This window comes from Geodermatophilus sp. SYSU D00766 (assembly GCF_054049915.1).
Window position 1 is genome coordinate 1 of record NZ_JBJGYI010000041.1, and the last position, 41,441, is coordinate 41,441.

The 41,441-nt window shown below is 75.1% G+C and carries 36 protein-coding genes; 18 read left to right on the forward strand and 18 right to left on the reverse strand.

Features of this window, described 5'->3' with window-relative positions; genetic code table 11:
* Positions 1–27: 27 nt before the first annotated feature.
* Together ACI8AD_RS21290 and ACI8AD_RS21295 are read right to left on the reverse strand one after the other, a co-directional pair.
* Positions 28–531: an HAAS signaling domain-containing protein gene (locus ACI8AD_RS21290; RefSeq protein ID WP_456872529.1), complete on the reverse strand. Its 504-nt coding sequence runs from the start codon at positions 529–531 to the stop codon at positions 28–30.
* Positions 528–872, reverse strand: a complete 345-nt coding sequence (locus ACI8AD_RS21295) for a PadR family transcriptional regulator (RefSeq protein ID WP_456872530.1) — start codon at positions 870–872, stop codon at positions 528–530. The genes ACI8AD_RS21290 and ACI8AD_RS21295 overlap by 4 nt, the downstream gene beginning before the upstream one ends.
* A gap of 102 nt (positions 873–974) precedes the next feature.
* On the opposite strand from ACI8AD_RS21295, the gene ACI8AD_RS21300 reads away from it, so the two are divergent.
* On the forward strand, positions 975–2,480 hold the full coding sequence (locus ACI8AD_RS21300; protein ID WP_456872531.1) for a malic enzyme-like NAD(P)-binding protein: 1,506 nt from the start codon (positions 975–977) through the stop codon (positions 2,478–2,480).
* A gap of 128 nt (positions 2,481–2,608) precedes the next feature.
* Positions 2,609–3,463: an Fpg/Nei family DNA glycosylase gene (locus tag ACI8AD_RS21305; protein ID WP_456872532.1), complete on the forward strand. Its 855-nt coding sequence runs from the start codon at positions 2,609–2,611 to the stop codon at positions 3,461–3,463.
* Positions 3,464–3,469: 6 nt separating this feature from the next.
* On the opposite strand, the gene ACI8AD_RS21310 is transcribed toward ACI8AD_RS21305, so the two are convergent.
* On the reverse strand, positions 3,470–4,690 hold the full coding sequence (locus tag ACI8AD_RS21310) for an MBL fold metallo-hydrolase (RefSeq protein ID WP_456872533.1): 1,221 nt from the start codon (positions 4,688–4,690) through the stop codon (positions 3,470–3,472).
* A gap of 58 nt (positions 4,691–4,748) precedes the next feature.
* Positions 4,749–5,291, reverse strand: a complete 543-nt coding sequence (locus ACI8AD_RS21315; RefSeq protein ID WP_456872534.1) for a hypothetical protein — start codon at positions 5,289–5,291, stop codon at positions 4,749–4,751.
* A gap of 99 nt (positions 5,292–5,390) precedes the next feature.
* Here ACI8AD_RS21315 and ACI8AD_RS21320 point away from each other — a divergent pair, with 99 nt between their 5' ends.
* Positions 5,391–5,951, forward strand: a complete 561-nt coding sequence (locus ACI8AD_RS21320) for a MarR family winged helix-turn-helix transcriptional regulator (protein ID WP_456872535.1) — start codon at positions 5,391–5,393, stop codon at positions 5,949–5,951.
* Positions 5,952–6,018: 67 nt separating this feature from the next.
* Here the strand turns inward: ACI8AD_RS21320 and ACI8AD_RS21325 are convergent, their stop codons facing one another.
* Entirely contained in the window at positions 6,019–6,660 is a 642-nt protein-coding gene (locus ACI8AD_RS21325) for a hypothetical protein (protein WP_456872536.1), read from the reverse strand.
* Between the two features lie 153 nt (positions 6,661–6,813).
* On the opposite strand from ACI8AD_RS21325, the gene ACI8AD_RS21330 reads away from it, so the two are divergent.
* Both ACI8AD_RS21330 and ACI8AD_RS21335 read left to right on the forward strand, forming a co-directional pair.
* A complete protein-coding gene (locus tag ACI8AD_RS21330) occupies positions 6,814–7,200 on the forward strand; it encodes a DUF485 domain-containing protein (protein WP_456872537.1) in 387 nt (128 codons plus the stop codon).
* The gene (locus tag ACI8AD_RS21335) at positions 7,193–8,839 is read left to right on the forward strand and encodes a solute symporter family protein (RefSeq protein WP_456872538.1); all 1,647 of its coding nucleotides are present in this window, start codon (positions 7,193–7,195) and stop codon (positions 8,837–8,839) included. Before ACI8AD_RS21330 ends, ACI8AD_RS21335 begins: the two co-directional genes overlap by 8 nt.
* Before the next feature lie 245 nt (positions 8,840–9,084).
* Here the strand turns inward: ACI8AD_RS21335 and ACI8AD_RS21340 are convergent, their stop codons facing one another.
* The 3 genes from ACI8AD_RS21340 to ACI8AD_RS21350 form a co-directional block, all read right to left on the reverse strand.
* Positions 9,085–9,342 carry a hypothetical protein gene (locus ACI8AD_RS21340; RefSeq protein WP_456872539.1) on the reverse strand — a complete coding sequence of 86 codons (258 nt, stop codon included), beginning with the start codon at positions 9,340–9,342 and terminating at the stop codon, positions 9,085–9,087.
* A 110-nt stretch (positions 9,343–9,452) separates the two neighbouring features.
* Complete coding sequence (locus tag ACI8AD_RS21345; protein ID WP_456872540.1) at positions 9,453–10,313, reverse strand: manganese catalase family protein; 861 nt, start codon at positions 10,311–10,313, stop codon at positions 9,453–9,455.
* 240 nt (positions 10,314–10,553) lie between these two features.
* Positions 10,554–11,291: a sensor histidine kinase gene (locus ACI8AD_RS21350; protein ID WP_456872541.1), complete on the reverse strand. Its 738-nt coding sequence runs from the start codon at positions 11,289–11,291 to the stop codon at positions 10,554–10,556.
* A 170-nt stretch (positions 11,292–11,461) separates the two neighbouring features.
* On the opposite strand from ACI8AD_RS21350, the gene ACI8AD_RS21355 reads away from it, so the two are divergent.
* From ACI8AD_RS21355 to ACI8AD_RS21365, 3 genes are all read left to right on the forward strand, one after another.
* Positions 11,462–13,207, forward strand: coding sequence for a glycerol-3-phosphate dehydrogenase/oxidase (locus ACI8AD_RS21355; RefSeq protein WP_456872542.1), 1,746 nt, complete (start codon positions 11,462–11,464; stop codon positions 13,205–13,207).
* Between the two features lie 30 nt (positions 13,208–13,237).
* Complete coding sequence (glpK, locus tag ACI8AD_RS21360; RefSeq protein WP_456872543.1) at positions 13,238–14,752, forward strand: glycerol kinase GlpK; 1,515 nt, start codon at positions 13,238–13,240, stop codon at positions 14,750–14,752.
* Positions 14,753–14,889: 137 nt separating this feature from the next.
* Positions 14,890–15,120: a hypothetical protein gene (locus tag ACI8AD_RS21365; protein WP_456872544.1), complete on the forward strand. Its 231-nt coding sequence runs from the start codon at positions 14,890–14,892 to the stop codon at positions 15,118–15,120.
* Between the two features lie 99 nt (positions 15,121–15,219).
* On the opposite strand, the gene ACI8AD_RS21370 is transcribed toward ACI8AD_RS21365, so the two are convergent.
* On the reverse strand, positions 15,220–15,834 hold the full coding sequence (locus ACI8AD_RS21370; protein ID WP_456872545.1) for a hypothetical protein: 615 nt from the start codon (positions 15,832–15,834) through the stop codon (positions 15,220–15,222).
* 80 nt (positions 15,835–15,914) lie between these two features.
* Here ACI8AD_RS21370 and ACI8AD_RS21375 point away from each other — a divergent pair, with 80 nt between their 5' ends.
* Positions 15,915–16,532, forward strand: coding sequence for a TetR/AcrR family transcriptional regulator (locus ACI8AD_RS21375; RefSeq protein ID WP_456872546.1), 618 nt, complete (start codon positions 15,915–15,917; stop codon positions 16,530–16,532).
* 57 nt (positions 16,533–16,589) lie between these two features.
* Here ACI8AD_RS21375 and ACI8AD_RS21380 read toward each other — a convergent pair whose 3' ends face one another.
* Positions 16,590–17,015, reverse strand: a complete 426-nt coding sequence (locus tag ACI8AD_RS21380) for an Ltp family lipoprotein (RefSeq protein ID WP_456872547.1) — start codon at positions 17,013–17,015, stop codon at positions 16,590–16,592.
* Between the two features lie 856 nt (positions 17,016–17,871).
* Here ACI8AD_RS21380 and mshC point away from each other — a divergent pair.
* A complete protein-coding gene (mshC, locus tag ACI8AD_RS21385) occupies positions 17,872–19,149 on the forward strand; it encodes a cysteine--1-D-myo-inosityl 2-amino-2-deoxy-alpha-D-glucopyranoside ligase (protein ID WP_456872548.1) in 1,278 nt (425 codons plus the stop codon).
* Positions 19,150–20,178 (forward strand): HD domain-containing protein, encoded by a 1,029-nt coding sequence (locus ACI8AD_RS21390; RefSeq protein WP_456872549.1) that lies wholly within the window; start codon positions 19,150–19,152, stop codon positions 20,176–20,178. It begins immediately after the preceding gene.
* A gap of 7 nt (positions 20,179–20,185) precedes the next feature.
* Here ACI8AD_RS21390 and ACI8AD_RS21395 read toward each other — a convergent pair whose 3' ends face one another.
* Positions 20,186–20,953 (reverse strand): potassium channel family protein, encoded by a 768-nt coding sequence (locus ACI8AD_RS21395; RefSeq protein ID WP_456872550.1) that lies wholly within the window; start codon positions 20,951–20,953, stop codon positions 20,186–20,188.
* A gap of 317 nt (positions 20,954–21,270) precedes the next feature.
* Positions 21,271–22,134: a PAC2 family protein gene (locus tag ACI8AD_RS21400; protein WP_456872551.1), complete on the reverse strand. Its 864-nt coding sequence runs from the start codon at positions 22,132–22,134 to the stop codon at positions 21,271–21,273.
* Between the two features lie 163 nt (positions 22,135–22,297).
* Between ACI8AD_RS21400 and metH the strand changes: the two genes are divergently transcribed.
* Positions 22,298–26,050, forward strand: coding sequence for a methionine synthase (gene metH, locus ACI8AD_RS21405; RefSeq protein ID WP_456872552.1), 3,753 nt, complete (start codon positions 22,298–22,300; stop codon positions 26,048–26,050).
* Between the two features lie 22 nt (positions 26,051–26,072).
* Here the strand turns inward: metH and ACI8AD_RS21410 are convergent, their stop codons facing one another.
* From ACI8AD_RS21410 to ACI8AD_RS21420, 3 genes are all read right to left on the reverse strand, one after another.
* Positions 26,073–27,269, reverse strand: a complete 1,197-nt coding sequence (locus ACI8AD_RS21410) for an acetate/propionate family kinase (protein ID WP_456872553.1) — start codon at positions 27,267–27,269, stop codon at positions 26,073–26,075.
* Positions 27,266–29,323 (reverse strand): phosphate acetyltransferase, encoded by a 2,058-nt coding sequence (gene pta / locus ACI8AD_RS21415; RefSeq protein ID WP_456872554.1) that lies wholly within the window; start codon positions 29,321–29,323, stop codon positions 27,266–27,268. The genes ACI8AD_RS21410 and pta overlap by 4 nt, the downstream gene beginning before the upstream one ends.
* A gap of 147 nt (positions 29,324–29,470) precedes the next feature.
* Complete coding sequence (locus tag ACI8AD_RS21420; protein WP_456872555.1) at positions 29,471–30,952, reverse strand: helix-turn-helix domain-containing protein; 1,482 nt, start codon at positions 30,950–30,952, stop codon at positions 29,471–29,473.
* 189 nt (positions 30,953–31,141) lie between these two features.
* Here ACI8AD_RS21420 and ACI8AD_RS21425 point away from each other — a divergent pair, with 189 nt between their 5' ends.
* The 3 genes from ACI8AD_RS21425 to ACI8AD_RS21435 are packed head-to-tail and all read left to right on the forward strand — an operon-like array spanning position 31,142 to position 33,971.
* The gene (locus tag ACI8AD_RS21425; protein WP_456872556.1) at positions 31,142–32,185 is read left to right on the forward strand and encodes an amidohydrolase family protein; all 1,044 of its coding nucleotides are present in this window, start codon (positions 31,142–31,144) and stop codon (positions 32,183–32,185) included.
* The gene (locus ACI8AD_RS21430; RefSeq protein WP_456872557.1) at positions 32,185–32,949 is read left to right on the forward strand and encodes an iron-sulfur cluster assembly protein; all 765 of its coding nucleotides are present in this window, start codon (positions 32,185–32,187) and stop codon (positions 32,947–32,949) included. The genes ACI8AD_RS21425 and ACI8AD_RS21430 overlap by 1 nt, the downstream gene beginning before the upstream one ends.
* Positions 32,946–33,971, forward strand: coding sequence for an NAD(P)-dependent alcohol dehydrogenase (locus tag ACI8AD_RS21435; RefSeq protein ID WP_456872558.1), 1,026 nt, complete (start codon positions 32,946–32,948; stop codon positions 33,969–33,971). The genes ACI8AD_RS21430 and ACI8AD_RS21435 overlap by 4 nt, the downstream gene beginning before the upstream one ends.
* 122 nt (positions 33,972–34,093) lie before the next feature.
* Here ACI8AD_RS21435 and ACI8AD_RS21440 read toward each other — a convergent pair whose 3' ends face one another.
* Entirely contained in the window at positions 34,094–34,456 is a 363-nt protein-coding gene (locus ACI8AD_RS21440) for a nuclear transport factor 2 family protein (RefSeq protein WP_456872559.1), read from the reverse strand.
* 131 nt (positions 34,457–34,587) lie between these two features.
* Between ACI8AD_RS21440 and ACI8AD_RS21445 the strand changes: the two genes are divergently transcribed.
* From ACI8AD_RS21445 to ACI8AD_RS21455, 3 genes are all read left to right on the forward strand, one after another.
* Complete coding sequence (locus tag ACI8AD_RS21445; RefSeq protein ID WP_456872560.1) at positions 34,588–36,912, forward strand: transketolase-like TK C-terminal-containing protein; 2,325 nt, start codon at positions 34,588–34,590, stop codon at positions 36,910–36,912.
* A gap of 172 nt (positions 36,913–37,084) precedes the next feature.
* Positions 37,085–38,407 carry an ATP-dependent 6-phosphofructokinase gene (locus ACI8AD_RS21450; protein WP_456872561.1) on the forward strand — a complete coding sequence of 441 codons (1,323 nt, stop codon included), beginning with the start codon at positions 37,085–37,087 and terminating at the stop codon, positions 38,405–38,407.
* A 108-nt stretch (positions 38,408–38,515) separates the two neighbouring features.
* Positions 38,516–39,055, forward strand: a complete 540-nt coding sequence (locus ACI8AD_RS21455) for a hypothetical protein (RefSeq protein ID WP_456872562.1) — start codon at positions 38,516–38,518, stop codon at positions 39,053–39,055.
* Between the two features lie 191 nt (positions 39,056–39,246).
* On the opposite strand, the gene ACI8AD_RS21460 is transcribed toward ACI8AD_RS21455, so the two are convergent.
* Together ACI8AD_RS21460 and ACI8AD_RS21465 are read right to left on the reverse strand one after the other, a co-directional pair.
* Positions 39,247–40,314, reverse strand: a complete 1,068-nt coding sequence (locus ACI8AD_RS21460; protein WP_456872563.1) for a redoxin domain-containing protein — start codon at positions 40,312–40,314, stop codon at positions 39,247–39,249.
* Between the two features lie 150 nt (positions 40,315–40,464).
* Positions 40,465–41,319, reverse strand: a complete 855-nt coding sequence (locus ACI8AD_RS21465; protein WP_456872564.1) for a mycofactocin-coupled SDR family oxidoreductase — start codon at positions 41,317–41,319, stop codon at positions 40,465–40,467.
* Positions 41,320–41,441 lie beyond the last annotated feature (122 nt).

Below are 41,441 nucleotides of genomic sequence, written 5' to 3' on the forward strand. Positions count from 1 at the left end.
GCACTTCCGCGGAAGTGCACGGGTGGGTCAGGCGCCGGTCAGCGCGGCCGCCAGGGCGGTGACCAGCATGAGCAGGAGGAGGAACACGGTCATGGCGAGGACCACCCGGCCGCGGCCCGGTGTGAGTGACCGGCCGGTTCGCGGGTCCCGCACGGGGGCGTGGCGCCGGGCCTGGACGGCCACCGCGGGGATCCACAGCAGCCACCCGGCCGCGAGCGCCCAGCCCTCCGGCAGGCCGAGCACCGGCTCGTTGCGGAACACGCCGAAGACCCCCTCGGCGATGAGCCAGCCGCAGCCGGCGCCCAGTGCGACGAGTGCCCACAGCGACACCCGCGAGCGGGTCGACGGCGGCACCGCGAAGCCCGCCGCGTACTCGCGGGCCGGGCCGAACGCCTCGCGCGGGTCCTCCCCGGTGTCGGCGACGTGGCTCTCGACCTCGGCGACGATCTCGCCGATCCGCTCGGGCGGGACGTTGCCCGCCCGCAGCGCCGCGACGAGGTCACGCCGGTAGGTGTCGGTGCCGGTGGTCATCGCGGGCTCCCCACGGACGGGAGCAGGCCGGCGGCCCGCTCGGTGAAGGTGTGCCAGGCGGCGACGCGCGCGCTCAGGGAGGCGCGGCCGTGCGGGGTGATGGTGAAGAACTTGCGGCCGGGGCCGCCCGCGCCCTCGCGCCAGGACGACGTGACGAGGCCGTCCTGCTCCAGCCGGTTGAGCACCGGGTAGAGCGTCCCGCCCTTGACCGCCCCGAGGCCGGCCGCCTGCAGCCGCTGGGCGATCGCGTAGCCGTAGGTCTCCTCCTCGGCGACGACGGCCAGCACCACCAGCGGCAACGCCGCCCGCATCCACTCGGCGGGCCAGGTCTCGGTCGGCACGACTAGACGGTATTACTGACTAGTCAGCCAGACAACCTACCGGCGGCGACCACTGTGACCGCAACGTCCGGCGCCGCCGGGGCCGGTGTCACGATGGAGGCCGTGAGCACCGACACCGCGCCCACGACCGCCACCGGCGACAGCTCGCCGGGCGACCCCGCCGCCGCCCCCCGCGGGCCGGTGACCTCGGCGTCGTACTCGATCACCGTCCGGCTGACCGCCGACGGCGACCCGGCGTCGATCGGCCGCATCGCCACCGCGGTGGGCACGGCCGGCGGGGCGGTGACCGCCATCGACGTCGTCGACTCCCGCTCCGACGGGCTGACCGTCGACGTCACCTGCTCGGCCGCCGACGCCGCCCACTCCGAGGAGATGGTCGACGCGCTGCGCGCCGTCCCCGGCGTCGCCGTGCGCAAGGTCAGCGACCGCACCTTCCTGCTGCACCTGGGCGGCAAGCTCGAGGTCGCCTCGAAGGTGCCGCTGCGGACCCGCGACGACCTGTCGATGGCCTACACCCCCGGCGTGGCGCGGGTCTGCCTGGCGCTGGCCGAACACCCCGAGGACGTGCGCCGGCTGACCATCAAGGGCAACACGGTCGCCGTCGTCACCGACGGGTCGGCGGTCCTCGGCCTCGGCGACCTCGGGCCGGGCGCGGCCCTGCCGGTGATGGAGGGCAAGGCCGTCCTGTTCAAGCGGTTCGCCGACATCGACGCCTGGCCGATCTGCCTGGACACCAACGACGTCGACGAGATCGTGCGCGCCGTCGAGCTCATCGCCCCCGGCTTCGGCGGCATCAACCTCGAGGACATCGCCGCGCCGCGCTGCTTCGAGGTCGAGGCGCGGCTGCGGGAGAAGCTCGACATCCCGGTCTTCCACGACGACCAGCACGGGACGGCGATCGTCGCCCTGGCCGCGCTGCGCAACGCCCTGCGCGTGGTGGACAAGCAGCTGCCCGACGTGCGGATCGTCGTCGCCGGTGCCGGCGCGGCGGGGACGGCGATCGTGCACCTGCTGCTGGAGGCCGGCGCCCGGCAGGTGCTGGTGTGGGACCGCGAGGGCATCCTCTCGCCCGACGACGAGCGGCTCAGCCCCGCCAAGCAGGCCCTCGCGGCGCGGACCAACCCCGGGCGCGTCCGCGGCGAGCTGCCCGACGCGCTGGCCGGCGCCGACGTCTTCATCGGGGTCAGCGCGGGCAACGTGCTGCCGGTCGAGGCGCTGGCGGGGATGGCCGAGCGGGCGGTGGTGTTCCCGATGGCCAACCCGACGCCGGAGGTCGACCCGGTGCGGGCCCGGCAGTACGCGGCGGTGGTCGCCTCGGGCCGCTCGGACCTGCCCAACCAGATCAACAACGTGCTGGCCTTCCCCGGGGTGTTCCGCGGCCTGCTCGACGCCCGCGCCACCGAGATCAGCACCGGCATGCTGCTGGCCGCGGCCGAGGCGCTGTCGGCGCTGGTGCGCGACGACCAGCTCAACGCCAACTACGTGATCCCGAGCGTGTTCGACCCGGCGGTCACCCCCGCGGTCGCCGCGGCCGTCGCCGAGCAGGCCCGCACCGAGCCCGGCGCCACCGCCCCCGTCACCGACCGCACCAGCTTCACCGGCCCCTGACCCGCCGTGCACTTCCGCGGAAGTGCACGGTCTCCGGGCCGGTGGCGGGCACTCCTCCCGGGGCACTTCCGCGGAAGTGCACACGATGGGGGACGACGCCGGGCGGGTGCGGCGGGGATCATGGCCGGGTGCCCGAGTTGCCCGAGGTGGAGGCGCTGGCGGCGTTCCTCCGCGAGAACGCCGTCGGCCGGGTGGTCGCGCGCGCCGACCTGACCGCCCTGCAGGCGCTCAAGACCTTCGACCCGCCGCTGTCGGCGCTGGCCGGGCTGGAGGTCACCGGCGCCGCGCGGCACGGCAAGTTCCTCGACCTCGACGTCTCCGGCCTGCACCTGGTCGTCCACCTGGCCCGCGCCGGGTGGCTGCACTGGCGCACCGGGCTGCCCGACGCCCCGCCGAAGCCCGGCAGGGGCCCGCTCGCGCTCCGCGTCCACCTCGATGACGGCAACGGCTTCGACCTCACCGAGCAGGGCACCCGCAAGGGCCTGGCCGTCTACGTCGTCCGCTCACCGGCCGAGGTGCCCGGCGTCGCCCGGCTCGGCCCCGACGCGCTCGAGGTCGACCGCGACACCTTCGCCCGGCTGCTGGCCGGCCGCTCCGGCCAGGTCAAGGGGGCGCTGACCGACCAGACGCTGCTGTCCGGGATCGGCAACGCCTACTCCGACGAGATCCTGCACGCCGCCCGCCTGTCGCCGTTCAAGATGGCCGACAGGCTGACCGACGACGAGGTCGTCCGCCTGCACGACGCCGTCCGCGCCACGCTCACCGACGCCCTCGCCCGCCAGGTCGGGCAGGCGGCGGCCACGCTCAAGGGCGAGAAGCGCTCGGGGCTGCAGGTGCACGCCCGCACCGGCCTGCCCTGCCCGGTCTGCGGCGACACCGTGCGCGAGGTCAGCTTCGCCGACACCTCGCTGCAGTACTGCCCGACCTGCCAGACCGGCGGCAAGCCGCTGGCCGACCGGCGGATGTCGAAGCTGCTGCGCTGACCGTCGTCAGGACGCCCGCGAGGCCCGCCAGGCCGCCAGCCGGGCGATCGTCGCGCTGCCCGCGCCGCCGTCGTCCACCGAGCCGGGCTCCGCGGAGCCGACGGCGGTCCACCAGTCCTCCAGCGGCGGCGGGGCGAGGACGTCGACCCGCTGCCCCGGCCGCGGCACGAGGACCTGCACGTCCGAGCGGGCGGCCGCGGCGAGCAGCCGCTGCACCGGCTCGGCCCAGCGGTGGAAGGCCAGGTTGAACGTGGCCCAGTGCACCGGCAGCAGCGCCGCCCCGCCGAGGTCGCCGTGTGCGCGCACCGCCTCCTCGGGGTCCATGTGCACGTGCGCCCAGGCCTCGTTGTAGGCGCCGATCGGCAGCAGCGTCAGGTCGAAGGGGCCCAGCCGGGCGCCGATGCCGGCGAAGGCGGGCGTGTAGCCGGTGTCCCCGCCGAAGAACACCCGGTGCCGCGGCCCGGCCACCACCCACGACGACCACAGCGTGGTGTCGCGGGTGAGGTAGCGGCCGGAGAAGTGCCGCGCCTCGGTGCAGGTGATCGTCAGGTCGCCGACGGTGGTGGCGCCGTCCCAGTCCAGCTCGACGACGCGCTCCTCGGGCACGCCCCAGTGCCGCAGGTGCACGCCCACCCCCAGCGGCACGACGAACGGCGCGTCCTGCTGCTCGACCAGCGCCCGCACGGTGGGCAGGTCGAGGTGGTCGTAGTGGTCGTGGGAGACCAGGATGGCGTCGACCCGCGGCAGGGACTCCAGCGGCACCGGTGGCTCGTGCAGCCGGGTCGGGCCGAACACCGGCGACGGCGAGACGCGGAAGCCCCACACCGGATCGACGAGCACCCGGGCGCCGTCGACCTCCAGCAGCGCGCTGGAGTGCCCGAACCAGGTGACGGCGAGGTCGCCGGCCGCGGCGGGGAGGTCGGACTGCGCCAGGGGCACCGGCCCGGCGGGCAGGCCCACGTGCCGGTCGTCGTGCCACTGCCGCAGCAGGCCTCGGCGGGCGTTCGGCGGGGGTAGCGCCGGCGTCGGCAGGGTGTTGTGGAACCGGCCCTGCGACCACTGCGGGGACCCGGCGACGGTCGGGCGGATCTCGCGCCGGCCGGCCCCGATCGCCGTCGGCAGGCCCCACAGGGCGCGGCCGAGGAAGCCGGCGGGCACGGCGAGGGCGGCAGCGGTCAGGGCGAGGCGGCGACGGGCTCGGCCGCGGTTCCCGGAGAGTGACGGCACGCCGTCCAGCATCCCAGCCGCCGCCGGTCGGCGACCGGTCCCGGCGGCGAGGCGGTCGTCACGGGGTGACGTCCTCGGCCGGGTCGGGGAAGTCGAACGGCGGCTGCGGCGTCTGGCGCTCGGCGGAGACCATCGCCTCGACGGTGACCTCACCGGCCTCCCGGAACACCAGGGTGACCGGCAGTGACTGCGAGGAGCGCAGCGGGCGCCCGAGGTCGACGAGCGTGACCGTCGGGGCACCCTCGGCACCGACGTAGACGTTGTCGTTCGCCGGGACCGGGACGTCGACGTCGCCGCCGTCGTCGTCGACCGCGTCGGCGAAGCCGGGGCCGGTGACGTCGACCAGCTCGTCGTCGGTACCGCCGCTGTTGGCGATGCCGAGGAAGAGCCGGGCGTCCTCGCCCTCCTCGTAGACGCCGTCGAGCGGGTACTCCAGCTGGACCTGCAGCACCGAGAGGTCGCCGGTCACGGCCTCGTCGGGGCCGATCGCGCCGCCGGAGACCTCGGGTCCGGGCACCGACAGGGGCTGCTCGGCGCTGCAGCCGCCGGCCAGGACCAGGGCGACGGCTGCGACAGGGGCGGCCAGGGCGGTGCGGGGCATGCTCGTCCTCCTCGTCTGGGGGTCCGGTGCCGTACGGTTACCCACCTGGTGCTGCCTGAGGCCAACTGTTGCCGGACTGCAACATCCCGGGGAGGGGTCGTGGACGCCGACGAGGTGCTGCTGGACCTGGCGCGCGGGGTCGTGGGCGTGTCCACCCGCGCGGCGTCGGAGCTGGGCCCGGTCTCGGTGGTGCAGCTGCGGGCGCTGACCGTGCTGCGGCACTGCCCCGACGCGTCGCTGGCCGAGCTGGCCCGCGGGGTCGGCGGCGGGGTCTCCACCACCAGCCGGCTCGTCGACCGGCTGGTGGTCGCCGGTCTCGTCGACCGCCGGCCCTCACCGGCCAGCCGGCGCGCGGTGAGCCTGCGGCTGTCCCCGGCCGGCGAGGAGCTGCTCGACCGCTACGACGCGCTGCGGCTGACCGAGCTGCGGGCGGCGCTGGCCGCTCTCGGCGGGGGGCGGCGCGACGACGTGCTCGCCGTCCTGGGCGGGTTCGCCGCGGCGCTGAACGGTCCGCGGCCGGCCGCCGTCGTCCGGGACGTCGTCGAGGGCGGGGACCCCGCGTGCTTCCTGCACCGGGTGTGCCCGGCGTGCGGGCGGGTGGCCGACGTGGACCCGCCGACCGTCTGCGCCGCGTGCGGCGAGGAGCTCCCCGCCGACTGAGGCGCCGTCCTGGCTCACCTCCGCGCGTCCTGGCTCACCGCCCACCGCGGGTCAGGACGCAGCACGATCAGGTCACCTGATCGTGCGCGGCCCACCGCGCGCACCCGGCGACGGCCTCGGCCAGCAGCCGCTCCTGGCGCGCGACCTCCGCGGCGACGTCGTCCGGCCCCGGCAGCGGCCGGCCGGGACCGGCGGCCAGGTAGACGCCGGTGTAGACGCGGGTGGAGTCGCCGTCCTCGGGGTGCAGCAGGTGCAGGACCGTCGTCCCCGCCCCGGCGTCGCGGAGGTCGTCGCGGAGGTCGAGGCGCACCCGGAAGGCCCCCCGGACGACGGCGGGGCGCCGGGAGCGCGCGGCGTCGAGGAGGGCGTCGGTCAGCGGACCGGGCGGCCCCGCGGCCCGGGCGGGGGGCAGCCAGCGGTGCACGAACCGCCGGTCCTCGTGCTCGGGCAGCTCCAGCGGGACGTCGCGGGGGCAGGCCGGCGCCAGCCAGACGACGCCGAACCGCTCGCGCACGGCCCACGCCGGCGGATCGGCCACCAGGCCCCCGGCGTCGCGGCGCAGCCGCCACGTCCGGCCGAGCAGACGCACCTGCAGCCAGCCGCCCGGCCGCAGGTCCCGGGAGAGCCCGACCGCGTGCCAGGCGTGGCCTGGCGCGACGCCGGGGTGGGCCGTCGCGGAGGAGGTCGCCGGGGGCGCCGTCGCGGCCATGACCCATCGCAGCGCGCGGCGGTTCCGGCGGCGTTACGGACGGCAGAAGGTCAGGTCACGGCTGTGTCCCGGTCGTTCGCGACCCGACCGCCCACGACTTAGGGTGAGCGCCGTCACAGACCGACGACGTTCCGCTGACGAGGGGGCCCACCCGTGACCGATCCCGCCGACCGGCGGCTGCTGACGCCTGAGGAGTACCGGCAGGCGCAGGACTCGCCGGAGTTCACCGAGCTGCGCCGTCGCTTCCGCCGCTTCGCGTTCCCGATGACGGTGGCGTTCCTGGCCTGGTACCTGCTCTACGTCCTGCTGTCGACCTACGCGCCGGACTTCATGGCCACCCCGGTCTTCGGCAACGTCAACCTCGGCCTGCTGCTGGGGCTCGGGCAGTTCCTCTCGACGTTCCTCATCACCCACCTCTACGTGGCGCACGCGAACCGCCAGACCGACCCGATCGCCGACGAGATGCGCGAGCGGCTGGAGTCCCACCAGTACGCCGGCGGCACCCGCACCGACCTCGGGAAGGGGGCGACCCGTGCCTGAGGCCCAGGTCCTCGCGGCCGAGGCCACGATCGGCAGCCCGGCCGTCAACATCTCCATCTTCGGCGCGTTCGTGCTGATCACGCTGGTCATCACCTTCCGCGCCAGCCGCAACAACAAGAGCGCCGCCGACTACTACGCGGCCGGCCGCAACATCAGCGGCACCCAGAACGGCCTGGCCATCGCCGGTGACTACCTGTCGGCGGCGTCGTTCCTCGGCATCGCCGGGGCCATCGCCGTCTACGGCTACGACGGCTTCCTCTACTCGATCGGCTTCCTCGTCGCCTGGCTGGTGGCGCTGCTGCTCGTCGCCGAGCTCATGCGCAACACCGCCCGGTACACGATGGCCGACGTCCTGGCCTTCCGGATGCGGCAGGGGCCGGTGCGCACCGCGGCGGCCATCTCGACGCTGGCGGTGTCGCTGTTCTACCTGCTGGCGCAGATGGCGGGCGCGGGCGGCCTGGTGACCCTGCTGCTCGGGGTCACCGGCGAGGCGGCGCAGGCGCTCGTCGTCGTCCTGGTCGGCGCGCTGATGATCATCTACGTGCTGGTCGGCGGCATGCGGGGCACCACGTGGGTGCAGATCATCAAGGCCTCGCTGCTCATCGCCGGCGCGCTGGTCATGACCCTCTGGGTGCTCGCCGAGTTCGGGTTCAACCTGTCCGAGCTGCTCGGCGGCGCGCAGGCCAACGCCGTCGAGGGCCGCGACGTCCTCGCCCCCGGCGCCCAGTACGGCGCGACGAGCACCTCCAAGCTCGACTTCGTCTCCCTCGGCCTGGCCCTGGTCCTCGGGACGGCGGGCCTGCCGCACGTGCTCATGCGCTTCTACACCGTGCCGACGGCGAAGGACGCCCGGCGCTCGGTGGTCTGGGCGATCTGGCTGATCGGCATCTTCTACCTGTTCAGCCTGGTGATCGGGTACGGCGCCGGCGCCCTCGTCGGGGCCGAGCGGATCCTCGGCGCGCCCGGTGCGGTGAACTCCGCCGCGCCGCTGCTGGCCTTCGAGCTCGGCGGCACGATCCTGCTCGGCATCATCGCCGGGGTGGCGTTCGCGACGATCCTCGCGGTGGTCGCGGGCCTCACCATCACCGCGTCGGCGTCCTTCGCCCACGACGTCTACGCGTCGGTGATCAAGAAGGGCAAGGTGCCGCCGAACGGGGAGGTGCGGATCGCCCGCATCACCGCCGTCGTCATCGGGGCGATCTCGATCGGCCTGGGCATCCTGGCCCTGCAGGCCGGTCTGAACATCGCCTTCCTCGTGGCGCTGGCGTTCGCGGTGGCCGCCTCGGCGAACCTCCCGACGATCCTCTACACGCTGTTCTGGAAGCGCTTCACCACCCAGGGCGCGCTGTGGTCGATGTACGGCGGGCTGATCACCTGCATCGTGCTGATCCTCTTCTCACCGGTCGTCTCGGGGGCGCCGGTCAACCCGGCCACCGGGCTGTCCCCGTCCCTGTTCCAGGACGTGGACTTCCACTGGTTCCCGCTGAACAACCCCGGCATCGTGTCGATCCCGCTGTCGTTCTTCCTCGGCTGGCTCGGCACCGTGCTGTCCAAGGAGCGGCCCGACCTCGACAAGAACGCCGAGCTCGAGGTCCGCTCGCTCACCGGGATCGGGGCGGAGAAGGCCGTCCAGCACTAGGAGGACCCCCGTGCCCCCCACCGCTCGCACGCTCGCGGCGGGGTCCTGCACAGGGGCCGTTCGAGCACCTCACCGGTTCCAGCACCTCGTCTGGCGCGCGTTCCCGCTCGGGGGCGCGCGCCAGACGCGTTCACGGGCCCGACGCGGCGTCCTCCCTCACCGCAGCGCGTCCTCCCGCACGGTGGGCCGCGAGGGAGGACGCGCCACGATCAGGTCACCTAATCATCGCCCGCCGGGGACCGGGATCAGGCGGCGCGGACGGCGGGGGCCGGGTCGGCCAGCGGGGGAGCGGCCAGGGCGGCGTCGACCGCGGCGACGGCGGCCCCGGTCGAGGGGACGGTCCGGCGCGAGCGGCGCACCGCCCACCGGGCGGCGAGGGCGGTGAGGACGACGAGGCCGGCGAGCGCCTCGCGGGCGGAGCCGGCGGCGGCGCCGGCCACCGCGACGGCGAGCGCCGCGGCGTAGACGACCGTCAGCAGGACGGCGGGGGTGGGCAGGTGCACGGGGACCTCCGGGACTGCCGGGCGAGCGGGAGGCGCCCGCCGGGCCGGTGTCCGGACCGCGGGGTCCGGCCACCGGCGCGGCGACGGCGCGGGAGGGCGAGGTCAGCGCCTCACTTGAGCAGGTCCTTGGCCTTCTGCAGCATCGTGTGGGCCTCGGTCTGCGGCGTGCTGTAGAGCCGCGGGTCACCCGGGGGCAGCGTCGGGGCGTCGGCGGTGGCCTCGATCGCCGCGGCGCGGAAGGTGCTGCGGCCGTCGATCGAGGGACCCGACGCCCACCGGCCGTTGGCGGCCTCGGGCCCGTCGGAGGCCTGGATGAAGGTGTAGCCCAGGTCACCGACCTCCTCGTCCAGCGGGAAGGCCTCGGGCACCGGCAGCCCCTCGAGGCCGTCCTCCTTGAGCTGCTCGACGGCGGCCAGCCACTGCTGCTGGTGCATGTGGTCGCGGGTGATGAGGAAGCGCAGCAGGTCCTTGACGCCCGGGTCGTCGGTCATGTTGTAGAGCCGGGCCACCTGCAGCCGGCCCTGCATCTCGGCGGTGGCGTTGTACATGAAGTCCGCGTACAGGTTGCCGCTGGCGGTCACGTACGCGCCGGTCCACGGGTTGCCCATGCTGTCCATGTAGGACGCGGCCTGGCCGTTCTGGATGAGGTGCTGCGGGTTGTGCTGGCCGTAGCCGGCGGCCGCCTCCTTGGTGCGGTCGGCCGAGTCGGGCTTGAGCGGCGCGTGGTCGAGCAGCCGGTCGATCATCGTGATGATCATCTCGACGTGGGCCAGCTCCTCGGTGCCGATCGAGAGGAGCATGTCCTTGTACTTGCCGGGCAGCCGGCAGTTCCAGCCCTGCAGCAGGTACTGGGTGGCGACGGTCATCTCGCCCCACTGACCGCCGAGGATCTCCTGCATCTTGCGGGCGAAGTCCGGATCGGGACCGTCCGGCTTGGCCTCGTACTGCAGGGCGTGGGTGTGCGTGAACACGGGCTCTCCCTCGGTGCGTCGTCTCGCCGCCGCTGCTGCGGTGACACCGGGGATCTGCCCGCGCCCGTTGGCCCACCGGTGCCGTCCCGTGGCCCCCCGGTGCCATTCCCATCGTCGGCCTGCCGGCGCCAGTGAGCACCTGTCGTCGGCGACGTGCACGGACACGCCGCAGACGCGGACGACGACTGCTCAGTCGGGCCCGGGCCCGTTCGGCGGCTGACCCCCCGCGGGGACTCCTCCTCAGCGGTCGGGGAGCTCCACGCGCAGGGTCAGCCCGGCCGCGGTGACGGCCCAGGTCACCCGGCCCCCGAGGTCGTGGGCGTGCCGCTGCACCGACCACAGGCCCAGCCCGGTGAGGTCGACCGGCGGGGTGTCGCCGCGGAGGTACTGCACCACCCGGTCGGGGCAGGCGACGTCCTGGGTGAGGGCCAGGCACACCCACCCGCCGCGGCAGGTGACGCAGAGCAGCACCGGCGAGCCCGCGCCGTGCCGGTGGGCGTTCTCCAGCAGGTTGGTGAGGATCCGCTGCACCCGGGCGTCGGCCACCCCGACGTCGCCGGCGCACTCCTGCAGCGCCAGCGTCAGCCTCCCCGCGGGCAGCCCGGAGGCGGCGGCGGACGCGCGCACGACGTCGCCGAGCAGCCGCCCGCCCGCCGCGCGCCGCGTCGCCCCGCCGCTGGCGTCGGCGGTGCGCAGCATCGACGACAGGTGCGCGGTCTGCTCGCGCGCGAGCTCCAGCACCTCGGGGCGGTCGGGTGCCGCGCGGTCGAGCGTCCGCAGCAGCGCCTCCAGCGAGGCCAGGGGGCTGCGCATGTCGTGACACATGGCGGCCAGCAGCGCACCCTCGGGTGTGGGCGGTGCCTCCGGCGCGGGACCGGTGCGGCGGGTGACGTGCGCGCGCACCACCCGGGCCAGGTCGGCGAGCAGCCGGCCGGAACCGGACCGGGCGGTACGGGGTGTGTCGGGGACGAGGGTCACGGGCACCTCCGGGGTGCGGTCGGCCGGGCCCGCCGCGGGGCGGGCCGGTGAGGAGGGTCGTGGGGACCGACGCCGGGACTGGGCGTTCCGAGCACGTGGACGTGGGGGGGGGGGGGGGCGCCCCCCCCGCCCCCCCCACTGCCATGGTCCCCACCCAGGAGTGCTGCCCGGTGTCCACCGCCCTCTCGCCCGAGGTCCGCACGCGCGCCCTCGCCCGCATGTCCGCCGACGTGCTCGACGTCCTGGTGATCGGCGGCGGGGTCACCGGCGCCGGCGCCGCCCTCGACGCGGCCAGCCGTGGCCTCACCGTGGGCCTGGTCGAGCAGCGCGACTGGGCCTCGGGCACCTCCAGCCGCGCGAGCAAGCTCGTCCACGGCGGGCTGCGCTACCTGGAGATGCTCGACTTCGCGCTCGTCCGCGAGGCGCTGCACGAGCGCGGCCTGCTCGTCGGCCGGCTCGCCCCGCACCTGGTGCACCCCGTGCCGTTCCTCTACCCGCTGCGCCACCGGGTGTGGGAGCGGGCCTACACCGGCGCCGGCATCGCGCTCTACGACGTCCTCGGCGGGCTGCTCGGCCGCGCGGGCGGACAGGGCGTGCCGCTGCACCGGCACCTGTCGAGGAAGGCGCTGCGCCGGGCGGCGCCGTCGCTGCGGGAGGACGCCGCCGTCGGCGCCATCCGCTACTGGGACGCCAAGGTCGACGACGCCCGCCTCGTGCAGGTGCTGGTCCGCACCGCCGTCGGCCACGGCGCGCTGGCCGCCAGCCGCACCCAGGTCGTCGGCTACCTGGAGGAGGGCGGCCGGGTCGCCGGCGTGCGCGCCGTCGACCTGGAGACCGGCCGCGAGCTGACCGTCCGGGCGCGCCACGTCGTCGGCGCCACCGGGGTGTGGACCGACCAGACCCAGGAGCTCTTCCGGGCCCAGGGCCTCACCGTGCGGGCGTCGAAGGGCGTGCACATCGCCGTCCCGCGCGAGGTCATCGCCGGCGAGGACGGGATCATCCTGCGCACCGAGAAGAGCGTGCTGTTCATCATCCCGTGGCCCACTCACTGGGTGATCGGCACCACCGACACCCCCTGGGACCTGGCCAAGGACCACCCCGTCGCCTCCGCCGCCGACGTCGACTACCTCCTCGAGCGGGCCAACGAGGTGCTCGAGCGGCCGCTGTCGCGCGACGACGTCGTCGGGGTCTACACCGGGCTGCGGCCCCTGCTGCAGCCGGTCGGTGAGGAGGGTGCGGCGACGACGAGGGTGTCCCGCGAGCACACCGTGGCCACCGTGCGGCCGGGGCTGACCGTCATCGCCGGCGGCAAGTACACGACCTACCGGGTCATGGCCCGCGACGTCGTCGACATGGCGCTGGCCGATCGCGCCCCCGGGGAGGACCCCGACGCGCCGGTCCCGGCCTCGCTGACCGAGGAGCTGCCGCTGGCCGGCGCCGACGGCTACCGGGTGCGCTGGAACCGCAAGGCGCACCTCGCCCGCGCCCACGGCTGGACCGAGACCCGCGTGGAGCACCTGCTCGACCGCTACGGCAGCCTCGTCGACGAGCTGCTCGCCCTGGTCGACGCCGACCCCGACCTCGGCCGGCCCCTGGAGGGCGCGCCGGACTACGTGCGCGCCGAGGTCGTCTACGCCGTCACCGCCGAGGGCGCGCTGCACCTGGAGGACGTGCTCACCCGCCGCACCCGGCTGTCCTACGAGCAGGCCGACCGCGGGACGGCGTCGGCCCGCCCCGCCGCGGAGCTCATGGCCCGGCTGCTGGGCTGGGACGACGAGCAGCGCGAGCGCGAGATCGCCACCTACCTGGCGCGGGTCGAGGCCGAGCGGGCCGCCGAGGCGATGCCCGACGACAGCTCCGCCGAGCGCGCCCGCCTGCAGGCCCCCGAGATCCGGCCGTTCGCCGAGTCCGCCTGAACCCGTCCGATCCCAGCCTGGAGGTCAGCGTTGACCCGGTACGTCGCCGCCATCGACCAGGGGACGACGAGCACCCGCTGCATCGTCTTCGACCACGCGGGGTTGGTCGTCGCCTCGGCGCAGGAGGAGCACCGGCAGGTGTTCCCGCGTGCCGGGTGGGTGGAGCACGACCCGGTGGAGATCTGGGGCAACACCCGCGACGTCGTCGGGCTGGCGCTGGCCCGCGCCGACGCCGTCGCCGGTGACCTGGCCGCCGTCGGGCTGACCAACCAGCGCGAGACCGCCGTCGTCTGGGACCGCACCACCGGCGAGCCGGTGTACAACGCGATCGTCTGGCAGGACACCCGCACCGACGCGATCTGCCGGCAGCTCGGTGAGCTCGGCGGCGGCGCGGAGCGGTACCGGGAGCGCACCGGCCTGCCGCTGGCCACCTACTTCGCCGGGCCGAAGGTGACCTGGATCCTCGACAACGTCGAGGGCGCCCGGGAGCGCGCCGAGGCCGGCGAGCTGCTGATGGGCACGATCGACAGCTGGCTGCTGTGGAACGCCACCGGCGGGCCCGACGGCGGCCTGCACCTCACCGACGTCACCAACGCCTCGCGCACGCTGCTCATGGACCTGGCCACGCTGCAGTGGGACGAGTCGATCGCCGCGGAGCTGCGGATCCCGCTGTCGATGCTGCCCGAGATCCGCTCCAACTCCGAGGTCTACGGGGAGGGGCGCAAGGGCGGCGCGCTGGCCGGGGTCCCGATCGCCGGGTCTCTCGGTGACCAGCAGGCGGCCACCTTCGGGCAGGTCTGCTTCACGCCCGGGATGGCGAAGAACACCTACGGCACCGGCAACTTCCTGCTGCTGAACACCGGGGAGACGGCGGTCCGCTCCGACAACGGCCTGCTCACCACGGTGTGCTACCGGCTGGGGGAGGAGAAGCCGGTGTACGCCCTCGAGGGCTCGATCGCGGTCACCGGCTCGCTGGTGCAGTGGCTGCGCGACAACCTGCGGCTCATCGGCGGCGCCGGTGAGATCGAGGCGGTCGCCCGCTCGGTGGAGGACAACGGCGGCGCCTACTTCGTGCCCGCCTTCTCCGGGCTGTTCGCCCCGCACTGGCGCTCCGACGCCCGGGGTGCGCTGGTCGGGCTGACCCGCTACGTCGACCGCGGGCACGTCGCGCGGGCGGTGCTGGAGTCCACCGCCTACCAGACCCGCGAGGTGGTCGAGGCGATGGACGCCGACAGCGGGGTGGCGCTGCGCGAGCTGCGGGTCGACGGCGGGATGGTGGTCAACGAGCTGCTCATGCAGTTCCAGGCCGACGTCCTCGGTGTCGACGTCGTCCGGCCCCGGATCGCCGAGACCACCGCGCTGGGCGCCGCCTACGCCGCGGGGCTGGCGGTCGGGTTCTGGGCCGACCGCGACGAGCTGGCCGCGCAGTGGGCCGAGGACCGCCGCTGGACCCCGCAGATGCCCGTCGAGCAGCGCGAGCGCTACTACCGCAAGTGGCAGAAGGCGGTCTCCCGCACGCTCGACTGGGTCGACGAGGACGACTGACGTCGCCTGCGATCCGTCCTCTGTCGTTCCGTTACGGACCGCCATGGCGCGCCGGGGGAGGGTTGCACCCGGGCACCCGGCCCCGTTGTCTGCTCGCACCGGGCGCCGGGGGCGGTGCCGCGAGGGGGGAGAACGGGATGCCGATCTGGACGGTGCAGACCGCCGAGGGCGAGGACGAGCGGATCGAGGCCGGGCTGCTGGCGACCGAGGGTGGCGCCCTCGTCGCGCTGTCGGAGGACGGGCTGCTGACCCGCGCCTGGGCACCCGGTCAGTGGCGGGCGGCGCGGCAGGTCGGTGACGGCGATCCCCACCCGGCGGGCCCGCCGTTCGAGCAGGACGAGGTGCTGATCGGGCTGCCCCGCCGCTGACGACCGGCGCCGCGCGGCCGCGATCCGTGCGCGTGGCGTCGTCGCGGCGCCGCCCGGCCCGCGCCGTGCGCACACAGCGCAGGCCGGCACGACGGGTGCTCAGCCGCCGGGCGGCCGGTAGGGCTCCTCGCGGACGGCGTGCGCGGCCACGAGCTTCAGGGCCAGGACCGGGCCGAACCAGGCCAGCCCGGCGGGCGCCGTGACCAGCGGCGCCGCGACGACCGCGACCGTTCCGACCGCCGCGGCCAGGGGCCGCCGCAGGTACAGGGGCACGCCGACGACCGCGGCGGTGCCGGCGAGGCAGAGCACGTACCAGGCGGCCGCCCAGACCGCGGTGGCGTCGGGGAGGAGCGCGGCCAGGACGAACGGGTGCACGTGCACCGCCGCGAACCCGACGGGGCTGCGGAGGACGCGCTGCGGCAGGGGCAGCCCCGGCGGGACCGGGGAGTGGTAGAGGCGCTTGGCCGACCCGAGGGCGTTGGCCACGACACCCCCGGCGACGTCCACGGTGAGCACGACGACGAGCGCCCACTGCCACCACGACCAGGGGACGTCCTGGACGGCGGCCACGGCGAGCACCGCCCCGGTGGCCACGACACCCGCCGCTGCGACCAGCCGGCGCTCGGCGGGCACCGCGCCGCTGCCCAGCAGCCAGTCCGGGGGCCCGTCCGGTAGCGACCAGTCGATGCCCGCGCCGTGAGAGCTCTTGGTCATGCGGCCAACTTGGTCGTGTGACCAAGTCGCTGTCAAGGTGGAGGCGGAGGACGGCGCTGCCGCGGCCCTACGGTGGGCGGGTGCCGGACGAGATCGAGCGCGGGACCGGGCCGGCCGGGCCGGGGCGCGGCGCGCGGCGACGGGACCAGCTCGTCGCTGCCGGACTGGAGCTGCTCGCCGAACGGGGGTGGTCGGGGCTGACCGCGCGGGCCGTCGCCGAGCGCGCCGGCACGCACCAGGGGCTCGTCCACTACCACTTCGGCGGGCTCCCCGCGCTGAAGCGCGCGGTCGCCGAGACTGCCGTGCGCGAGGCCTTCGAGCCCGCCGTGGCCGTCCTCACGGCCGAGAGCTCGTGGCCGGCGGGGGTGGCGGCGGTCCTGCGCGCCACCGCCCGGCTGGAGGAGCCGCGGACGGCGCGGATCACCGCCGAGCTCGTCGTCGCCTCCCTGCAGGACCCCGACGTCGGGGAGCTCGTGCGCGCCGCGCTCGCCGACGCCCGCGCCCGGCTCGTGCCCTGGCTGGCGGCGACGGGCGAGGCCGAGCCGCAGGGGCTGGCGACCCTGCTCCTGGCGGCCCTCGACGGGCTGGTGCTCCACCGGCTCCTCGATCCGGCGCTCGCCCTCGACGCGGTCGCCGGGGCCGCGGAGGCCCTGGCCGCAGCGGCCTCCCCGTCGCCCGGTCCCGGGACCCGGCCCTGACCTGGCGTGGAGCCAGGACCCGGACCGATCGGGCAGGGGTTCCGTGCCGGCCTCAGATCAGAGGCCGACCGCAGATGCCCCGTACTCGGCCTGCTCCGGCGTGAACCCCTCGAACACGAGCTGGTCGACGAGACCCGAGCGCGAGAAACTCTGGAACTCGAGGTAGCTCTCGGCCTTCTTGGCTGCCTGTTCGTTCCAGTCGACCGGCGTGTTGTCGACGCCCGAGGTGGCCTCGGCGGTCGAGAAGCCCTCGAACTCCAACTGCTCGATGAGGCCCGAGCGCGAGAAGGCCTGGAACTCGAGGTAGCTGTCGGCCTTCTCGGCCGCCTGCTCGTTCCAGTCGACGGACACCTGGTCGACGGCCCAGGAGGCGTCGGCCGTCGGGAAGCCCTCGAACTCGAGCTGCTCGATGAGGCCCGAACGTGAGAAGGCCTGGTAGTCCAGGTAGCTCTCGGCCTTCCTCAGGGCGTTCTGCTGGCTCACCGTTCCATCCGGCACGGGCTCCGGCTCGGGGACTGGCGCGGGTGCAGGGGTGGGAGGAGGTGTCGGTGTGGTGCTGGGAGTGGGACGGGGACCGGGAGTCGAGGGCGCTGCCGGCGCGGGAGCCGGAGTGGAGGAGGCCGCCGACCCTCCGCTGTCGGCGGACTGCGCGGCGGGAGACGTGGAGCGCTCCGAGGCCGTGGTCGCACTGCCCCCGGCGCCGCCGGCTGCCGCTGCGATGACCACGGCCAAGCCGATCAGCAGCCAGAACCAGGCCCGTCTGTAGACCGGCTTCGGGATCCGCTGCGTCGACAGTCGCGCTGCCGCCCCCGGGGGCGGTCCGTAGCCCGGGGGCGGTCCGTAGCCCGGGGGCGGTCCGTAGCCCTGCGGGGGCCCGTAGCCCTGCGGGGGCCGGTAGCCCTGCGGGGGCCGGTAGCCCTGCGGGGGCGCGAAGTGCTGCGGGGGTCCGTAATCCTGCGGGGACTCGCCGCGGTGCTCAGGGTCGTGGTGCCCGGGATCGCTCATCGTGGTGCTCCGCTCCGTGGTCTGCCAGGAGCGAGGACGACGTCGATCCCGCTCCCCGTCATCCGCCGCCCATCGCGGCGATAACGGCCGTTCCTGTATCGGCAGTGTGTGCGGTCCCCGGCTCCGGTGGTAGGGGGATCCGTCCTCAGCGGGGCTCGTCACCCCCGTCAGGGCGACGACCCTGCCTCCGCATGGCTGCGCAGACCCCCACCGTCCGCGTCCTCATCACGCGGTCGGTCTCCGCCCGGCGTGCGGCTGTGCCGGAGGCGGTCGTGGTCCCCAGGTCGGGGCGCTCCGGCGGGGTGGGGCCGGACACGCAACTAGGCTCGGCGTCGTGCTCGCCTGGCCCGCCCCGCTGCTCCCCACCCTCCCGGGCCACGGCCCGGTGCTGCGCCTGTACGACACCGCGCGCGGTGAGGTGGTGCCCACCGAGCCCGGCTCGGTGGCGCGGATGTACGTCTGCGGCATCACCCCCTACGACGCCACCCACCTCGGGCACGCGGCCACCTACCTGACCTTCGACCTGGTCAACCGGGTGTGGCGCGACGGCGGGCACGCCGTGCACTACGTGCAGAACGTCACCGACATCGACGACCCCCTCCTCGAGCGCGCCGAGCGCGACGGCGAGGACTGGGTCGTCCTGGGCATGCGCGAGACGGCGCTGTTCCGCGAGGACATGACAGCGCTGCGGGTGCTGCCGCCCGAGGACTACGTCGGCGCGGTGGCCGCCATCCCGCGGATCGTCGCGCACGTGGAGACCCTGCTCGACGAGGGCCTGGCCTACGTGCTCGACGACGGCACCGGCGACGTCTACCACGACGTCTCCCAGGCGCCCGACTTCGGCGCAGAGTCCGGCTACGACGAGGCCACCATGCTGGCGCTGTCGGCCGAGCGAGGCGGCGACCCCGACCGGCCCGGCAAGCGCAACCGGCTCGACCCGCTGCTGTGGCGCGGCCGCCGCGAGGGCGAGCCCTCCTGGCCCGGCCCGCGCGGCATCGCCGGCCGGCCCGGCTGGCACATCGAGTGCGCCACGATCGCGCTGGACACCATCGGCACGGGCTTCGACGTGCAGGGCGGCGGCAGCGACCTGGTCTTCCCGCACCACGAGTACTCCGCCGTCCACGCCGAGGCGCTCACCGCCGCCGAGACGGGGGAGAAGCAGCCCTTCGCCCGCGCCTACGTGCACGCGGCGATGATCGGCCTCGACGGCGAGAAGATGAGCAAGAGCCGCGGCAACCTCGTCTTCGTCTCCAAGCTGCGCGGCGAGGGCGTCGACCCGATGGCGATCCGGCTGGCGCTGCTGTCGGGCCACTACCGCACCGACCGCGCCTGGACGCCGGACCTGCTGTCGGCCGCACAGGAGCGGCTGGCCACCTGGCGCCGCGCGGCGGCGCTGCCCGCCGGCGCCCCGGCCGCGCCGGTCCTCGCCGGGCTGCGCGAGCGACTCGCCGACGACCTCGACAGCCCCGGCGCGATCGCCGTCGTCGACGCGTGGGCGGCGGCCACCCTGGCCGGCGACGGCGAGACCGAGGAGGGCGCGCCGGCGATGGTCGCCGACGCCGTCGACGCGCTGCTCGGCGTCGGACTCGACCCGGCGCTGCAGGAGGGCTGAGTGGGCGGCGGGTTCCGGCGCACCGACCGCGCGGCCCGCGAGGCGGCGGAGTCCGCGCTGGCCCCGGCCGCGGCCCGCTCGGCGGCCACCCGCGGCCGCGCCGTCGACGAGCCCGAGGACCCGCTGCGCACCGCCTTCGAGCGCGACCGCGACCGGATCCTGCACGCCAAGGCCTTCCGCCGGCTCAAGCACAAGACGCAGGTCTTCCTCAACCCCGACGGCGACCACTTCGTCACCCGGCTCACCCACACCCTGCAGGTCACCCAGGTGGCCCGCGCCATCGCCCGCGCGCTGGGCCTCAACGAGACCCTCGCCGAGGCGATCGCGCTCGCCCACGACGTCGGCCACTCGCCCTTCGGGCACATCGGCGAGGACGCCTTCGACCCCTACGTGCCCGGCGGCTGGCACCACGCCGCGCAGGGCGTGCGGATCGTGGAGGTGCTCGAGCACCTCAACCTCACGGAGGAGGTGCGCGACGGCATCCGCGCGCACAGCTGGAAGATCAGCCCCCCGCCGGCCACCCGCGAGGGCGAGTGCGTCCGCTACGCCGACCGGATCGCCTACCTGTCCCACGACGCGCTCGACGCCGTCCGCGCCGGCGTGCTGCAGCCCGGCGACCTCCCGGCCGTGGCCCGGGCGGCCTTCGGCGAGCCCGGCAGCGCGATGGTCGGGACGATGGTCGACGCGGTCGTCGAGGGGTCCCTGGCCGACGGCGGCCGCGTGGTCATGGCGCCCGGGCCGCTGGCGGCCATGCACGAGCTGCGGGCGTTCATGTTCGAGCACGTCTACGTCTCCGAGACCGCCGCGGGGCAGAAGCAGCTGGCCATCGACGTCATCCGCCGGCTGGTCGACCACCACCTGGCCCACCCCGAGCTGATCCCGCCCACCTACCGCGACACCGCGGCCGATCTCGTCACCCAGGTGGTCGACCACGTGTCCGGGATGACCGACCGCTTCGCCCTGGCCACCCACGACCGGCTCTTCGGCGACGACGCCGCCGCCCGGATGACCCCGCTGCTGCGCCGCTGAGCGCCGCTCAGACGACCGGGCCGTCCTCGTCGGCCCGGGTCTCGGGCTGCCGGCCGCGCCACCGCTCGCCGAGCAGGCCGACGAGCAGGGCCACGAAGGTCACCAGGAAGACCTGGCCGACGAGCGCCTCGGTGACGGCCAGCAACCGGCCCGGAGGCGTGACCGCGGCGAGGTCGCCGTAGCCCACGGTGGTGAGCGTCGACAGGCTGAAGTACATGAACGTCGTCGTCGGCTCGGGGCGGCCGAAGAAGTCGTCGCTCCCGTCCTGGACGCCGAGGAAGGCGAAGAAGAACGCCAGCGCGAGGAGCAGGTAGGCCGCGACGGCGCCCTGCACGGTCTGCAGCGTCACCTCGTCGTGCTGCAGCAGGCGGCGGATCACCACGACGGGGGCCAGCGCCGACAGCACGATCCACAGCAGCGGCGCGGTCCCGGAGCCGGCCACCGCCGCCTCGTCGGTGGCCCCGGGCAGCCGGGCGACGATCCCGACGACGGTGACCAGCACGCTCAGCCCGACCAGCACGGTGACCACCCGCAGCCAGTGTCGGGCCACGCCCGACGTCCGCAGGGCCAGCAGCAGCGTCGCGCCGACGAACACCGTGACCACGACCTGCGCCGCCGACTCCGCCGGCCCCGAGCGCCCGGGGGTGACCCCGGCCAGCGACAGGGTGACCAGCGCGACGACGGTGAGGGCGAGCAGGGCGCCGAAGCGGTCCAGCGACGGGGACAGGTCGTCGAAGGGCCGCAGCCGGTGCCGCAGCCGGTGCCGGATCGACACGCCACCTCCACGCGGGGCCGGGACCGCCGCCGGGACGCGGCGCCGGCGACACGGTAGTGCCGGCCTGGATCGCCGGCGTTCCCCGCGCCGTGCGGGTGCTGCAGCACCGGCACGGCACGAGGAACGCCCGCACTCCCGCCGTCTCGACCGTTATCCCCAACTGATCCGGCGACCGAGGAGCCGGACGCGCGGGGGAGGGTGGCGCCGGGGAAGACGGCACCGAGGGGACCGCTCTACGCCGAGATCCCGTGATCTCGGCCGCCGGGACGGGCCGGGCGGGTCGAGATCACGGGATCTCGCGGGGCGAGGAGCGGGGATCAGCCCGGCGAGGAGCCCCGCCGGCGCAGGTAGCGCTCGAACTCGCGGGCGATCTGGTCGCCGTCGGCCTGGGACAGGTCGGTCTCGGTGGCGCGCTCCTCCAGCGAGCGCACGTACTCGACGACCTCGGCGTCCTCCTGGGCCATCTCGTCGACGGTCTTGACCCAGTCGTCGGCCTGCGCAGGCAGCCCGCCGAGCGGCACCGGCAGCTCGAGCACCTCCTCGACCCGCTGCAGCAGCGCGACGGTGGCCCGCGGCGAGGGCGGCTGGGAGACGTAGTGCGGAACGGCGGCCCAGAAGCTCACCGCCGGCAGCCCGGCCTGCACGCAGGCGTCCTGGAACACGCCGAGGATGCCGGTGGGGCCCTCGTAGCGGGAGGTCTCCAGCCCGTAGGCGCGGGCGGACTCCTGGTCGTAGGCGGAGCCGCTGACCGGGGTGGGGCGGGTGTGCGGGGTGTCGGCGAGCAGCGCACCGAGGGCGACGACGGTCTGCACGTCGAGCTCCTGGCACAGCTCGATCAGCTCGGCGCAGAAGCCGCGCCAGCGCATGTTGGGCTCGATGCCCCGGATGAGGACGACGTCGCGGTCGCTGCCGGGCGGGCGGGCGACCGAGACCCGCGTCGTCGGCCACTCGATGCGCCGGCTGACGCCCTCGACGAGCGACACGGTGGGGCGGTTGACCTGGAAGTCGTAGTAGTCCTCGGGGTCGAGCGCCGCGAGGGGAGTGGCGTCCCAGATGAGCTCGAGGTGCTCGAGCGCCCCGGTGGCGGCGTCCCCGGCGTCGTTCCAGCCCTCGAAGGCGACCACCGCCACCGGCTGGTTCAGCTGGGGCAGGTCCTCGGGAGCGGACTTCGGGTCGGTCACCCCTGCGAGCCTACGTCGGTCGCGCCGCCCCGCCCGCGTGGCGCGGGTGGGAGGATGACACGGGCCCGCCGGACCGCCTCCGACGGCGCAGGGGAACACGCGCGGGCCAGCGGCTGCTGCCCCGTGCAGCAGGACGTGCCGCCGACCGACCCCGAGGACGCCCGTGACCGACGCCCCGCAGCTCCGCCCCGACGCCACCGCGGAGCTCACCGCCCTGCTCGAGCAGCGCATCCTGGTGCTCGACGGCGCGATGGGGACGGCGATCCAGCGCGAGCGGCCCAGCGAGGCCCGCTACCGCGGCGAGCGGTTCGCCGACTGGCCGACCGACCTGCAGGGCAACAACGACCTGCTGGTGCTCACCCAGCCGGAGTTCGTCGCGGGCATCCACCGCGAGTACCTCGAGGCCGGCGCCGACGTCGTCGAGACCAACACCTTCAACGCCACCGCCATCTCGCTGGCCGACTACGGCATGGGCTCCCTCGCCCGGGAGATCAACGAGGCCGCCGCCCGGCTGGCCCGCCGCGAGGCCGACGCCATGACCGCCCGCACGCCGGGGCGGCCGCGCTACGTCGCCGGCGCCATGGGGCCGACGTCGAAGACGGCGTCCATCTCGCCCGACGTCAACGACCCCGGCGCCCGCAACGTCACCTTCGACGAGCTGGTCGCCGCCTACCGGGAGCAGGCCGACGGCCTGGTCGACGGCGGCGCCGACCTGCTGCTGGTCGAGACGGTCTTCGACACGCTCAACGCCAAGGCGGCGATCATCGCCCTGGAGACGCTGTTCGACGAGCGCGGCCGCCGCTGGCCGGTGATCGTCTCCGGCACGATCACCGACGCGTCGGGCCGCACCCTGTCGGGGCAGACCACCGAGGCGTTCTGGCACTCCGTACGGCACGTGCGGCCGCTGGCCGTCGGGCTCAACTGCGCGCTGGGCGCGGAGGAGCTGCGGCCCTACGTCGCCGAGCTGTCGCGGGTCGCCGACACCTTCGTCTCCTGCTATCCCAACGCCGGCCTGCCCAACGCCTTCGGCGAGTACGACGAGGCGCCGGAGGAGACCGCCGGCGTGCTGGGGGGCTTCGCCGAGGAGGGGTTCGTCAACGTCGTCGGCGGCTGCTGCGGCACCACGCCGGCGCACGTGGCCGCCATCGCCGCGGCCGTCGACGGGCTCCCGCCGCGCCGGCCGCCGTCGGTCCGCCCGGCGCTGCGGCTCTCGGGACTGGAGCCGCTGACCGTCGACGAGGACTCGCTGTTCGTCAACGTCGGCGAGCGCACCAACATCACCGGCTCGGCGCGCTTCCGCCGCCTGATCCGCGACGGCGACTACCCGACCGCGCTGGCCGTGGCCCGCCAGCAGGTCGAGGCCGGCGCGCAGGTCATCGACGTCAACATGGACGAGGGGATGATCGACGGCGTCGAGGCGATGACCCGCTTCACCCGCCTCGTCGCCGCCGAGCCCGACATCTGCCGCGTGCCGGTGATGGTCGACTCCTCCAAGTGGGAGGTCATCGAGGCGGGCCTCAAGCAGCTGCAGGGCAAGTCGATCGTCAACTCGATCTCGCTGAAGAACGGCGAGGAGGAGTTCGTCCGGCAGGCCGAGCTGTGCCGCCGGTACGGCGCCGCCGTCGTCGTCATGGCCTTCGACGAGGACGGGCAGGCCGACACCCTCGAGCGCCGGCAGGCCATCTGCCGGCGCGCCTACGACGTGCTGGTGCACCGGGTGGGCCTGCCGCCGGAGGACGTGGTCTTCGACCCCAACGTCTTCGCCGTCGCCACCGGCATCGAGGAGCACGCCCGCTACGGCCTGGACTTCATCGAGGCCACCCGCTGGATCAAGGAGAACCTGCCGCACGCGCTGGTCTCCGGCGGCGTGTCGAACGTGTCGTTCTCCTTCCGCGGCAACAACCGCGTCCGCGAGGCCATCCACGCGGTCTTCCTCTTCCACGCGATCGCCGCCGGCATGGACATGGGCATCGTCAACGCCGGCGCGCTGGAGGTGTACGAGGAGGTCCCCGCGCCGCTGCGGGAGCGCATCGAGGACGTCGTCCTCGCCCGCCGGCCCGACGCCACCGAGCGGCTGCTGGAGATCGCCGGCGAGTACGCCGCCACCGGGGCCGCGGAGGAGGCGGCCACCGAGGAGTGGCGGTCGCTGCCGGTGGCCGAGCGGATCACCCACGCGCTGGTCAAGGGCGTCGACGAGTTCGTCGAGGCCGACACCGAGGAGCTGCGCGCCGAGATCGCCGCGCGCGGCGGCCGGCCGATCGAGGTCATCGAGGGCCCGCTGATGAGCGGGATGAACGTCGTCGGCGACCTGTTCGGCGCCGGCAAGATGTTCCTGCCGCAGGTGGTCAAGTCCGCGCGGGTGATGAAGAAGGCCGTCGCCTACCTCGTGCCCTTCATCGAGGCGGAGAAGCAGCCCGGCGACGTCGAGCGCACCAACGGCCGCGTGGTCATGGCCACCGTGAAGGGCGACGTCCACGACATCGGCAAGAACATCGTCGGCGTCGTCCTGCAGTGCAACAACTACGACGTCGTCGACCTCGGCGTCATGGTGCCGGCGCAGAAGGTCCTCGACACCGCCAAGGAGGTCGGCGCCGACGTCATCGGGCTGTCCGGGCTGATCACCCCGTCGCTGGACGAGATGGTCGGCCTGGCCGCCGAGATGGAGCGGCAGGGCTTCGAGGTGCCGCTGCTCATCGGCGGGGCGACGACGTCGCGCGCGCACACCGCGGTCAAGGTGGCGCCGCGCTACCACGGCCCCGTGATCTGGGTGAAGGACGCCTCGCGGTCGGTGCCCGTCGTCGCGGCGCTGCTGTCCGACGAGCAGCGACCGGGGCTGCTGGCCGCCACCGACACCGAGTACGCGGCGCTGCGCGAGCGGCACGCCGCCCGCACCGACACCCGCACGCTGCTGTCCCTCGACGCCGCCCGCGCCGCCGCGCCGGCCATCGACTGGTCGTCGTACGAGCCGCCGCGACCCCGCGCCGGGACCGGCGTGCAGGTGCTGCGCGAGTACCCGCTGGAGGAGCTGCGCGGGTACATCGACTGGCAGCCGTTCTTCACCGCCTGGGAGATGCGCGGCCGCTTCCCGGACCTGCTGCACAACCCGGCCACCGGCGAGGCGGCGCGGCGGCTGTTCGACGACGCGCAGGCGATGCTCGACCGGATCGTCGCCGAGCGCTGGCTGACCGCCTCCGGCGTGTTCGGGCTGTTCCCGGCGGCGCGGGTCGACGGCGAGGGCGGGCCCGGTGAGGACATCGAGGTCTACACCGACGGGTCGCGCACGCAGGTGCGGGCCGTGCTGCACCAGCTGCGGCAGCAGACCGAGGGCCGCGACGGCGCCCCCCGCAAGTCACTCGCCGACTTCGTCGCGCCGCGGGGGACCGGCCTGGCCGACCACGTCGGCGCCTTCGCCGTCACCGCGGGGATCGGCTCGGCCGAGCGGGTGGCCGCGTTCAAGGCCGCCCACGACGACTACTCGGCGATCCTGCTCGAGGCGCTGGCCGACCGGCTGGCCGAGGCCTTCGCCGAGCGGCTGCACGAGCGGGTGCGCCGGGAGTTCTGGGGCTACGCGGCCGACGAGCGGCTGGACAACGACGCGCTGATCGCCGAGCGCTACCGCGGCATCCGCCCGGCGCCGGGCTACCCGGCCTGCCCCGAGCACACCGAGAAGCAGACGATCTGGGAGCTGCTCGACGTCGAGGCCGCGATCGGCGTGACGCTGACCGAGTCGATGGCGATGTGGCCGGGCGCGGCGGTCAGCGGGCTGTACCTCGCCCACCCGCAGGCGCGCTACTTCAACCTCGGCCGGCTCGGCCGCGACCAGGTGGAGGACTACGCCCGCCGCAAGGGCTGGACCCTCGCCGAGGCCGAGCGCTGGCTGGCACCGAACCTGGGCTACCGCACCGACGAGGACTGAGGAAGGCCCACGCTGCGGCAGGTCACCCGGCCAACAGGTCGACGGCCTGGCGGGCCATCTCGAGCTCCTCGTCGGTGGGCACCACCAGGACGGCGACCGGGCTGTCCTCGGCCGACACCCGCCGGGCACCCGGCTCGCGCGCGCCGTTGCGCTCCTCGTCGAGGCGGATGCCCAGCTGCTCCAGTCCGGCCAGCGACCGCGCCCGCACGACCGGGTCGTTCTCCCCGATGCCGCCGGTGAAGACGATCGCGTCGGTGCGGCCGAGCACGGCCAGGTAGGCGCCCACGTACTTGCGCAGCCGGTGGCAGAACACCTCGAGGGCCAGCGCGGCGTCGTCGTCGCCGTCGGCGATCCGCCGGTGCACCTCGCGCAGGTCGTTGGAGCCGGCCAGCGCGAGCATGCCGCTGGAGGAGTTCAGCGCCCGGTCGACCTCCTCCGGCCCGAGCCCCGCGACCCGGTGCAGGTGCGCGACCACGGCGGGGTCGACGTCGCCCGAGCGCGTGCCCATGACCAGCCCCTCCAGCGGGGTCATGCCCATCGAGGTGTCCACGCTGCGGCCCCCGGCGACGGCGGTCGCGCTCGCGCCGTTGCCCAGGTGCAGCACCACGCTGTTCACCTCCGCCACCGGCCGCCCGAGGAACGCGGCGGCGGCGCGGGAGACGAAGGCGTGCGACGTGCCGTGGAAGCCGTAGCGGCGCACGCCGTGGTCGCGCGCCCACTGCGGGGGCACCGCGTAGGTGTAGGCCGACGGCGGGAGGGTGGCGTGGAAGGCGGTGTCGAACACCGCCACGTGCGGCAGGCCCGGGAAGGTCCGCCGGGCCACCTCGATGCCCACGGCGTTGACCGGGTTGTGCAGCGGGGCCAGCGTGGCCAGCTCCCGGATCGCGCGCAGCACGGCGTCGTCGACGAGCACCGGCGCGGAGAACCGGTCGCCGCCGTGCACCACCCGGTGGGCGACGGCGACCAGCCCGGCGTCGGCCAGCGCCGGGCCGCGGCGCTCGAAGGCGGCCAGCGCGGCCGCCAGCGCCTCCGCGTGGTCGGGCAGCGGCTGCTCGACCACGTCGGGGGGCCGCCCGGCCCGGGTGTGGGTGAGCCGGCCGGAGGGCTGCCCCACCCGCTCGGCCAGCCCCCAGGCCAGCGCCTCGCCGGCGGCGACGTCGACCAGCCGGTACTTCAGCGACGACGACCCGCAGTTGACGACGAGCACCCGCCCGGTCACGACTGCGCCTGGACGGCGGTGATCGCCACGGTGTTGACGATGTCCTGCACGGTCGCGCCGCGGGAGAGGTCGTTGACCGGCGCGCGCAGGCCCTGCAGCACCGGGCCGACCGCCACCGCGCCGGCGCTGCGCTGCACCGCCTTGTAGGTGTTGTTGCCGGTGTTGAGGTCGGGGAAGACGAACACCGTGGCCCGCCCGGCCACCTCGCTGCCGGGCAGCTTGGTGCGCGCCACGCCGGCGTCGACGGCGGCGTCGTACTGGATCGGCCCCTCCACCGACAGCCCGGGCGCCCGCTCGCGCACCAGCTCGGTCGCCGTGCGCACCCGGTCGACGTCCTCCCCGCTGCCCGACCGGCCGGTGGAGTAGGACAGCATCGCCACCCGCGGCTCGACGCCGAAGCGGGCCGCGGTCTGCGCGGAGGTGACCGCGATCTCGGCCAGCTGCTCGGCGGTGGGGTGCACGTTGACCGCGCAGTCGCCGTAGACGAGCACTCGGTCGGCCAGGCACATGAAGAACACGCTGGAGACGATCGAGACGCCGTCGACGGTCTTGATCAGCTCCAGCGCCGGGCGGATGGTCTGCGCGGTGGTGTGGGTGGCGCCGGACACCATCCCGTCGGCCCGGCCGAGGGCCACCATCAGCGTGCCGGCGTAGGAGACGTCGACGACGAGGTCGCGGGCGGCGTCCATGGTCACGCCGCGGTGCGCGCGCCGCCGCGCGTACTCCACCGCCAGCTCCTCGCGCAGGCCCGGCTCGCAGGGGTCGAGCAGCCGCGCGCCGTCGACGTCGGCCCCGGCGCGGGCGGCCGCGGCGCGCACCTCGGCGGGGTCGCCGAGGAGGGTGAGGTCGACGACGCCGCGGCGCAGCAGCCGCTCGGCGGCCCGCAGCACCCGCTCGTCGGTGCCCTCGGGCAGCACGACGTGCCGGCGGTCGGCGCGCGCCCGGTCGAGCAGCTCGTGCTCGAACATCAGCGGCGTGGTCACCCGCGGCCGGGCCACCGCGGTGCGGTCGAGCAGCTCCTCGGCGTCGAGGTGCTCCTCGACGAGCGCGACCGCCACGTCGATCTTGCGCTGCGCGCCGGGGTGGATCCGGCCGGGCGCGGACCCGGCGAGGGTGGCGGTGACGTAGGTGTCCTCGTCGGTGAGCACGACCGGCACGGCCGCCGGGAGGTGCCCGAGCAGCCGCAGCAGCGGGGCGGCCGGCTCGATGCCGCCGGTGAGCACCAGGCCGGCCGGGGCGGGCAACCCGCCGGAGAGGTGGGCGGCGACCACGCCGAGGACGACGTCGGCGCGGTCGCCGGGGGTGATGACCACGACGTCGTCGACCAGCCGCTCGAGCAGGTTGGGGATGGTCATGGCCGCCACCAGGACGCCGGAGGTCTCCCGGCCGAGCGTGGCGTCGTCGCCGGCCAGCGGCCGGGCGCGGCAGGCGCGGGCCACCTCGGCCATCGTCGGCGCGGTGAGCACCGGGACCTCCGGCAGCACGTACACCGGCACCTCGAGGCCGGCGACCCGCTCCCGCACCGCGGGCAGCTGCCGCGGCGGCACCCGGTTGGCGACGACGGCGACCACCTCGGTGCCGGCGTCGGCCATCGCGTCGACGCCCACCCCGACGGCGACGGCGACGTCGTCGGGCGCGCGGTCGCGGCCGGAGACGACGCACAGCACCGGCAGCCCGAGGTTGGCCGCGATGCGGGCGTTGAGCGCGAGCTCCCGGGCGGCGCCGGCCTCGCTGAAGTCCGAGCCGACGACGAGCACCCGGTCGCAGCGCGCGGCCAGCGCCCGGTAGCGGGCGACGATCTCCGACAGGGCGCGGTCCTCGTCGGCGAGCACGTCGGCGTAGGTGACCCCGGTGCAGGCGTCGGCGGGCAGGTCGGTGGAGGTGCGGGGGAGGAGCAGGTCGACGACCCCGTCGGTGCCCTCCCGCGCGGACACCACCGGCCGGAACACCCCGAGCCGGCCGACCCGCCGGGCCAGCAGCTCGAAGACCCCCAGCGCCACCGCGGACTTGCCGGTGGCCGGCTCGCAGCCGGTGACGTAGAGCCCGTCCGACACCGCCCCACCTCCTGCCCGCGACCCTAGGGCGGTCCGGCGGCCCGGGCAGGGCGGCGGCCCGGGCGTGGCCCCTGGATGCCGAGATCACGGGATCTCGGCGGAGCGGGGGCGGGGACCAGCCCGGCGAGGAGCCCCGCCTGCGCAGGCTCAGCCCGAGCGGGGCGGAACGGCGATCTTGTACTGGGCGATCTTGCGGTAGAGGGTGGCCCGGCCGATGCCGAGCTCCTCGGCGACGCGGGTCATCGTGGTTCCGGGCTCGGTCAGGCACCGCACGATCTCGTCGCGCTCGAGCCGCTCCAGCCGCGACAGCGGGCGGCCGCCGCCGTCGAGCACCTCCGGCGCCAGGTGGTGCACGTCGACGACGTCGGCGCGGCTGACCGCCTCGCGCACCACCCGCCGCAGCTGCGCGACGTTGCCCGGCCAGCCGTAGCCGGCCAGCGCGCGGGCGGCGCGCGAGGTGAAGGACACGCTGCGGTGGCGCTCGTGGCGCGCCGTCCAGCCGGCCAGCGGCAGCACGTCGTCGGGCCGGGCGCGCAGCGGCGGGACCTCCACGACGGCGTCGGCGAGGCGGGCCAGCGGGTCGGGCAGCGCGGCGTAGTCCGGGGCGGTGAGCACGAACGGCTGCGGCCGGCCGGGACGGCGCACCGCCGCGAGCACCTGGGCGAGCTCCCCGGCCGCCCACGCCGGGAGGGTGTGCAGCCCGGAGACGATCACGCAGGTGTCGGCGTCGCGCAGTTCGGGGGTCCACAGGTCCAGCCACGGCGCGACGTCCCCGGCCTCCGGGGCGCGGGCGTGCAGCAGCCGCTGCCGGCCGGGCAGCCGCCGCCGGGCGAGGACGGCCAGCGTCGCCTTGCCCGCACCCGGCTCGCCGACGACGACGGCCGCCCGCCCCGCGGCGACGGCGGCGCCCGCGGCGTCGACCGCCGACCGCCACGCCGCCGATCCGCAGGGGTCGCCGTCGTCGGGCGCCAGTGACCCGCCCACCACCCGGTACACCTCCCCGCGCGGCGCCGGCCGCAGCACGGGCCGCCCGCCGGTGCGCACCGCCATCAGGGCACTGGTCGCGCTGGCCGCCGTCTGGGCCAGGCCCAGCAGCAGCTCGGAGGAGGAGTCCGACCAGGTGGTGAGGTTGATGCTCCCGGCCAGCTCGCCGGTGGCGGGCTCGAGCACGGGGGCCGCGGCGCAGGTGTAGCCGCGCAGCTCGGCACACCAGTGGTCACCGGCGCGCACCAGCGTCGGCGTCCGGTCGGCCAGTGACAGCCCGAGGCCGTTGGTGCCGGCGTGCCGCTCGCTGTAGGAGAACCCCGGCGCCAGGTGCACCCGGTCCAGCGCGCGGTGGATCGAGGCGTCGTCGCCGAGCCGGGCCAGCACGAACCCGGCGGGGTCGGCCACCATCAGGCTCACCGGCTCGTTGGCGATCGTGGCCTGCAGGTCGGAGAGCACCCGGTGCGCGCACTCGTAGAGCAGCGAGCCGGTGTCCGGCGACCCGGTGAACACCGGCACGACCTCGTCGAGCGGGACGCCGTAGCCCTGGCTGCGCCGCCAGGACGCGCGCACCCGCGGCGCGGCGCCCCGGGCGGCCAGCGCGGGGTCGGGGAGCGGTCCCGGCGCGGGCACCGGCTCGTCCACGGGGCCTCCTGGCCGGCTGTCGGGGACTGCGACGTGTGGCCTGTGTCACGGCAATGTACGCGGCGGGCAGCGGCGGCGGGGTGTCTCAGAGTGAGACGACCGGGCCGTGGGCAACCGGTCCCGGCCCACCTAGCGTCGGCGCTGCGGAGGTGACCCGCCTCACAGACCGGAGCCGACGGAGGCCGACGGATGTACACCAAGGACGGCGAGCAGTACTACGTGGTGGACTCCCACATCGCGCTGTGGGACGCGCGCCCGGAGAACCAGCGCAACATCCACGGCAAGCAGTTCATCGACTGCTTCTACGACTACCACCGCAACCTGTCCCCGGAGTCCGAGGTCTGGGACTACGAGGAGTACCTCTACCAGGGCGGCGAGCGGCTCGTGCGCGACGTCTTCGTCGACGGCATCGTCGACCACGCGGTCTTCCAGCCGGCCCGGCTCGCCGAGTTCTACCACCGCGGTTTCGGCCAGACGGAGGAGGCGTTCGCCCTCGCCCAGGCCCACCCGGACAAGCTGACCTACAACCACTACTGGGACCCGCGCGACGGCGAGAACGGGCTGGACGCGCTGCGCGCCGACGCCGAGCGGATGCACCTGCAGGGCGTGAAGCTCTACACCGCCGACTGGCACGGGGAGTCCCGCGGCTGGAAGCTCACCGACCCCATGGCCTACCGCTACCTGGAGGCCTGCCGGGAGCTCGGCATCAGGAACATCCACATCCACAAGGGCCCGACCATCCGCCCGCTGGACCGCGACGCCTTCGACGTCGCCGACGTCGACCACGCCGCCACGGACTTCACCGACCTGAACTTCGTCGTCGAGCACTGCGGCCTGCCGCGGCTGGAGGACTTCTGCTGGATCGCCACCCAGGAGCCCAACGTGTACGCGGGCCTGGCCGTGGCGATCCCGTTCATCCACACCCGGCCGCGGTACTTCGCGCAGATCATGGGCGAGCTCGTCTACTGGCTCGGCGAGGACCGCATCCTCTTCGCCAGCGACTACGCGCTGTGGACGCCGAAGTGGCTGGTCGAGCGGTTCGTCGACTTCCAGATCCCCGAGGACATGACCGAGTACGCCCCGCTGAGCACCGAGGTGAAGAAGAAGGTCCTCGGCCTCAACGCCGCCAAGCTGTACGACCTGCCGGTGCCCGAGCACCTGCGGCTGCCCGACGCCGACGAGACGCAGACCGGCCCCCGGGAGCCGGCCGCCGCCGACCTGGCGACGGTGTGATGACCGCCGTCCTGACCGCGCCGGTGTCGGAGGCCGACGTCCGGGCGGCGCTGGGCACCGTCGTCGACCCCGAGCTCGACGAGCCGATCACCGACGTCGGCTTCGTCCGCTCGGTCGCCGTGACCGGGGGGCCGGCGGGCGCGGCCGTCGAGGTGCACCTGCGGCTGCCCACCTCGTTCTGCGCGCCCAACTTCGCCTGGCTGATGGCCTCCGACGCCCACGACGCGGTGTCCGCGGTGCCGGGGGTGGGCTCGGTGGTGGTCGAGCTCGACGACCACTCCGACTCCGACCTGATCAACCGCGGGCTGGCCGCGGGGCTGGGCTACCGGGGCACCTTCGGGCACGAGGCGGAGGACTCCCTCGACGAGCTGCGGGCCACCTTCCGGCGCAAGGCGCACACCGCGGCGATGGAGCGGGCGCTCACCGCGCTGCTGCGCCGCGACCCCGCCCTCGACGTCGCCGCGCTCACCCTCGGCGACCTGCCGGCGGGGGAGTCCACCACCGAGGCGCTGCTGCGCCGCCGGGAGGCCCTCGGCCTGCCGACCGACCCCGCCGTCCCGGTGCTCGTGCACGACGACGGCAGCCGCCCCGACCCCGCGCAGGCCGAGGCGGTGCTGCGCCGGGCCCGGTCGGTGCGCATCTCCGTCGACGGCAACGCGCACTTCTGCCGGGGCCTGCTCACCACCCGCTACCCGGGGTCGGAGGCCGACCAGACGCCCCGTCCCGACGACCGACCGCTGATCCCCCTGGAGGTGCGCTCATGAAGGCCGTCCGCGTGCACGAGTACCACGTCGACCCCTCGATCGACGAGATCCCCGAGCCGCAGCTGCAGGGTCCCCTCGACGTCATCGTCAGGATCGGCGGTGCCGGGGTCTGCCGCACCGACCTGCACATCCTCGAGGGCCAGTGGGCCGACCTGCAGAACCCCGACCTCCCGTACGTGATCGGGCACGAGAACGCCGGGTGGGTGCACGCCGTCGGCGAGGGGGTCACCAACGTCGCCGTCGGCGACACGGTGATCCTGCACCCGCAGCCCAGCTGCGGCCTGTGCCTGGCCTGCCGCGCCGGCCGCGACATGCAGTGCGAGAACGCCTTCTTCCCGGGGCTGTCGAACGACGACGGCGGCATGGCCGAGTACCTGCGCACCACCGCCCGCGCCTGCGTCAAGCTCGACCCGTCGACCAACCCGGCCGACGTCGCCGCGCTCGCCGACGCCGGCATCACCGCGTACCACGCGGTGCGCAAGGCGCTGCCGCTGCTGCACCCGGGGACGACGGCGGTCGTGCAGGGCGCCGGCGGGCTCGGGCACATCGGCGTCCAGTGCCTGGCGGCGCTCTCGGGCACCCGCGTGGTCGTCGTCGACCGCAACCCCGACGCCCTCGAGCTCGCGCGCCAGATCGGCGCGGACGCGACCGTGGTGGCCGACGGCGACCAGGTGCCGGCCGTGCAGGAGCTGACCGGCGGGGGCGCCGACGTCGTCTTCGACTTCGTCGCCGAGCAGGGCGCGGAGATGGACGCCTGGCGGATGACCGCCCCCGCCGGCTCGCTCTACGTCATCGGCTACGGCGGCGAGCTGCGCATCCCGACGCTGGAGTTCGTCGCCGGGGAGAAGAACGTCGTCGGCAACATCGTCGGCACCTACACCGACCTGGCCGAGCTGATGGTCCTCGCGCAGGCCGGGAAGGTCACGCTGCACACCCAGCAGTACCCGCTCGACCGGGCCGTGGACGCCATCCGCGACCTCGACGCCGGGAAGGTCCGCGGGCGCGCGATCCTCGTCCCTTGAAGGACCCCCCTTCCCCCCACGCCTGGCAGGCTCGGCGCGGGGCCCTGAAGGGCGGCCGTTCCAGCACCTCACCACGCGGAGGGGCCCCGGCCGGCGACCCCGCCGGCCGGGGCCGCTGCCGGCTACCGCTCGTAGCGCACGTCCATCCGCCGCACCCGCCCGTCGGCGGCGAACTGGTAGACGTGGCGGACGGTGGTCCGCGACAGCAGGGTGCCGGCCGGGTCGCGGACGACCAGCGCGACGGTCACCTCCACCGACCCGTCGGGGCGGTCCCGGATCGTGGTCGGCCGGGCCGAGGGGCGGATGTGCGCCCACTGCCGCTCCCAGTAGGCGCGCACCGCGTCGCGCCCGTGCACCCGGCCGCCCTCCCACGCGTTGGGCCAGTCGACGTCGGGGCTCAGCACGTCGATCACGGCGTCCAGGTCGTGCGCGCTGTAGGCGCGGTACAGCGACCGGATGACCTCGTCGCGGTCGGGTTCGGTCATGGGCGGCCTCCCGGGGCGGCGGTCCGGTGGGGGCCAGCGTCGCACGGACACCGCCCGCGGCGGGACCTCGCCCTGGAGGAGCCGTGGGGCGCACGGGATGCTGGCCCCCCGCCGTCCCGACAGGAGAGACCATGACGATCGCCGCCCCGCGGCCGCCCGCGACCGGCTCCGACGACGCCGCGCTGCGCGACATCGAGCAGCGGGTGCTGTGGCTGGCCACCGCGATCGTCGACCACGCCAACCGGGTGCGGCCCAACCCGACCGGGCTCAAGGTCGGCGGCCACCAGGCGTCCAGCGCCTCGATGGTGACGATCATGACGGCGCTGTGGCTGGAGCAGCTGCGCGCCGACGACCGGGTGTCGGTCAAGCCGCACGCCAGCCCGGTGCTGCACGCGCTGGAGTTCCTGCTCGGCCAGCTCGACGCCTCCTGGCTGACCACGCTGCGCGCCTTCGGCGGCCTGCAGTCCTACCCCTCGCGGCTCAAGGACCCGGTGCCGGCGGACTACTCCACCGGCTCGGTCGGCATCGGCGCCACCGCGCCCATCTGGGGTGCGCTGGCCCGCCGCTACGTCAACACCCAGTTCGGCGCGGGCGGCACCGGGCGGCAGTGGTCGCTGGTCGGAGACGCCGAGCTCGACGAGGGCGCGATCTGGGAGGCCGTGCTCGACCCGATGGTCGCCGAGCTCGGCGAGGTCGTGTGGGTCGTCGACCTCAACCGGCAGTCGCTCGACCGCGTCGTCCCGACGATGGGCGCGCCCCGGCTGCAGGGGATGTTCACCGCCGCCGGCTGGCAGGTGCTCACCGTCAAGTACGGCCGGCTGCTCGAGGAGCTGTTCACCCGGCCCGGCGGGCCGGAGCTGCGCGACCGGATCGACGCCATGAGCAACGCCGAGTACCAGCGGATGGTCCGCCGCGCCCCGGCGGAGCTGCGCGCGCACCTGCCGGGGGAGGGGCCGGGCGCGGCCGCGGTCGCCGCGCTGGTCGAGGAGGTCGCCGACGCCGACCTGGTCGCCGCGGTGCGCAACCTCGGCGGCCACGACCTCGCCGCGCTGCGACAGGCCTTCGCGCAGATCGACGACACCCGCCCCACCGTCGTGCTCGCCTACACCCTCAAGGGCCACGGCCTGGCCACCGAGGGCCATCCGCAGAACCACTCGGCGCTGCTGACCGAGGCCCAGCTGCACGAGCTCGCCGCGCGGGTCGGCGTCGACCCGGCCGACCCCTGGGCCGGCTTCCCGGCCGGCAGCGCCCCGGCCCGGCTCCTCGCCGACGCCGCCGCGCGGCTGGCCCGGCCCCCGGTCGACGACGTCGCCGCGCCCGCCGTCCCCGCCGACCTCGGCCGCACGCCCTCGGGCGCCGCCACCACGCAGGCGGCACTGGGACGCACCCTGCTCGACCTCAACCGCGCCGCGCCCGAGGCCGGCCGGCGGGTGGTCACCGTCAGCCCCGACGTGTCCAGCTCGACCAACCTCGGCGGCTGGGTGAACAAGGTCGGCGTCTGGTCGCACGAGGACCGCCGCAACTGGTTCGCCGACGACCCCGAGACGATCCTGCACTGGCGCGAGCGGCCTTCGGGCCAGCACGTGGAGCTCGGCATCGCCGAGACCAACCTGGTCGGCGCGCTCGGCGAGCTCGGCGCCACGTGGTCGCGCTGGGGCCAGCCGCTGCTGCCCGTCGGCGTCCTCTACGACCCCTTCGTCGGGCGGGCGCTGGAGCCGTGGTCGTTCACGGTCTACGCCGGCGGTCAGTCGCTGCTGGTCGGCACGCCGTCGGGGGTCACGCTGGCCCCCGAGGGCGGGGCGCACCAGTCGATCACCACGCCCTCGATCGGCCTGGAGCAGCCCGGCTGCCTGTCCTACGAGCCGGCGTTCGCCCTGGACACCGAGTGGTGCCTGCTGGCGGCGCTGGGCCAGATGGGCCGCCCCGGCGGGCAGTCGGCCTACGTGCGGCTGTCCACCCGACCGGTGGACCAGGCGCTGGCCGCGGTGCCGGCCGACCCGGCGGCCCGGGAGCGGCGCCGCCGCCAGGTGGTGGCCGGCGGCTACCCGCTGCGGCGGGTGCCGCGCCCGGCGGTGACGCTGGCCGCGATGGGCGCGGTCGTCCCCGAGGCCCTCGCCGCCGCCGAGCGCCTCGAGGGGCTCGGCTTCCCCGCCGACGTCGTCGTGGTGACCAGTCCCGGGCTGCTGTTCCGCGCCGTCCAGGCCCGCCGCGGCCTGGACGAGGCCTCGCCGTGGGTGCTCGACAGCGTGCTGCCCGCCGACCGGGCCACCCCGCTGCTCACCGTGCTCGACGGCCACCCGCACACGCTGGCCTTCCTCGCCGGCGTGCGGAACGTGCCGGCCACGCACCTGGGCGTCACCCGCTTCGGCCAGAGCGGTGACCTCGACAGCGTGTACCGCTACCACGGCCTCGACGTCGACTCGCTGGTCGGCGCCGCCCTCGACCTGGTCGACTAGACGAAGGACCCCGGTGCCCCCACCCCTCGCTCCGCTCGGCGCGGGCCCCTGCACCGGGGCCGTTCCAGCACGTCACCTGCTCGGCGCGGGCCGGGAGACATTCGACATGACGTCCTGACGACCGGGGTGCCGAGCGCAGCGACCGCGCACCGGTGTGGGACCGTTCTCCACCGTGATCGGACACGAGGACCTCGCCGTGCGGACCCTGGGTCCGTGCCGCATCGACTCGCCGCTGGCCGAGCGGCTCGCGTCGCGGGAGACGACGCAGCACTCGGTGGTGGAGGAGGACCGGATCCTCTTCGACGACACGATCTCGATGGCCGGCGCCCGCGGCCTGCCGGTCGAGCAGCTGCCCAGCCTGGAGCCCGGCGGGCCGCGCAAGCGCATCTACTTCGACCCCGCCAAGACCCGCGTCGGCATCGTCACCTGCGGCGGGCTGTGCCCCGGCCTCAACGACGTCATCCGCGGGCTGGTGCTGGAGCTGAGCCGGCACTACGGCGTGCGGCGGATCGTCGGGTTCCGCAACGGCTACCGCGGGTTCATCCCGCACTACGGCGAGGACGTCGTCGACCTGACCCCCGAGGTGGTCCAGCACATCGACGACGAGGGCGGCACGATCCTCGGCACCTCCCGCGGGCTGCAGGACCCCGAGGAGATCGTCGACGCGCTCGAGCGGCTCAACATCAACATCCTGTTCGTCGTCGGCGGTGACGGCACCATCCGCGGCGCGATGGAGGTCGTGCGGGTCATCGGCGAGCGCGGGCTGAAGGTCGCCGTCGTCGGCATCCCGAAGACGATCGACAACGACATCCCCTACATCGACCAGAGCTTCGGCTTCCAGACCGCCATGGCCGAGGCCACCAAGTCCATCCACGCCGCCAGCGTCGAGGCCCGCTCGGCGCCCGGCGGGGTCGGGCTGGTCAAGCTGATGGGCCGGCACTCGGGCTTCATCGCCTGCTACTCCACGCTGGCCAAGGACGACGCCGACTACGTGCTCATCCCCGAGGTGCCCTTCGCGCTGCACGGCGAGCGCGGCTTCCTCGAGCACCTGCGCCGCCGGGTCGAGGACCGCGGGCACGCCGTCGTCGTGGTGGCCGAGGGCGCCGGGCAGGAGCACATCGACGAGCACGAGCCCGGCCGCGACGCCTCGGGCAACGTGCGGCTGGGCGACATCGGCCGGCTGCTGCGCCGGCTCATCTGCGAGCACCTGGACAAGGCGGGGGTGGAGAACAACGTCCGCTACTTCGACCCGAGCTACGCCATCCGCAGCGTGCCGGCCAACCCCTACGACAGTGCCTACTGCCTGCGCCTGGCGCACGCCGCGGTGCACGCGGCGATGGCCGGCCGCACCGAGGTGATCGTCGCCCGCCGGCGGCGCCGGTTCGTGCACATCCCGATGCCGCTGGCGGTCAGCCGCCGCAACCACGTCGACCCGCTGGGCGACCTGTGGCTGTCGGTGCTGGAGGCCACCGGCCAGCCGGTCCGCTTCGCGTAGCCCTCACCCGGGCGGGTGGGAGCGCGGCACTCGACTGTGCCGCGGCCGGGAGTCTGCCGAAGGTCCGTCCGTCAGCTGCGGACACCCGACGACAGGACAACCAGCCCCATGACGTCGCCCACGAGGAGCACCCCGCCCCGCCGCGGCCGGTCCCGCGCGCTGCGGATCGCCGCCGCCGCGGCGGTCGGCGCCGTCGTCGCGCTGACCCCCGGCACGGCCGGTGCGGCACCGAACCGCTCCGCCCCGCCCGACGTCGTCCCGGTCGTCGACTGTGTCGTCCGGAACGGCGACGGCAGCTGGACGGCGGTGTTCGGCTACGACAACCGGACCGGCGCGACCGTCGACATCCCCGTCGGGCCGGCGAACCAGGTGACGCCCACCGGCTACGGCGCCCCCCAGCCGACCCGCTTCGCCCCCGGTCTGCGGCGCGGCGTGTTCTCGGTGACGGTGACCCGCGGCGGCGGGCCGGTGTGGCACCTGGGCAGCACCAACCTCGCCGCCCGCAAGACCGACACCGCCTGCCCGCCGTCGACCCAGATGCCGGCCGACGGCAACGGGACCGGTGCGGCCATCGGCGTGGCCGTGGCCGCCGGCGTGGGCGCGGTGCTGCTGCGCCGCAGCCGCCGCGCGGTCCCCGCCGCCGGCTGACTGTCCCGCGGACCGGCGCACGGGGGCCGGTCCGCGGGTGGTGTGCGCCCGAGCTCCGCGCTCGGGTCGGTCCCGGCTCGGTGCTCCTGCGGTGTCGTGCCCGCTCCTGCGGTGCTGCGTCGCCGCAGGAGTGGGCAGACCACCGCGGGAGCCGCCCGAGGCGGGAGGCGGGAGGCGGGAGGCGGGTGGGCTCAGCCGAAGGTGAAGGCGTAGATCCCGGCGCCCGGGTCGAGGAACTCGATCTCCGCGGTGGCGTCGGTGACCGCGCCCCGCCGTCGCAGCAGCTGGTACAGCCGCGGCTCGGTGACCACGCCCTCGCCGGAGGCGTCGACGTCCTCCCCGGAGTCGGTGCCCGGCGGGTGGCCGTCGAGCCGCACGCGGATGCGTGCGCTCCCGCCGGCCGGCGGCGCCACGACCAGGTGCAGGTCGCGGGCGTGGAACCGGCAGGTCAGCCGCCCGCCCGGGTCCTCGACCAACGAGGCCTCGCGGCCGATGGTCCACGCGCCGGCCAGCGCCCAGTGCCCGGAGCGCATCCGCGCGGGGGTGGCGTAGACGTGCGCCCGGTCGGCGACCAGCCGGCCCGGGGAGGCGAACCCGGTGGTCCGGTCGTAGCCGAGGTAGTTCTCCGCGGAGCGCAGCGTGTCCCAGTCCGCGGGCGCCTCGACGCCGCGGGCGTCGACCGGCACCGGCTCGGGCCCGAGGTCACCGGCCCCGGCCTCGGTGAGCAGCCGCCGCAGCACCGACTCGGTCTCCTCGTAGCCGCCCTCGCCGAAGGCGTGGTGGCGCAGCCGCCCCTCGGCGTCGACCAGGTACAGGGCCGGCCAGAAGTGGTTGTGGAAGGACCGCCACACCACGAAGTGGGAGTCGACGGCGACGGGGTAGCGGATCGAGCGGGCCTCCACGGCGCGGCGGACCTCGGCGACGTCGTGCTCGAAGGAGAACTCCGGCGAGTGCACGCCGACGACGACCAGCCCCGCGTCGCGCCACGCCTCCTCCCAGGCGCGCACGTAGGGCAGCTGGCGCAGCCAGTTGATGCACGTGAGGGTCCAGAAGTTCACCGCGACGACGCGGCCGCGCAGGTCGGCGCCGCTCAGCGGTGGGGAGTTGACCCAGTCGGTGGCGCCGTCGAGGGAGAAGTCGGCCCCGACCGCCCACCGCGCGTCCTCGCCGTCGTCGGGCCCGCGGTCCTCGGCGCGGGGGTCGTCGTTCTGGAGGAGCCGTTCGAGGCGGCGGGTGGTGGGCAGGTGGTCGGAGGCCATGGCCGGGGTTCCTCTCCGGTGCGCAGGGTGCCGGTGACCCACCCTCGGCGCCCGGGCGGGGCCCTCGCGCCCGTGAGGCACCCTGGCCCGCTGCCGGGTCCGCCCGCCGGCTGCCGCGACGCGGACGGGGCGCGGCAGCCGGCCGGCGGGTCAGCGCAGCACGACGCCGGCGTCGACCCGCAGCTCCAGCCCGGTGATGTAGCGGGCGTCGTCGGAGGCCAGGAACCGCAGGGCGGCCGAGGTGTCGCGGGTCTCCATCCAGCCGATGGGGAGCACGTGCTGCGGCCGGGAGGCGATCTCGTACTCCTCGTCGGTCGGCGCGGGGTTGTCCGGCAGGAAGAGCCGTTTGTTCGTCTCGGTCATGTAGATCGCGGTGTTGACGTTGGTCGGCGACAGCGCGTTGACCCGGATGGAGTGCGGGCCGAGCTCGGCGGCCATCGGCTTGAGCATGCCCACCAGCGCCGTCTTGGCCGCCACGTAGTGGGTGATGTTCGGGAAGCCCTTGGTGGCCCCCGCGGAGGCGACCATGACGATGGCGCCGCCGCGGCCGCCCTCGATCATCGCGGGGGTGGCGGCGCGGACGGTGTGCCAGACCCCGGTGAGGTCGGTCTCGACGGTGTCCTTCCACTCCTGCAGGCCGATCTCCCAGAACGGCCCGGCGCCGCAGCAGATCCCCGCGTTGGCCACCACGACGTCGACCCGGCCGAACCGCTCGAGGCCCTTGGCCAGCACCGCCTCGACCGAGGCGTAGTCCCGGGCGTCGGCCCGCTCGGCGACCATCCGCCGCCCGGTGGCCTCGACCAGGGCGCGGGTCTCCTCCAGGTCGGCCTTCGTGGCCATGGGGGTGCTGGCGCCGGGGATGTCCTCGCAGATGTCGAAGCCGATGATGTCCGCGCCCTCCGTCGCGAGGTCGACGGCGAACTGCCGGCCCTGCCCGCGCCCGGCTCCGCTGATGAAGGCGACCCGGCCCGCGAAGCGGTGGGGGTCGAACGCCGTGAAGGCCATGTCCTGTCCTGTTCCTCGTCTCTGCGGGTGGGGGAGCCGCTGCCGGCGGGGGCGTCGACGTACTCGGCCAGCCAGCCGACGGGGACCCTCACTGCTCCACTCCGAACGCCGTGGTGAACCGG

What these genes read in the sequence shown, in the direction of transcription:
- ACI8AD_RS21440 (WP_456872559.1), bottom strand. Translation starts at nt 34,456, where the DNA reads ATGACCGAACCCGACCGCGACGAGGTCATCCGGTCGCTGTACCGCGCC.
- ACI8AD_RS21435 (WP_456872558.1), top strand. Translation starts at nt 32,946, where the DNA reads ATGAAGGCCGTCCGCGTGCACGAGTACCACGTCGACCCCTCGATCGAC.
- ACI8AD_RS21290 (WP_456872529.1), bottom strand. Translation starts at nt 531, where the DNA reads ATGACCACCGGCACCGACACCTACCGGCGTGACCTCGTCGCGGCGCTG.
- ACI8AD_RS21365 (WP_456872544.1), top strand. Translation starts at nt 14,890, where the DNA reads ATGCCGATCTGGACGGTGCAGACCGCCGAGGGCGAGGACGAGCGGATC.
- ACI8AD_RS21465 (WP_456872564.1), bottom strand. Translation starts at nt 41,319, where the DNA reads ATGGCCTTCACGGCGTTCGACCCCCACCGCTTCGCGGGCCGGGTCGCC.
- ACI8AD_RS21445 (WP_456872560.1), top strand. Translation starts at nt 34,588, where the DNA reads ATGACGATCGCCGCCCCGCGGCCGCCCGCGACCGGCTCCGACGACGCC.
- ACI8AD_RS21370 (WP_456872545.1), bottom strand. Translation starts at nt 15,834, where the DNA reads ATGACCAAGAGCTCTCACGGCGCGGGCATCGACTGGTCGCTACCGGAC.
- ACI8AD_RS21430 (WP_456872557.1), top strand. Translation starts at nt 32,185, where the DNA reads ATGACCGCCGTCCTGACCGCGCCGGTGTCGGAGGCCGACGTCCGGGCG.
- ACI8AD_RS21315 (WP_456872534.1), bottom strand. Translation starts at nt 5,291, where the DNA reads ATGCCCCGCACCGCCCTGGCCGCCCCTGTCGCAGCCGTCGCCCTGGTC.
- ACI8AD_RS21425 (WP_456872556.1), top strand. Translation starts at nt 31,142, where the DNA reads ATGTACACCAAGGACGGCGAGCAGTACTACGTGGTGGACTCCCACATC.
- ACI8AD_RS21325 (WP_456872536.1), bottom strand. Translation starts at nt 6,660, where the DNA reads ATGGCCGCGACGGCGCCCCCGGCGACCTCCTCCGCGACGGCCCACCCC.
- ACI8AD_RS21460 (WP_456872563.1), bottom strand. Translation starts at nt 40,314, where the DNA reads ATGGCCTCCGACCACCTGCCCACCACCCGCCGCCTCGAACGGCTCCTC.
- ACI8AD_RS21455 (WP_456872562.1), top strand. Translation starts at nt 38,516, where the DNA reads ATGACGTCGCCCACGAGGAGCACCCCGCCCCGCCGCGGCCGGTCCCGC.